This is a genomic window from Streptomyces yaizuensis (assembly GCF_034961445.1).
Lineage (GTDB): Bacteria > Actinomycetota > Actinomycetes > Streptomycetales > Streptomycetaceae > Streptomyces > Streptomyces yaizuensis.
This window is the reverse complement of the sequence record NZ_BSBI01000009.1, coordinates 230175-287845: the sequence shown is the minus strand read 5'-3', so window position 1 is coordinate 287845 and position 57671 is coordinate 230175. Positions and strand designations below refer to the sequence as shown.

Sequence of the window (57671 nt, the reverse complement as noted above, 5' to 3'; positions counted from 1 at the left end):
GGGTGGTGACCCGGGTCTGGCAGCTCGCCAAACTCTTCGGCGACGACCGGCGGCGGGTCCTCTCCGACGCGGGCATCGACCCGGCCACCCTCGACCTGCTCAGCGTGCTGCGCCGCAGCGGGCCCCCCTACACCCTCACCACCCGCGAGCTGGCCGTGCAGTCGCTGGTCACCGCGGGAGCCATCTCCCAGCGGCTGGCCCGTGCCGAGCGCGAAGGGCTCGTGGAACGGCGCGGCGCGGGCGGCCGCACCCGGGCGGTCCTGGTGGAACTGACACCCGCCGGGCACGACCTGGTGGAACGCACCGTCGACCGGGTGCTCTCCCGGGAGGCGAGCCTGCTCGCCGGGCTGGACCAGCGGCAGCTGGACGAACTGTCGGCGCTGCTCCGTCTCCTCCTGGACGACGTGCAGCAGCGGCTGGGCGATCACGGAGTCACCCACGTGGGGGCAACCTGACCCGGAGCGCCCAGCCGCCTGCGCCGGCCTTCAGTACCCGTAGGCGCTGGGCGCGTTCTGACCGCCGTCGACCGGGATGTTGGCGCCATTGACCGCACGGGCCCGGTCCGACACCAGGAACGCGATCACGGCGGCCACATCCTCCGGGGAGACCAGCTCGCCCCCGGGGAACTCACGCTCGAAGACGCGGTACCGCTCCGGGTGCTCCTTCCGCAGCCGATCCCACCCCTTGCCGGGAATCAGCATCGAACCCGGTGAGACCGCGTTCACCCGTACCCCGTCCGGCCCCAGCTCCCGGGCGAGTGTCGCCGCGAGGTGGATCTGGCCCGCCTTCGCCGCCGCGTACTGGGCGGGCGGCCCGGGTTTCCACCCCGAGATCGATGCCACCAGCACCACACGGCCACCGGAGCGCCGCAGATACGGCAGAGCCGTCCGCACCGCCCGCGCGGGATGCTCCACATTGATCCGGTAGGTGTCCGCCCAGTCCTCGGCGGACGCCTCGGCCAGCCCTCCGCCGAACGCCCCGCCCACACAGGTGACCAGGGCGTCCACTCCGCCCAGCCGGTCCGCCGCGCTGTCGATGAACCCGTCCAGCGCCGCGGTGTCCGTCACATCGGCACTCCGCGCGTACACCCTCCTTCCATACCGCTCCCGCAGCCCTTGCGCGGCCCTCTCCAGCTGTTCCCCACCCCGGGCACAGAGCGCGAGATCCCATCCCTCAAAGGCCAGTTGCCCGGCCGTCGCCAGCCCCAGCCCCCGGCTGGCGCCGGTGATCACCGCCGCCCGCCCCGGGATGCCGGGCCCCGTCCTGCCTGTCTCCACCCCTGTCGTCCTTCCTCGCCGCCTGGGTGAGCGTTGTCGTGCGCGGGCCGGGTCAGCCGGTCCGCGCCGGGTCGCGCTCCACATGAGGTGCGAGGACGGCATCGATCCGGGCGCGCACCTCCTCCTCCAGCACCACTCCGCTCGCCCGCACGTTCTCGGCCACCTGCTCGGGCCGGCTGGCCCCGATGACGGCGGCGGAGACCGAGGGGTTCTGGAGCACCCAGGCGATGGCCAGCTGGCTCAGCGTCAGGTCCAGCTCCCGGGCGATCGGACGCAGCGCCTGGACCGCCTCCAGTACCGCGTCGTCGCGCAGCCAGTGCCCCACCAGCGCGTCGACGAAGCCCCTGCCGGTCGCGTCCGCCGCCCGCGAACCGGCCGGCACACCGCCGCCCGGCCGGTACTTGCCGGTCAGGATCCCCTGGGCCAGCGGTGACCAGACGACCTGGCCGATGCCCTCCCGGTCGCACACCGGCTGCACCTGCTCCTCGATGACCCGCCACAGCATCGAGTACTGGGGCTGGCTGGCCACCAGCGGGACCCGCAGCTCCCGGGCGATCGCCGCGCCCCGGGTGATCTGCTCCGCCGTCCACTCGCTCACCCCGACGTAGAGGACCTTGCCCGAGCGGACGAGGTCCGCGAAGGCGAGCATGGTCTCCTCCAGCGGCACGGCCGCGTCGAAGCGGTGGGCGTAGTACACATCCACGTACTCCGTGCCGAGCCGGCGCAGTGACGCCTCGCAGCTCTCCCTGATGTGCTTGCGCGACAGGCCCCGGTCATTGGGTCCGTCCCCGACCGGGTGGTACACCTTCGTGCACAGCACCAGGGACTCCCTGCGCTCCGTCGCCAGAGCCCGGCCGAGGACGGACTCGGCCCGGGTCTCCGAGTAGACGTCCGCCGTGTCGAACGTGGTGATCCCCGCGTCGAGCGCGGCCCGCACACACGCCGCGGCGGTCGTCTCGTCCAGCTGGGCCCCGTGCGTGATCCAGTTCCCGAAGGCGATCTCGCTGATGACCAGGCCGCTGCGGCCGAGCCTGCGGAATTCCATGAAGGTGCTCCTGTCGTGCGCTGATGTCGTTCTGTCCGGCCGCCCTGACGGCCGGCGTGAGGCCCGCTGTCCGCGGGACCGTGTCACCGGTACGGCCCTCCACCCCTGGGAAGGAGGTACGGAGGGACCCGGCCGGGCCCGCGCGGGCGGGTGGACCGACGGCTCGCGTCCGGCGGGTGAGGCGCCGGGCGCTCACCGCAGCCCCGCCGCGTAGGCGATCACTTCACGGGCCTGGTCCGGGTCGAGCCGCGGGTCGCACACCGACTCGTACCGGGGCAGCGGCTCCGTGGCGGCGAGCTGTGCCCGTTCGGCGACGCACTCGGTCACCGGATGGTCCGACGCCTCCAGCATCAGCCCGCCCAGCGGCAGCCCCCGGGCGGCCAGGGCCCGATGGCACCCCGCGATCTCGGCGCGGATGTCCGACACCGCGCGGCTCTTCTGTCCCGCACCGTTCACCCGGGTATTGCCGTGCATGGGATCGCACACCCACACCACATGCCGGGCCCGGTCCCCCAGGGCGTCCAGGACCGGCCCCAGCCGCTCGCCCACCAGGGCGGAGCCCATCCGCACGATGAGGGAGAGTCTCCCGTCCTCGCCCCGGGGGTCCAGCGTCCGTACGAGATCGAGGACCTCGCCGGGGGCCGCGCCCGGACCGATCTTCACCCCCACCGGGTTCTCCACCCGGGCGGCCAGCCGGATGTGCTCGTGGTCCAGCTGCCGGGTGCGCTCACCGATCCACAGATAGTGCGCGGACGAGCCGTACACCCCGCCATCGGGCAGCGGGCGCACCAGCGCGTGCTCGAACTCCAGCAGCAGCGCCTCATGGGCCGCATAGGTCGGCAGGGGTCCCTCGTCCACGGGAGGCCGGGGGGCCGCCGCCGGGTCGGCGTGGGCACCGGTCAGGCCCAGGTCGCGCTCCCAGAGGATGCTCAGGGTGGTCCGGGCATGGCGGTAGGCGTGCAGTAACCGCAGGGCGTCGGGGCGCCGGGCCGCGGCGGTCGGCTCGGGCGAGTTGACCGCGTCACCCCGGTAGACGGGCAGCACCGTGCCGTCCGGGAGGGTCTCGGTCGGCTGGGACCGGGGCTTGGCGTACTGCCCGGCCATGCGTCCCATCCGGATGGTCGGCAGCCCGGTGGCGGCGGTCCAGGCGTCGGCGAGTTCGTGCAGATGGGCCGCGCGGTCGTGGATGCGGGCGGGGGTCGCGTCGGCGAACCGCTCCGCGCAGTCGCCCAGTTGCAGCAGCTTCGCCTCGCCGCGCGCCACGGCGGCCAGTTCGGTGCGCAGCCGCCGGCAGACGGCGGCGTCCACCAGCGCGGGGCTGCTCGCCAGCGTGCGAAGGGCCTTCTTGAGGTCGTCCATCGATGCCCACTCGGGCTGCTGTTGCGCTCGTGCCTCAAGAAGGAGTCGGGTCGGCGGCATGAGGTTCTCTCCAATGTGTCTCTCGGTGGTGCGGTGGGGGAGGGAGGGAAGAAGGGAGGGGACGGGGGCGTCGTCGGGGTGCGGGGGCCGGCTCTCAGGCCCCGGCACCGGCGGCGTCGTCCGCGGCGGCCCGGGTGCCGCCATCGCCGGTGTCACCGAGGAAATGCCGCCGGCCCAGGGCGGCGGCGGACACCACCTCGGCCGCCAGCGGCCGGTCCCGGTCCAGCGCGGGGAAGCGGTGTGCCAGCAGCCCCCACAGCCCGGGCCGCGGCTCCTGGCCCCCGGTGCCCGGGGCGAGGAGGTGCCCCGCCTGATTGAGGGCCACGAGCAGCGAACCGAGGATCCACCATGCCCGCGAGAGCATGTCGGAAACGGCGTTCGCGCCGTTCAGCGCCATGGGCACATGGTCCTGGTTGTGGAGGTTGGTGGGCAGCGCGGTGAGCGAGGCCGGATGGGCGAGCTGCCGGATGCGGGCCAGATGGGACGAGGCGGCGATCTGCACCCCCGCGAGCCCGCTCCCGGCCCCCGGCCGGGGTGCCAGCAGCGGCGGCAGACCCCCGTTCACCGCCGGGTCCACCACCAGCGCGAGCTGACGCTCCAGCAGGAACGCCAGCTGGTGCAGGGAGGAACCGTGGGAATCGCAGACCAGGGCCACGGGCGCGGCGTGGAAGTTGCCGCCGTGCAGCAGCCGCCCGTCCACGAACACCGGATTGTCCGAACAGCCCGCCGCCTCGTCCAGCAGCACGGCGCCCTGCGCCTCCAGTTGGTCCAGCACCGCGCCCACGATCTGCGGCGCGCAGCGCAGCGAGTACCGCTCCTGGAGCGGCCGGGCCGGGCCGCCGCCGGGGCCGTCCGGGAGCGGGCGGGCCGTGAGCCCGGCCCGGATCCAGCGTGCGGCGGTCCGCTGGCCCGGCTGGTTGCGCACCCGGGACAGCGCGTCGTCGTACGCCTCCGCCGAGGCGCCGAGCAGCGAGGCCAGCCGGGCCGTGGTCCCGGCGGCGGCCCGTGCCAGCGCGGTCAGTTCACGGTGGTTGTGCAGGGCGCTGGCGAGACAGGCGCTGCTGCCGTTGACGAAGGCGAGCGCGGACCGCGCCTCCCAGTGGACCGGGGCGAGCCCGTGCGCCGCCAGCGCCGCTCCCGCCGGCATCTGCTCCCACCCCTGTGCTCCCCGGCGCCAGGCCCGGGCCCCGGAGGCCCGGATGAACGGGGAGTCCCCCGGCACCGGGACATCGGCCCCGGCGCCCGGTTCCGTGCCCGGCGCGCCGGGGGGCCGCTCCGCCCGGTCCCCGGGGGGCGCGGCGGCGGCCAGAGCGGCGTGCGCGAGCGGCACCAGATCGCCGCTGGCGCTGAGACTGCCCTCCCGGGGCACCACCGGGGTGAATCCGGCGTTCCACTGCTGTGCCAACGCCGTCCAGATCTCGGGGGAGACGGCCGAGTGGCCCAGCAGCATGCCCCGCAGCCGGAGCCAGACCATGGTCCGGGTGACCTCGGGGGAGAGGGGTTCGCCCTGGCCGACCGCGAGATGGTGCACCAGCCCGATGCCCTGGGGTCCGGGGGCGGCGTCGGCGCGGTGGTCCACCAGCGGACCGAAACCGTGGGTCACCCCGTAGACGGACCGCTCCCGGGGCAGGTCCTCCAGCGCGGCGCGGCCCTCGGCGAGCGCCCGTGACTGGGCCGGGTCCGGCTCCAGCCGGGCGCCGAAGCCGCTCCGCTCCAGCAGGGCCCGGACCTGGTCGCCGGAGGGAGTGTCGGATACACGGGTCTCGGATACACGGGTCTCGGATACACGGGTCATGGACGGCTTCCTGAGTTCCCTTGACAACGGATGAACGGGTGGGTGAACGGGCCGGGGGGCCGCCTGGGGATGCGCGGGGTCAGGGGTGGCCCGGAGACGGAATCCGCAGGCCCAGGTCCCCCACCGCGTCGGAGAGTTCCACGGCCAGGCGGATCAGGGTCCGCTCCGCCCCGGCCCGCCCCACGATCTGCACCGCGAGCGGCGCTCCCCGCTCGTCCCGGGCGACCGGCAGGGTGATCGCCGGAAGCCCGGCGAAGCTGGCGATGGGGGTGTAGCCGATCCTCAGGTCGTACGCCTCGTCCCCCGGGGAGGGGATGGTCGAGGGCCGGGCGCGGGCCTGGACCACATCCGGTGGGGCCGCCGGGTCCAGCGGCAGCAGCCACACATCCGCACCGTCCCTGTCGAACACGGCGCCGACCCCCGCCCGGCAGGCGTCGAGGCGTTCGAGGATCCACCCGTAACGGTCGTCCCCGACACCGGCGCCCACCTCCAGGGAGGCCCGTGTCGTCGCGCTCAGTTCGGCGTCGACCCACTTCCGCCAGTGGGCGTGGCCGTCCCACGCCTGCCGCGCGCACAGTTCCCACGCGGGGCCGCGCATCCGCCACAGTTCGCCCAGCCGGGTCTCCGTCGCGCCGTGCCCGGCCGCGACCAGTGCGGTCATGGCCCGGTCGAGCGTGGCGCGCATCACCGGAGTGCAGCCGCTCGCCGGGTCCAGCACTTCGGCGACCAGCCCGATACGCAGCGGACCGGTGGCGGCCGGGGACTGCCGCCCCAGCCGGTCGAGCCCCAGCAGCGGCCAGAGCAGGGCCAGATCGGCGGCGGTACGGGCGACCCAGCCCAGGGCGTCCATCGGCGGACAGAGCGGGAAGACACCGGACAGCAGCTCCGTGTCGTGGGTCATCCGCAGGCCGACCGTGCCGCACTGGCCGGCGGGCCAGCGCACCGAGCCCAGCACATCGGTACCCAGACTGAGATCGACGATGCCGGCCGCCACCGCCACCGCCGCGCCGGTGCTCGAACCGGCCGGGTCGATGCTCGGGGCGTACGGATTGACACAGCCCGTGCCCACCCCGATGTTCAGTTCGGTGGTCACGGTCTTCGCGGTCACCTCGGCGAGCGCGGGCGGGAGCGGGGCCAGCGCGGACGCGGAGGTGCGCGGCAGGTGCCGGTGGTCCCGCAGCCCGAGCCGGGTGGAGAAGCCCGAGACGTCGATGGTGTCCTTGACCCCGATCCGGACGGGCGCGGCGCGCGGGCCCAGCGGCCGCCGCTCGACACAGGCACGGTGGCGTGCGTCCGAGGCATCGGACCAGGCCCGCTCCTGTGCTCTCCACTCCTTCGCCGGGAGCGCGCCCGACCGGCGGGCCGCCACCCGCTCGGCCAGGGGGAGCGCGAGAGCCGGACCGGGTGCGGGGTCCGGACCGTCCGCCGTCCAGCCCGCGTGCCGGGCGTAGTCGTCCACCTTCTCCGCCAGCGGGTACCCGGTAGGGCTGCCGTCCCCGGGCGGGTCGGCGGCCCTGGCCGGCCCGGTCGTGTGCGTGGCGGTGGTCCTGTCCCGGGGATCGGGCACGTTCTCCTCCTTCGTCCGGTGGTACGGGATCGGCCGGTGCGTGCTGTGCCGGGGGCCGCCCGTGAGGTCGGCGGTGCGGACCTTGCCGCTCGGTCCGCGGGGGACGACCGGGACCCGGTGGACGGCGCGGGGAGCCGGCAGCCCGTCCAGTACCCCGGACAGCACGGCCCGCACCTCGCCGGGGCTCGTCACCGCCGCCGCGTTCCCGGGGCGGTCGGCGGCCCCGGCGTAGTACAGGTCGTAGTGTTCGCCGCGCAGGGGATCGCCCACCGCCACACAGACCGGGTCGAGCGCCGGGGCCGCCGCGCGGACCCGGCGCTCGATCATGTCCAGGTCGCACCGGACACCGTCGACCTTGATCAGCCGGGAGCCGCGTCCCAGATGGTGGAAGGAGCGCTCGCCCGTCCAGCGCACCAGGTCCGGCATCTCCCACAGAACCGGGGCGGCGGCTTCGCCCCGGCGGCGGGCGAGCCGGGGACCGCCCACCCGCAGAGGTCCCTCCACCGCCTCGCTCCAGGGCGCCCGCCGCACATCGGGCAGCAGCAGATACGGCGGCCGGGCGTCGCCCCCGCCCCTGACCGCCCGGTGCCCGACCGCCCCGGTCTCCGTCGAACCGAGGATCTCCACCGCGCGCAGCCCGCTCGCCGTGTGCCGGGCCGCGACCCGGTGCGCGGCGGGTGTGGTGGGACCCGCGCTGTGCAGCGCGACGATCTCGCCGGCCCGGTCCAGCACGGCGGGCAGCCGCTCCAGAAGCTGCCAGGTGGACGGCAGACACACCAGCAGGGTCCGCCCGCCGCCCGGCAGATCGGGCGGTACCAGCGGATCGCGCCAGGCGTGCGTCACCGGGATGCCGCACAGGGCCGGCAGGACCTCCCCGTACAGCCGTCCGTACAGATGTGCCGGTGGAGCGAAGGTCACCACCCGGTCGACCGGGCCGATGACCGTCTCCCGCACCAGCCGTGCCTCGGCCGTCAGCTGGTCGTCGGTGCGCAGCCAGGTGACGGGTGCGCCGGTGGAGCCCGAGGTGGCGAAGGTGCGGATCACCGAGTCTCCAGGGCGGCGGCGTCCTCCAGCCGGTCGTGCGTGAAGGCGGTCATCCGCTCGACGGTGGAGAACCAGTGGCGGACATCGTCGGTGACGAAGTCCACCTCGATGCCGAAGCTCCCCTCGATGGCGGAGACGCACTCCATCGCGGTGAGGCTGTCGTAGCGGTCGCCCAGCGCGGTCTGGAGTTCGGCGTCGTCGGGGACGTCCTGGAAGGCGTCACCGAGGCGGGGAGCGAGCACGGCGCGGATCAGATCGCGGAGTTCGGCGCAGGTGGGGACGGTCGGGGCGGTCATGGGGATCCTCTCGGTGCGGCAAGCAGCGAAGTGCGTCAGGGGGAAGGGGGCGGGTGGTGGGAGCACGCCCGGGTACGAGGTGATGTGCCGGAGCCGGAGCCGGAGCCGGAGCCGGAGCCGGAGCCGGAGCCGGAGCCGGAGTGGCGGTGGCGGTGGCGGAGTGGCGGTGGCGGAGTGGCGGTGGCGGGTCAGACCGGCCGCGGGAGTTCCGCGCCGTCCGCCCGCCGCAGCCGGCCGCCCGCGCCGAGTACCACGTCGGTCCTCGGCGTCGGCCGGAACTCCAGATAGAAGAAGGACGTGTCGTCGTCCACCCCCAGGGCGTCCGCGACACAGTGCGCCAGTCCCGCCCGGAACCCCTCCTCCCGGTCGACTCCCACACAGCAGATCACCGAGGCGTGCCGCAGGCCCGTGCCCCGGTGCGGCAGCGCCTCCAGCGGCATTCCCCCGGAGAAGACGGTGTTCTCCGCCGTCTCCTCGAACCGGACCACGGCATGGGCGGTACGGACGCCGTGGTCGCCGAGCCAGCGGGTGATGCGCAGCGCCGCGGCCCTGCGGCGCGGCGCGGGCAGGGGCGGGCAGTTGATGGTGATCGTGGGCATGACGGCCTCTCGGGCGGGGGGTGGGGGAACGGCGGCCCGGCGCGGTCGCGGACGCGGAGCCCGGCGCGGGGCACCGCGGGTACGCCACCGATGGCCATCGGCGGGCGGCCACGGGGAGCGGGCGGCGGATCGCGGCGGGGGAAGGGGGCGGACCTGCGGTCGGCGGCGGTCAGGACAGGGCGAGCGCGGGCAGCCGGAAGTGGGGGTCGTGGACCCGGCGGTCGAGCAGTGTGCCGAGGCAGTCGGCGAGGGGACCGCCCTGTCCCGGCGGCGCGAGCGGCGTCCACGCGGTGTGCCCGCCGACCCGCACCCGTGCCAGGAACCGGCCCAGATGGTCCGTGTCGAGGGCCAGGCCCAGCCGGTCCGACGCCACCGCCGCCTCGTAGCCGGAGAGCAGATCCGGAATCCGCCGCCCCTCGTTGGCGTAGCCGCCACCGCCGACCCGGTGGGCCGCCAGCAGGGTGGCCGCCCCGGCCGCCGTCTCCCGGCCCAGCAGCCCGAGCCCGCGCAGCGCCTGAAGGCCCGCGCGCAGGGTCGGGGCGGCCCCGGGCACATTCGCGTACCCCGGCGACTCCGCCGACCGGCAGCTGTCGATGAAGGCGGCGGCGCGTTCCCCGTCCAGCACCTCGCGGGGGGAGCCTCCCAGCAGCGGTACGGTCTCCAGTGCCGCGGCGGTGGAGACCAGGTCGGAGCCGCGGCCCTCCCAGTAGCCGAATCCGCCGTCGGGGTTCTGGAGCAGGCCCAGCCAGCGGGCGATCCGCTCCCGGGCCGCCGGGTCCGAGGCGAACGCCCCGGCCGCCAGGGCCCACAGGGTGCACCGCACCTCGCTGCCCCGGCCCGGCATGTACATCACGCCACCCTCATTGGGCAGTTGGCAGCCCTCCAGCCAGCGCACCGCCGCGGACACGTCCCCGCTGGTGCTCCCGTCCACGGCCGGCGCCGTGCGGCTCCGGTCCGCCGCCGCCGACAGCACCGCCGAGGCCGTGGCCAGCGCGTCGGCCGCCGCCGCGGGCTCCCGGTAGGTGTAGCCGCCTCCGGGGCAGGCGAGTTCGTCCAGCCGGCGCGCCACGGCATCCGCGACCGGCGCCGGGATCGGCTCCCCGAGCGCCTGGAGCGAGCCGACGGCGCAGAACGAGGCCCATACGTCCTCGACGTCGTACCCCTCCCAGCGGACGAACGCACCGCCCGCGCCGCGCAGCCCCAGGATCCAGCGGACACAGCCCTGCGCGTCGCGTGGCCCTTCGCCGAGCGCGGCCAGCGTGGCGGTGGCCCGGTAGACCGCCCAGAGACAGGGAGTGTCGGCGTCCGCCGAGAAACGGAACCCGCCGCCCGGGTCCTGGCGGTCGCGCAGCCAGGAGACGAGCGCCGCCATGTCCCACGGCGCGCCGGCGTCGGCCCCGGCACGGACGGCGGCCTGCCACGCCATCACCCCGTAGAAACAGGCGCGGACATCGGGCTTCTGCTCCAGGGCGCCCCCGGGGGTCCAGGACAGCCCTCCGTCGGCGCACTGGAGCGACGACAGCCACGCCAGGAGCCGGTCCCGCGAGGGAACGTCCGTACCGCAGATGTCGACGGCGGTGCGCGCGGAGAAGTGGGTCGCCCACACGTCCGGCGTCTGCCCCGGCTGCATGCCGTACGCGTCGCCGGACCAGCAGTCGGCGAGCCAGCGGGCCGTCGTCCCCGGCTGGGGGACGGCGTGGCCGAGGTCGGCCAGGGCGCTGGTGCAGTAGAAGGTGGCCCAGGCGTCGGAGGCCATGCCCCGGCTCCAGGCGTAGCCGCCGTCCGCGTTCCGGCGCGCGGTGAGATAGCGCGCGGTGGCGTCGGCGCCGCCCGCCCCGGGAATCCGCTCCAGCCGGCGCAGGGTGCGCACGGCGGCGTAGGTGCACCAGAGATCGGGCTCGCCGGAGGCGACACCCGCGCCGTGCGGGGCGTGCGGGGTGGCAGGCGCGCCCGGTGTCCTCGGTGCGTCCGGGGCCACGGTTGCGTCGCGGGTGCCGGATGGCGTGCGGTCCGTCGGTACGGCGGTCATCAGACGGCCTCCAGCACACGGACGTTGGAGCGCTTCCAGCTCTTCTGCGAGGCGCCGCTCTTGGTGGTGGCGGGCAGGCTGTTGACGAACAGGACCTTGTCCCACTCCAGCCCCAGCCGCTCCCCGGAGGTCCGCTGCACCCGCTGCCGCACCTCGGGTTCGGCCGCACGGTCCCAGCCCACGCCGCGCTCCAGCACCAGCCGGGCGTAGTCGCCTGCTTCGTCCACCTCCATCAGATAGCCGGTCGCGTCGGTGACGCCGTAGACGACCTCCTCGACCGACCGCACCTGGAGCGGCACACCGCGCACGCTCAGCCCGTCCGACGCCCGCCCGTGGACCGTGACCACCGGAGTGCCCCGGCCGCAGGGGCAGTCCGCGTGCAACGAGACCTCGTCACCGGTGTCGAGCCGCAGCAGCGGCCGGGCATGGGCGTTGAGGGGGGTCACCACCAGACGGCCGCCTCCCGCCGTGTCCAGCGGCACCACGGTGTCGCCGGCGCACAGCTCGAACCGGGTGGCGGCCGGCAGCAGATGCTGACTGCCCCGGTCGCAGGTGGCGGCGAGGGTCCCCGTCTCCGTGCTGCCGTAGCTCGCGTCATACGCCACCGCCCCCCACCAGTGGCCCAGCCGGTCCCGGAACGGAGCGGTGTTCACCTCGCCCAGCAGCATCAGCCTGCGCACCGACGCGCTCAGCTCGGCGAGCCGCCCGCGCTGGGCGAGCAGCCGGGTGAACTGGAGCGCCACCCCGGGCGCCAGGAAGACCGACGTGGGCCTGAAGACCCGCCACATCGCCTCCAGTCGTTCCCAGTCGCTGATTCCGGATGCAAAGGGGTACGCCCTGATATGGGACAGGTCGAGGTACTCGCAGACTCCGCACACCAGATCGGCCACCGGGACGATGTCGGACGGCAGCAGGACGGCGACCCGCTCGGAGTCGTCGCCGGTCAGCAGCGGGCGCCAGGCCTCGGCGACCGAGACCGTGTTCCAGATCATGTCCTCCGCGAGCCGCGGCGTCGGCGTCGGCGTGCCCGTGGTCCCGGTGGTCTCGTAGTACTTGGCCGCACCTCCCGGCCGGACGGTCGCGTACCGCAGCGGATCCTGTTTCAGCGCGGCGCGCGGGGTGACCGGAAGTTCCCGGAACGCCGTGGGGGACCAGGGGCCGATATCGGCATAAGCGGTGCCCCGGCGTGCCCTGTTCCAGACGGCCTCGGTCTTGGAATCATAGAACGATTCCGTCGGAATTAATCCACTATTGGCGCGCACTTCGTTCAGTGCTTTGTGGAGGATGGCAATGCGATCTTCGCTGTGCAGGATCATATCGGTCCTCGCTCGTGCGTGAATTCATCAGAAAAGAGAAAACACCCATCATCCGAGCGTTCAACGAACGGCGCCCGGTAAATAGCCTGTTGGCAGGCTTGCGGGATGCGTGAAGCGCCCCGAACGAGTCGATACTATAGGCCTAAACGAACAGCGTGCAAGTGCCACACGCAAGTCTCTGAAGGTCTTGTCAGGGCCGGGATTTGCCCTATCGTCGAGCAGAGTGCCGCCCCGCCGCGCCTGCCCTGGCGACCCGGCCGGCGGCGTCTTCGCGACGTTGTTTAAATTCGAACAGGAGCGTCCCCATGTGTGGAATCTCAGGATGGTGCGACCTCGGACAGGACCTGACGGGCAGGGCCGGGGCCGTCGCCCCCATGGTGGCCGCCATGGCCTGCCGCGGCCCGGACGCGGAAGGGATCGTCGCGCGTCGCCACGCCGTCCTGGGGCACCGGCGGCTGTCCGTCATCGACCTGGAGGGCGGCCGGCAGCCCATGTCCGGCGACAGCCCCGGCGATGTGGTCATCACCTACAGCGGCGAGGTCTACAACTTCCGCGAACTGCGTGCCGAACTCACCGCGGCGGGTGCCGTCTTCCGGACCACCTCCGACACCGAGGTCGTGCTGCGGGCCTATCTGCACTGGGGGGAGCACTGCGTCGAACGATTCAACGGCATGTTCGCCTTCGCGATCTGGGACGAACGCTCCGGACAACTGCACCTCGTCCGTGACAGGCTCGGCGTCAAACCCCTGTACTTCGCCGCACTCGGCGACGGCATCCTCTTCGGCTCCGAACCCAAGGCGATACTGGCCCATCCCGGATTCACCCCCCGGCTGGACCCGCAGGGCCTCGTGGACCTGCTCGGCCTGATCAAATCCCCCGGTGTCACCCCCTTCCACGGCATCGAGGAGGTCCCGCCCGGCACCGTCGTCACCCACGGCACCCACGGACGCACCACCCGCCGCTACTGGAGCCTCGACCGGGTGCCCCACACCGACGACGCCGCCGACACCGTCCGTACCGTCCGCGACCTCCTCACCGACACCGTCGAACGCCAGCTCATCAGCGATGTGCCGCTGTGCACCCTGCTCTCCGGCGGACTCGATTCCAGCCTGCTGACCGCCCTGGCCGCCGCGGCCCGCTCACGGGAACCCGGCGCGGACCCCATACGCTCCTTCGCCGTCGACTTCCACGGCAGCCAGGACGACTTCCAGGGCAGCGAGTTCCGCCCCGAGCGGGACACCCCGTACGCCGCCGAAGCCGCCCGCCACATAGGCACCGATCACTCGGTGATCGAGCTGTCCTCCGACGAGCTGACCGCCGACGCCGCCCGCCTCGCCGTGCTGCGAGCCCACGATCTGCCGCTGAACTTCGGCGATGTCGACACCTCGCTCCACCTCCTCTTCCGCGCCGTCCGCCGGCACTCCACCGTCGCACTCTCCGGTGAATCCGCCGACGAGGTCTTCGGCGGCTACGTCTGGTTCCACGACCCCGAAGTTGTACGGGCCCCGATGTTCCCCTGGCTCAGCCGGATGGAACTGCTCACCCCCGACCTGCTCGCCCCCGACTTCCGCGCCGCCACCCGATTCGACGAATACCGCGCCGACACCTACCGCGACGCCGTCGCCGCCGTGGCCCACCTTCCCGGCGACAGCGCCCACGAACGCCGGATGCGGGAGATCTCCCACCTCCACCTCACCCGCTGGCTCCCGGTCCTCCTCGACCGCAAGGACCGGCTGAGCATGGCCGCCGGACTGGAAGTGCGGGTCCCGTTCTGCGACCACCGCCTCGTCGAGTACGTCCACAACACCCCCTGGCACCTCAAGTCCCCCGGCGGCGAGCCCAAGGGCCTGCTCAAACAAGCCGCCGGCGGGCTGCTCCCGGCCTCGGTGCTGCGCCGCCGCAAGAGCCCGTACCCGACCACGTCCAACAAGCTGTACGAGAAGGACCTGCGGACCCGGGTACGCCAACTGCTCGCCGACTCCTCGTCCCCCGCGCTGGACGTGGTCGACGGTCCCGGGCTCGCCCGGCTGCTCGAACAGCCGGACGGCTGGTTCGACACCCAGCTGCGCCGCAACAGCCTGGAGACGGCGCTCTCCCTCGACCTGTGGATGCGCGAGCACCACCTCACCGCCGGCTGACGGCCGCACGCGCTCCGCGTGCGGTGGTGCCCCGGCGGGATCCGGCTGCCCGCCGGGGGATGGCGCAGGTATTCGGTGGCGGGTCCTGGCCTTGCGCGTTCTGTCATGGACCTGCTCTTCTGGTGGGGAACGCGGTAACGGTCGGGATGCGACGTGACTCCTGGGGGAGGAGCGGGCCGCTCGGAGGTCCGGGCGACCGGCCTTTCGGCCCGGCGGCGACGAGTGCGCCCGCGCCGTTCCCGGGTTCGGCGGAGGCGGCGGCCCCGCCGGGCGACCGGCGGTTCACCCGTGGTCACCGCTGCGCTCCTCCACTCAGGGAAAGGGGCCGGTTGTGCCACACGTCGAATTCCACGTTCCCTTTGAAAAGCGCGACAATCCGGACCTCCCGGCGGTCCGGGCGCACAATCTCGCCTGGCTGGAGCACTTCGGCCTGGTGGTCGGCGAGCAGGCCCAACGGCAGTACCTCAAGGCAGGCGTCGCCGACTTCTGCTCGATGGCCCATCCCGGGGCCCGGGGCGAGGACCTGGACGCGGTCGTGGACGCCTGGTCGTGGACGGTGTTCCCCGACGACCTCTTCGACGGCCCCGCCGGCCGCGACCCCGGCACGGTCACCCGCGTGTGCCGGCGCTTCGCGGCGATCGTCGACGACTGGCCGCGCACCCGGCCCGACCCCGGCAACCCGATGGAGACCGCGCTGCACGACATGTGGGGCCGGCTCACGGCCGGCATGCCGGCCTCATGGGTACGCCATCGCGGCCGCCTGTGGACCGCCTTCATCATGTCCCAGGCCGACGAGGCCGGTAACCGGGACCGCGGCCACCCGCCCGCCCTCGACGACTACCTGCCGATGCGACGGGTGACGATCGCGGTCCGGCCGACCCTGCTCGTCGAACGCGTCGGTCGCTTCCAGGTGCCGGGCGCGATCACCACCCATCCGCTCTGGCGACGGCTCCACGACCGGTGGATCGATGTGGTCAGCCATGTCAACGACGTCTACTCCCTGGAGAAGGACGAGAGCTTCGGCGAGGTCAGCAATATCGTCCTCGTCCTGGAACACCACCAGCGCCTCACCCGCGACCGCGCGATCCGCACCGTCCAGGACCTCGTCCAGGCCAAGACCACCGAACTCCAGCGGCTCCAGGACACCCTCCGCGACCCCCGCGGCCACCCGGCCGGACTCACCCCCGCCGACCGGGACGGCATCGACCGCTACCTCACCGGTATCGGCGACTACACCGCCGCGAACTACCACTACTCCCGCCATGTGCCGCGCTACACGCCCCACGGCGGCACCACCTCCCAGCGACTGTCCTACGTCCAGCACCTGCGGGCCCATCTGTGACCCGTCGTCAGGGAGGTCTCCCGTGCCGCCCACCACGACCGGCCGCCCCGTGCCGGGAGCGCTGCCCCTGTTCGGACACGTCCTGCGGCTGGCCCGGAACCCCACGGCGTTCCTGGCCTCCCTGCCCGGCCACGGCGATCTGGCCGAGCTGCGGCTCGGGCCGGTCCGCGCCTACGTCGTGTGCGACCCCGGCCTCGCGCACCGTGCCCTGTTCGACGTCAGGACCTTCGACAAGGGCGGTCCGTTCTACGGCGCGGCCCGGCAGGAGGCCGGCAACGCCATCATCACCTGCCGGAACGCGGAGCACGCCGAACACCGGGAGCTGGTGTGGCCCGCCTTCCACCGGTCCCGGATGCCGGGCTACGCCACCGTCATGGCCCAGCACATCCGCACCGCCTGCGGCTCGTGGCACGACGGCCAGGTCATCGACCTGATCCCGCAGACCGGCGCGCTGGCCGCAGCCGTCACCGCCAAGGTCATGTTCGCCCACCGGAGCGACGACATGATCACCGAGGTCATCGGCTGCTTCGACACCCTGCTCAGCGGCCTCTTCCGCCGGATGACCCTGCCCGCCCCCCTCCTCCACCGGCTGCCCACCCCCGGCAACCGCCGCCACGAGCGCGCCCGGCACCGGCTCCACCGGATCATCGACGGCCTCGTCGACGCCCACCCCGGTACGGACCAGGGCGACCTGCTGTCCACCCTGCTCGACGCCCGTACCGGCCGCGGCCGTGCCCTCACGCCGGACCAGCTCCGCGACCAGGTCCTCAACGTCTTCATCGCCGGCACCGACACCACCGCCTCCACCCTGGCCTGGGCCCTCCACCTCGTCGCCGCACACCCCCACGTCCAGCAGCAGCTCCAGACCGAGGTCGACACCGTCCTGAGCGGCCGGCCGGCCGGGTACGACGACATCCCCCGGCTGCCCGTCACCGGCCGCATCCTGACCGAGACCCTCCGCCTCTACCCCTCGGCCTGGCTCCTCACCCGCACCGCCACCCGGGACACCGACCTCGCCGGACACCACCTCCCGGCCGGGTCCACCCTCATCCTGAGCCCCTACGTCATCCACCACCGCGCCGACCTCTATCCGGACCCCGAACGCTTCGACCCGGACCGATGGCTCACCCCGGCCCGGCAGCGCACGGCCCGGGGTGAATACATCCCCTTCGGCGTCGGCCCGCGCCAGTGCATCGGCAGACTCTTCGGCACCACCGCGGCCACCCTGGCGCTCGCCACCATCGCCGCACGCTGGCACCTGCGACCCGCCACCGCCACCCCGGTCCGGCCCCTTCCCCGAGCGACCATGAGCGCCCGGACCATGCCGGTCCGGCTCCAGCGGCGCACCGCACCCCACGACCCGTCCCGCCCGTCGTGACCCCCTTGCCCAGGCTCGACAAAAGGCAGCCATCATGTCCGATGCCCGGAAGTTCCGCCTGAAGCACACGTCCGCCCCGGCACCCGCCGACACCCTGCGACCACCCGCCCTGCCCGATCCCGACGGATGGTTCTGCCTGGCGTTCTCCCACGAACTCACACCCCGCCGCGTCCTGACCCGGCCCCTGCTCGGCGAGGAAGTCGTCCTCTACCGGACCGCCGGCGGCCGGCTCCGCGCCGTCCAGCCGCACTGCCCGCACCTGGGCGCCCACCTCGGCGCCGGCGGGAAGGTCTCCGGCGAGAACATCGTCTGCCCCTTCCACAGATTCGCCTTCGACCCGAGCGGCCGCTGCGTACGCACCGGATACGGCAGGAAACCCCCCAGAGCGGACCTGGTCCACCACCCCGTCACCGAGGCCAACGGCTCCGTGTACGTATGGCGGCACGCCCTGGGCGCGGACCCCGACTGGGAGGTGCCGAACCTGTACACCCCCCGCTCCGTCGCCCCGAGCCACCACACCTTCGAGGTGGCGGGCCATCCTCAGGATCTCGCGGAGAACGCCTTCGATTTCGGGCACCTGACCCAACTGCACGGGCTCATGGACTTCACGATCGAGGGCCGGCCCGTACCCGGGGAGAAGACCGCTGTCCTCAAGGGCAGCGCCCGCCGGCCCCTGCTCCTGGGGGCAGGAGTGCGGCTGAGCTTCAACCTCATGGTGATCGGGCTGGCCACCTTCATGATCGAGATGACGTTCCCCAAGGTGCGCACATCGATGCACCTCGTCGTGCACTTCACACCCGTCCGGCCCGGTCGCGCACACGTCCGGGTCGGAACGGCGGTGGACCTGGACGGCCTTCCGTTCCTCGGCGGCCCGGGCGTTCCCGTGGCCCGGCTGATGTCCCGGCTCCTGACCGGGGTGGCGCAGACATGGTCATGCCGCGATGTCTCCAAGGACTTCGCCATCTGGAACCACCAGCTGCACACCGAACACCCCCGACTCGCCCCCGGCGACGGCCCCATCGGCCTCTACCGCCGCTGGGCCCAGCAGTTCTACACGGAGCCCGCGGCCGCGGAAGCCCACGTCGAGCCGCCGGGTGACACGGCGACCGGCTCGGCCCGCTGACCGTGGTGTCCGCCGTGTCGACGGCCCGCAGGGTGCCGGTGGTGCAGGAGGCGACGTACGCATGCCGTCCGGCACCGCCGGTCCCCCTCCACCAGGGGCACGGCGCGTGGGGACGTCGCTCAGAGGTGCGGGGTGATGAGCTGAGCCACGTTGTTCTTGTTGGCGGGTCCGATATGGGTGGCGACGATCTTGCCGCCCTTGAAGACGTACAAGGTGGGGACGGCGGTGACCTTGTACTTGGGGGGCGTGTTGGGGCTGTTGTCGATGTCGAGGCGGGCGACGGTCAGGCGGTTGGCGTACTCCCTGGCGACGTCCACCAGGACCGGGTCCAGGGCCTTGCACGGGCCGCTCCACTCGGCCCGGAAGACCGCGAGGACCGGCCCGGTGGCCTTCACCACCTTCGCTTCGAAGTCCGCATCGGTGACATCGACGACTGTGCTGCCCATGGGACTCACTCCTTCACGAAGGGACGGGCCGCGGCACAAGCGCCGCGGCCCGGGAACTGACGGTCAGGGCGTGGCGAGGCCGAACCAGTACCCGAAGGTCACCAGCAGGCCGTTGAGGGTGTTGAGCGGGTCCAGGGTGCCGGTGTCGACGGTGAGTTCGCCGTCGGTCGCGAGCTGGTCGGGGGTGGTCTGTGCGATGGCGAGAGCGTTGAGGCCGGCGCGGGTGATCGTGTAGGTGGCGTCGGCCCGCGCCGGGACGACGGGGCCGGGGCTGTAGACGAGGACGCCGTTGCGGAGCCGGACCGTGCAGTGGGTGGGATCGTCGGCGAGACCGTCGGTGATCTTGAAACCGAGGGTGAGGGGGTGGCCGGCGGCGGCGGGGCCGTCGAGGCGGATGCCGAGGTAGTCGAAGAGCATCTCCAGCGGCATCGCCTCCAGCACGGGCTGGGTGATGATCTGCGGCGAGGGCGTGCCGGGCGGGAGGCCGTCGACGGGTCGGGTGCGCAGTTCATGGGCGGCGGCGAGGTAGAAGTTCCGCCAGGGCCCGCTCTCCGCCTGGTAGCCGAGCTGTTCGAGGACGTCGGCCTCCAGCGCGCGGGCCTCCTGGTGCGCCGGGTCGGCGAAGACGGCGTGGGAGAGGAGTTCGGCGGCCCACCGGTAGTCGTCCGCGCTCTTGGCGTTCTCGAACGACTGCCGGGCCAGCTCCACCACCTTGGCCACGCCGCCCAGCGCGTCGACGTAGCGGGGGCCGGACTCCTCGGGCGGCAGCGGGTGCAGATGGGCCGCGTTGCCGTCGTACCAGCCGAGATAGCGCTGGTAGACGGCCTTCAGGTCGTGGTTGACCGTGCCGTAGTAGCCGCGGTTGAACCACTGTCCCGCCAGGGATTCCGGAACACTGCCGTCGAGGTCCTCGGCGATCTCGGTCATGGTCCGGCCCTGGTTCGCCAGCCGGAGCGCCTGGTCGTGGAGGAAGCGGTAGAGGTCCGCCTGGCTGGTCAGGAAGGACACGATCGCGTCGGGCGACTCCTCGGTGTTCCACCGGGGCCAGAAGTGCGAGGCGAACAGGGTCTTCGACCGGTTTCCGTACCACTCCACCGACTGGTTCAGGTACTGCGACCACTCCTTCGCGTCCCGGACCTGGGCGCCGCGCAGGCTGTAGAGGTTGTGCAGGGTCGGTGTGGCGTTCTCCGCCATGCACAGCGCATCGACATCGGGCAGGTAGAAGTTCAGCTCCGCCGGGGCCTCCGTACCGGGGGTGAGCTGGAACTCCAGGTTCACCGGCCCGAAGGCGACGACATGACGGGGCCGCGCCACCTCGGGGGTCACGGTGTAGGTCGGCGGCAGCAGACCCGGGGACCCCGAGGACATGGTCTTGCCCAGACCGGCGTCCACCTGCCCCTTCTCGGACCGCTCCAGGAGCGAGCCGTACATGAACTGCGCCCGGCGGAGCATCGCGTTGCCCGCGTAGACGTTCTCGCTGACCGAGTGCTCCAGGAACCCCTCCGGGGCGATGATGTCCACCCCGTCGGGCAGTCGGCCGTCCCTGAACAGGCCCAGCACGCCGCCGTAGTGGTCGAGGTGGGAGTGGGTGAAGATCACCGCACGGATCGTGCGGCGCAGGCCCCGGTGCTCCCGGTAGAGCTTCCAGGCGGCGGCCGCGCACTCCTCGCTGATCAGCGGGTCGACCACCACGACCTCCTGGGACGCCCCGGTGGGGTCCTCCAGGAAGGAGATGTTCGACAGGTCCATCCCGCGCACCTGGTACACGGCGTCCGGGACGACCTCATAGAGGCCGGCGTTCATGTTCAGCAGGGCGTTGCGCCACAGACTCGGGTTGACGGTGTCCGGAGCCGGCCCGGTCAGGAAGGTGTACGGGGCCAGATCCCAGGCCGGCGCCTTGCCGCCCTCCCGGGGCACCGCGAAGTCCGCGGGCAGCGCCGCGATCAGTCCCCGGGTCGCGAGCCCCACCTCCGGATCCTGACCGTCCGGCGGCACGATCACCGCCGCGTTCAGATCCCTCGTCAACGGTGTCGCGGGCTGGGGCGCATCGGACGGCAGACCAGTCAACGGACTCTCCTTTTACAGGCGGGCACACCCGGAGCGAAAACCCGGCAAAAGCGATGAATGCCCGGGATCCTCCGGGAAGAATCGAACGAAATTACGGAATGTAGTCGCTCGGCCACGGAAGCATTCCATCCCTCGATCGCTCCGGAAAGGCACCGAACCAGCCATACCGGAGTGACGGGCCGGTTCGTGAAGGGCCGGTCGCCCCGCTTCGGCAACGGCGGCCGATCCACACCCTTCCTCACCTTTCCTCGCCGTTCGCTGGTGTGTCGGTTGATTTCGTTCCGTGCGCTGGAGGACCCTTCGTCAGGCAGCGTCGGCGGTGGAAGGTGGCCTCGGTGGACCGGAGCAGGTGCCGTCCCGGCCGTTCCCGCCGCGTACCGCTGACGGTGGCGCTGGTCGTGTGCGCCCTCCTGGGCCCGGCCTGCGCAGCCGCGCCCGATGCGGCGCCCGGACGAGGGGCGGCGGCCCGGTCCTCCCCCGCGGCCGTCCACGCGCAGGACCCGCGGCAGTGCCGTCGCACCCTGGTGGGGGTGGCGCACCCCGACGACGACCTGTTCTTCCTGAATCCGGAGATCAGACGGACCGTACGTGCCGGATGCGCCGTCGACACGGTGTATCTGACCGCGGGTGACGGCGGGAAGAAGGGCCGTGTCAGGGCGCTGGAGTACGTGGACCGCAGGGAGTACGGGGTACGCGCGGCCTACGCGGAGATGGCGGAGGCCGCCAACCGCTGGGAGCGGGCGGACGTCCAGGCGGACGGCGTCCGGGTCAAGTCCTACCGGCTCGCGGACCATGCCCGGGACACCGATGTGCGGCTGACCTTTCTGGACCTCCACGACGGGCTTCCGCACGGCGGGCAGCCGAACAGCCTGCTGAGGCTGTTCGACGGGAGCAGACAGAGCATCGAGCCGTTCGAGAGCACCGCCGGCTATACGGAGGACCGGCTGCTCGCGGTGGTGTCCGCGCTGGTCCGGCTGAGCGGGGCCGTACGCATCCTGACGATGGACCACGACAACGCGTCGTTCGCCTTCGGGCTCGGTGGCCGTGTCGACCACAGCGACCACGGGATCGGCGCCCGGTACTTCCGCAGGGTGGGCTACGCCCTCGGGATCCCCGTGTCGTCCTACCTCGGCTACACCATGACTCCGCTCCAGGCGAATCTCACCCCTGGCGAGTCGGCCGAGAAGGACGAGGTGGCCCGCTGGTACCTGGCCAACCGGAAGTGCCGGGCCACCGGGACATGTGCGAACGTCTCCCCTTACAAGGGCCCGCTCCAGAAGGACTGGAGCCTGTGGATCCACCGGCAGTACCAGCAGGTCCACCGGGCTCCGCGGGCAGGGGAGATCCTCGGGGACATCGGCCGGACCACGTTCTTCACCGGCAGGGACCCCGCGCAGTGCCTCCACGCCACCACCGGTCCCTCGCACACCGGTCCTTCACACACCGGCACGGCCTCCATCAGCGCCTGTGACGGATCCACCGGGCAGAAGTGGGACAGGGAACACGACGGCACGATCAGACCGCGGGCCGACCGCGGCTCCTGCCTGACCGCGCTCGCGGCGGCCGTCCGGCTGGAGCCGTGCGCGCACGGCAGCCCGGGGCAGCGGTGGACCGCTGAGCCATGGCGGAACTCCACCTGGAAGCGCACCGCCTGGCGGATCTCCGGGAGCGACGGCCGCTGCCTGTACCAGGACGACCGCCGGCTCCCCGCCCGCTGGAACGACCGTGACCGGCAGAGCCCCGTCCTGACGCTCGCCGACTGCGGTACGCGGCCCCTGCCCGAGGTCTACTGGCGCTGGGGCGGCTGACGGCCCGGACCCGCCCCGCGTACGGGGTGGTGCCCCGGCGGGCTCTGGCTGCCCGCCGGGGCCGGGACGGGCGGTCAGACGCAGGTGACCAGGACGATGGAGACCACGCTGCACGTGGCGGAGGCGCTGTCGTTGGCCGGATTCGGGTCGGCCGGCGAGGAGGCGGTCCGGGTGCCGGTGACCTTCACACCGCCCAGGGACAGCAGGTGCACGGGTACGCGGAACGTCTTGCTCGCACTGGCTCCGTTCGCGAGGGGGCCGTAGGAGCACGTGACGGTTCCGGGCGCGGTGGTGCATCCGGACGACAGGTTGGTGGCGGTGGTGCCGGGCGGCAGGGCGGCGGTGACGGTGGCCGTGGTGACCGCGCTCGGGCCCAGGTCACGGGCGGTCAGGGTGAAGGTGAGGTAGGGGACCAGGAGCCCCAGGTTCGGCCGGGCGGTGACATCGACGTCGATGTCCGCGGCGGGCCCGCCGGCCGGGGTGGCGAAGGCCACGGCGTACGGTCCGCTGCCGACGGGGACGGTGGCGGTCACGGCGCTGGTCGCCGTGTCGATCACCGACGCGGTGCCGCTGTTGCTGTTGGTGACGTAGACCTCGCCGCCGTCGGGGGTCACCGCGACGCCGATCGGGGTGGAGCCGACGCCGATGGTGGCGACGGTCGTGTTAGTGGCGGTGTCGATCACGGACGTGCTGTTGCCGCCGATGCTGGTCACGTAGACGCGGGAGCCGCCCGGGGAGGCCGCGGCGCCGAAGGGCGTGTTCCCGACGGGGACGGTCGCGGTGACGGTGTGGGTGGCCGTGTCGACCACGGTGGCCGCGTCCGCGTTCTGCGAGCTGATGTAGAGGCGGGCGCCGTCGGGGGTCACCGCGATGCCGTTGGGCCGGGAGACGGGGATCTCGGCGGTCACCGCGTTCGTGGCCGTGTCGATCACCGACACCGAGGCGTTGCCGCTGACGTAGACGCGGGCCCCGCCCGGGGCGGCCGTGGCGCTGTTCGGCTGCGCGCCGACGGGGACGGTCGCGGTGACGGTGTTCGTCGCGGTGTCGATCACCGACACCGAGTGGGACTGGTGGTTGGTGACGTAGACACGGTCCCCGCCGGGGGTCACCGCCACTCCGAATGGGCCGTTGCCGACGGGGACGGTCGCGGTGACCGCGTTCGTGGCGGTGTCGATCACCGACACCGAACCGGAGCCGCGGTTGGTGACGTAGGCCCTGGCGCCGTCGGGGGCCACCGCCACCCCGGACGGCCCGTCGCCGACGGGGACGGTCGCGGTCACCGTGTCGGTGGCCGTGTCCACGACCGACACGTTGTCCGACTCGCTGTTGGCGATGTACGCCACCGGGGCGGCCGCGCCTGCCGGGGCGGCGGTCGCGGCCGGGGCGGCCACCGCGGCGATCCCGGACCAGACCAGCGCGCCAGTGGCCAGTAACGCGGTCAACCGCCGACGCGGCCCGACCTGCGGCACGGGCGGGCGTATGGCGGAGAGTGAAGACATGATGGTGGTGTTCCCCTTCCCTGGTCCGCGCCGCGACGGCGGGGACCGGCCGGCCCCTCGGGAAACCGTGGCGGGGCGGCCACACGGTCACGGACCGGCCGGAAGCGGCGGATCACCAGCTCGGGCCGCACGGCCCCGGCCTGATCAGCGCCCCAGGACGGGTCCGCAACGGTCTGAACATGCCCAACAGCCCATGCGGCGCGAGGCCCCGCATCAGCGCGCTCAGCATGGCACCGGCACGCCGCGCGCCGGGTCGGAATCGTCAACATCACCACCCACACGCGGGGCGCCCCGTATGATCCCCCGCCGCCTCGCCGCGATGTTCGCGGCGTCCGTCCGGACGCGCCCCTTCCGCACGGGGGAGGGAGCGCGGTGGCACGCATGGCCCGCCGCCGGGGCGCCGCTCAGCCCAGGCCGGGAATCGTGGAGACGACCAGGTCGATCAGTTTGATACCGACGAACGGCAGGACGAGACCGCCGAGTCCGTAGATGGTCAGATTCCGCAGCAGCAGGTCATGGGCCGACGCGGGGGTGTAGCGCACGCCGCGCAGGGCGAGCGGGATCAGCGCGACGATGATCAGGGCGTTGAAGATGATCGCCGAGGTGATGGCGGACGTCGGGCTGTGCAACCCCATGATGTTGAGCGCTTCCAGGCCCGGGTGGACGCCGGTGAACATGGCGGGGATGATCGCGAAGTACTTGGCGACATCGTTCGTGATCGAGAAGGTCGTCAGGGCGCCCCGGGTGATGAGGAGTTGTTTGCCGATCTCCACGATCTCGATGAGCTTGGTGGGGTCGGAGTCGAGGTCGACCATGTTCCCGGCCTCCTTGGCGGCCGAGGTGCCGGTGTTCATGGCCACGCCGACATCGGCCTGGGCCAGCGCGGGCGCGTCGTTGGTCCCGTCGCCGGTCATCGCCACGAGCCTGCCGCCCTCCTGCTCCCTGTGGATGAGGGCGAGCTTGTCCTCGGGGGTGGCCTCGGCGAGGAAGTCGTCCACGCCCGCCTCCTCGGCGATGGCACGGGCGGTCAGCGGATTGTCGCCCGTGATCATGACGGTGCGGATGCCCATGCGGCGCAGTTCCGCGAACCGTTCCCGGATGCCGTCCTTCACCACGTCCTTCAGATGGACGGCCCCCAGGACGCGCGGCCCGTCCCGGTCGTCCACGGCGACCAGCAGGGGCGTGCCGCCGGACGCGGCGATCGAGTCCGCGAACCACCGCGCCTCGGCGGGGACGGCACCGCCCCGCATCCGCACCCAGTCGCTCACCTCCGCCGCCGCGCCCTTGCGGATGTGGTGGGTGACATGGCCACCGCGCCACAGATCCACTCCGCTCATCCTGGTCTGCGCGCTGAACCGCACGAACCGGACCTCGTTCAGCTCCCCCTCGACGGGCTCCCGCAGCCCGTGCCGGTGCCGCGCGAGGGCGAGCACCGACCGGCCCTCGGGGGTCTCGTCGGCCAGCGACGCGAGCTGGGCGGCCCTGGCCAGGGCCCGCTCGTCCACACCCGGCAGCGCGACAAAGCCGGTTGCCTCCCGGTTGCCGAGGGTGATGGTGCCGGTCTTGTCCAGCAGCAGCGTGTTGATGTCACCGGCCGCCTCCACGGCCCGGCCCGACATGGCGAGGACATGGCGCTGCACGAGCCGGTCCATGCCCGCGATGCCGATCGCCGAGAGCAGCGCCCCGATGGTCGTCGGGATCAGCGTGACCAGCAGGGCGACGAGGACCGTCATGGACTGGTCGGCACCCGCGTAGGCGGCCATCGGATAAAGGGTGACGACCACGAGGACGAAGACCCACGTCAGGGCGGCGAGCAGGATGTTGAGCGCCAGCTCGTTCGGGGTCTTCCGCCGGGACGCGCCCTCGACCAAGGCGATCATCCGGTCCATGAAGGAGTGCCCGGGGCGCGAGGTGACGCGCACGACGATGCGGTCGGAGAGCACGGTGGTGCCGCCGGTGACGCCGGACCGGTCGCCGCCCGACTCCCGGATGACGGGCGCGGATTCCCCCGTGACGGCCGACTCGTCGACCGCCGCGATGCCGTCCACGACCTCGCCGTCCGCCGGGATCAGCCCACCGGCCTCCACGACGACGAAGTCGAAGGGCTGGAGGTCGGTGGCGGCCACGGTCTCCTTCGCCGCCGTGGGCAGATGGGTGCCGATCCGCCAGTTGTCGCGCAGCCGCACGGCGACCGTGTCCGTCCGCGCCCGGCGCAGGGACTTCGCCTGGGCCTTCCCCCGGCCTTCCGCCACGGCCTCCGCGAGATTGGCGAAGATCACCGTCAGCCAGAGCCAGACACTGATCACCCAGGCGAAGACGGAGGGGTGGACCAGCGCGGACAGGGTGGTGAGCACCGACCCGGCGGCGACGACGAACAGCACCGGATTCCGCGCCAGGACCCGCGGATGCAGCTTGTGCAGGGCGTCGGGGAACGACGTCAGCAGCTGTACGGGGTCGAAGAGCCCGCTCGCCCCTCTGCGCCGGCCGTGCCGCCGGCCGCCACCTCCACCGCCACCTCCGCCCCCGGGCGCAGGGACCCAGGAACCCCGGGAAGCCGTCGGAGCCTGCTGGCGAGTGGCTGGAGACATGGCGAAGACCTTCTGATGGAAGACCGGCCCGCCCGTGGCCGGCGGACCGGGACGGAGGGCGTGAGGGAGGAGGTGACGGAGGGCGTGAGGGAGGGCGTGAGGAAGCCGTTCCGGCCGTACCGGCCCGCAGCGGCGGTTGCCGGCCCGGACCCACGCGGAACGCGACGGCCAGGAGCCGCCCCCTGCCCGACCGGACGGGAGCGCGGGCCGCCGTCATGCCACGGATGTGCGCGCCCCGGAGCGGCCGAAGGGGAATCTAGGCCCGGTGGTGCGGCCGGACCGGACACCGGCCCCGGAATTGACGGCCCCCTGACAGCGGGCGGGACCGAGGCGTCAAACACCTGTCAAGACGGGGGTGGTGTGCGTCAGGGAGCCGTCAAACCCGTCATGCCCGTCATGCCCGGCGCATCGCGGCACCGGCGCCGGGGAGTGCCTTCGACCGAGCGCATTCGACCGAGCGCCTTCGACGGAGCGTCGTCCGCCCGGAACCGCCGCGTACGGGAGCCGTCAAGGACCCGCCGACCTGCGTATGGGGAACGTCAAGGACGCGCGGGCGCACAGGGGCAGGAGATTTCCTCAAGGGGCCTCCCCTCCCCGTCCGCGGCGGCCCGCGCCGGGCCCACAGCACCAGCCGCTCCACCGCGGGGACGCGGACCACAGGGACGCTCGACCACAGGGATCGGAACATGAAACGCGGCAGGCTTCGGATCTACCTCGGTGCGGCCCCCGGCGTCGGAAAGACGTACGCGATGCTCGCCGAGGCACACCGGCGCGTCGAACGCGGCACCGACTGCGCGGTCGCCTTCGTGGAACACCACGAACGCCCCCGCACCCAAGTGATGCTGCACGGCCTGGAGCAGATCCCGCGCCGCGCGATCGAGTACCGGGGCACGACGTTCACCGAGATGGACGTGGACGCCGTGCTGCTGCGCAGGCCCGCCGTGGCCCTCGTCGACGAACTCGCCCACACCAACATCCCGGGCTGCCGGAACGCCAAACGCTGGCAGGACATCGAGGAACTCCTCGACGCCGGCATCGACGTCGTCTCCAACGTGAACATCCAGCACCTGGAGTCCCTCGGCGATGTCGTCGCCACCATCACCGGCGTCCGCCAGCGGGAGACCGTCCCCGACGAGGTGGTCCGCCGGGCCGACCAGATCGAACTGGTCGACATGGCCCCGCAGGCGCTGCGCCGCCGCATGGCCCACGGCAACATCTACCGGCCCGACAAGGTCGACGCCGCCCTGTCCCACTACTTCCGTCCCGGCAATCTGACCGCACTGCGCGAACTGGCGCTGCTCTGGGTGGCGGACCACGTGGATGAGCATCTGCGGGAGTACCGGGCCGAACACGACATCCGCACCACCTGGCAGGCCCGCGAACGCATCGTCGTCGGCCTCACCGGCGGCCCCGAGGGCCGCGCGCTCATCCGGCGCGCCACCCGGCTGGCCGAGAAGGGCGCCGGCGGCGAGGTACTCGCCGTCTGCATCACCCGCAGCGACGGCCTCACCTCCGCCTCGCCCCAGGAACTGGCCGTCCAGCGGGCCCTCGTCGAGGATCTGGGCGGCACGTTCCACCATGTCGTCGGGGACGACATCCCCTCCGCCCTGCTCGACTTCGCCCGCGGGGTGAACGCCACCCAGATAGTGCTGGGGGTCAGCCGCCGAAGAACCTGGCAGTACGTCTTCGGCCCCGGGGTCAGCGCCACCGTCGCCCGCGAGTCGGGACCCGACCTCGACGTCCACATCGTCACCCACGACGAAGTCGCCAAGGGCCGCGGCCTGCCCGTGGCCCGCGGCGCCCGCCTCGGCCGGTCCCGGATCGCGGGGGGCTGGCTCGTCGGTGTCGTGGGCCCCGCGCTCCTCACCGTCCTGCTCGACACCGTGCTCCCGGACCTCGGGCTCGCCAACGATGTACTGCTGTTCCTGGCCCTGACGGTGGCCGCCGCGCTGATCGGCGGGCTCACCCCGGCCCTCGCGTCGGCCGCCTTCGGATCGCTGCTGCTCAACTACTACTTCACCCCGCCCCTGCACCGGCTGAGCATCGCCGACCCCGACAACATCGTCGCCCTCGTCATCTTCGTCACCGTGGCGGTCTCCGTGGCGTCCGTGGTCGATCTCGCCGCCCGCCGCACCCACCAGGCGGCGAGGCTGCGCGCCGAGTCCGAGACCCTCTCCTTCCTCGCCGGCGGCGTCCTGCGCGGGGAGACGAGCCTCGACGCCCTGCTGGAACGGGTCAGAGAGACCTTCGGCATGGAATCCGTGGCCCTGCTGGAACGCGCGGGCGATGTCGGCCCCTGGACCTGCGTCAGCAGCGCCGGAGAGCCCCGCCCGCCCGGCAGTCCGCCGCTCCGGCCCGAGGACGCGGATGTGGACATGCCCATCAGCGACCATCTGGCGCTCGCCCTCTCGGGCCGGGTCCTGCCCGCCGAGGACCGCCGGGTCCTCTCCGCCTTCGCCACCCAGGCCGCCGGTGTGCTCGACCGCCGACGCCTGATCGGCGAGGCCGAACACGCCCGCGAACTCGGCGAGAGCAACCGCACCCGGACCGCCCTGCTCGCCGCCGTCAGCCACGAACTGCGCACACCGCTGGCGGGCATCAAGGCGTCGGTGACCTCCCTGCGCTCCGACGACGTCGCATGGTCCGCCGAGGACCGGACCGAACTCCTGGCCGGCATCGAGGCCGGAGCCGACCGCCTCGACGGCCTGGTGGGCAATCTCCTGGACATGTCCCGGCTCCAGACCGGCGCGGTCGCCCCGCTCATCCGCGAGATCGACCTGGACGAAGTCGTCCCGATGGCGCTCGGCGGCGTACCGGAGGGCAGCGTGGCCCTCGACATCCCCGAGGACCTGCCCATGGTCCGCGTCGATCCGGGCCTGCTGGAGCGCGCCGTCGCCAACATCGTGGAGAACGCCGTCACCCACAACCCCGGCCACGAGCCCGTCCTCGTGTCGGCCAGTGCGCTCGCCGACCGCGTCGAAGTACGCGTCGTGGACCGGGGCCCCGGGCTCCCCGACGAGGCGAAGGAACGCATCTTCGCGCCCTCCCGGCGCCACGGGGACGGCCCGAGCGGCGCCGGGGCCGGCCTCGGCCTCGCCGTGGCCCGGGGACTGACCGAGGCGATGGGAGCGACCCTGAACGCCGAGGACACCCCCGGCGGAGGCCTCACCCTGGTGCTCTCCCTCCTGCCGGCCACGGCCGGCCCCACCGCCACCCCCGACCTGCCCACCACGACGACGACCTGATCCGACCGGACCACCGTACGGTCAGGACCGGCCCCGGCCGCGTCCGGTCTCCACTGTCCTCGCGCCCGGACAGCGCGAAGCCCCGGCCCGCCCCCGCGTGCGGTGCGGGGACGGGCCGGGGCGGTCCGGATGGGACGGTCCGGGTGGGCGGTCCGTCAGACGCGGTCGGCCGCGATCAGGAGGTACTGGAAGGAGCCGTCCTTGTACGAGTTGATGAACGCGTCCTCGATCCCCGTGACCAGTGAGGACGTGGCCCGCAGCTCCCAGTACGGCAGGGTCGCCGCCGTCAGGTCGACCACGGTCTGGGGCACGAGACGGTTGTCGGCCAGGGCGCGCATGTACTCGCGGCGGGAGTGGATGTTGCACTCGAAGTGCGCGTTGATCTGCGAGACCCACTTCGACGGCTGCCCGTAGACCGGGTTCCAGCAGCCGGTGATGGTGACGTACCGGCCGCCGGCCGCGAGGACGCGGGCGTGTTCGGCGAAGAGGTCGTGCAGGTCGACGTACATGCTCGACTCGTTGTTCCAGGAGGCCGCGGCCCGCCCGGACGCGAAGGGCATGGCGAGCATGTTGCAGACCTGGGCCCGGACCGACTTCTCGATGCCGAGTTCGAGAGCACGGTGGTTGGCGAAGTCGGCCTGCTTGGCCGACAGGGTCACCCCCTCGACGTCGCAGCCGAAGCGCTGGTGGGCCATGACCATGGAGCCGCCGCGGCCGCAGCCGGCGTCGACCAGCAGGTCGGTTGGCTGGACGGGGCCGAGATGGTCCAGGAGCACCCCGGTCTGCGCCGACTCCAGCCGGTGCAATTCGGCGATCAGCCGCTGGTCGTAACCGGAGTCGGCCGGGTCGCCCAGGGCGGCGTGGTCGACGTCGCCGATGCCGTAGTGGTGGTGGTAGAGGCCGTCGACATCGCCGAGGCGCAGGTTGACCGGCCTGGCCTCGCCGTCCCAGTAGCGGGCGATGTCACCCTGGTAGGGCGTCGCCGAAGAGGGGACGGTGATGGTGTCGCGAACGGTGGAGACGTCGTGCACAGACACGTACGGATTCCTTCCAATTACCAGAAGTCGGGCAGGCTGTAGCGGTAGGTGTTGTTCTGGTGCCAGTGGTGGTTGCCGTCGACCCAGGCGGCGACGCCCCGCAGGAAGCGCGCCACGATGGGCAGGGGACAGGCGACGGCCAGGGCGGCGGCTTCGGCCTCGTAGGTGTGCATGAGGTCGTTGTGGATCTCGACCGCCTTCAGATACGCCTCGCGCTCGGTGCGGCCCTCACGCTCGGCGATGACCACCGGCAGGTTGAGATGCTTGCCGGGGCTGTCCAACTCCTTCGTGTACGAGTAGAGGTCGTTGACGATGGTGGTGGCGTTCGACGCGAGGGCGATGACCCGCTGCATGGCCGGCTGGGAGTGCAGGTCCGCGGGGAGTTCGTAGCCGCCGACGGTGTCGGTGATGGTGGGACAGGGGCGGAAGTTGTTGAACTGCCGCATCGCCAGGTACTCCCACACCTCGGGCACGTGGTCCGTCTGGTCCCAGGCGGCCTCGGCGAGGTACCCCAGGTGCAGCCGGGCCATGTCGTGCCGGAACCGGTCCGCCTGGGAGGCGCTGGCCACGTCGGTGAAGTGGTCCATGGCGGAGCGGTACGCCCGCCGGGGGGCGTCGTCGTGGAGCGAGCCGGCCCACTGCGGCTCGTACTCCGGCGTCGTGTGCAGGGGGTCGAGGGAGGTGTGCGCCATCAGCAGCCGGCCCCCGAGGCCGATGGGCGAGCCGCCGTGGTCCTCGCAGTAGCAGTCGTCGACCGCGTTCTCGGCCACCATCAGCCGGGCCGCGACCATCAGATGGTCGACGGTGGGGGCGTCGGGGTGGCAGACGGTCATGTAGCGCCCGATGCCGAACCCGTCGAACTGCTCCTCCCACTCGGGGGGATACAGCCCGATCTCGTCGATCGCCCACTCCTTGGACCTGCGGTCGACCTCCTCCGTCCGCACGGGGTCGGGCTCCGCCACCGGGTGGTGGTACAGGCCCGGGACCGGGCTGCCGGCCGTCGGTGGCTCCTCCCGCGGGGCCGGGTACAGGCTCGACGTCCCCAGGCCGGTCGGGCCGCCCAGGATCCGTCGCAGGGATTCGGTGCTCATGACCGCACCACTACTCCTTGGGTGAGGTGGTCTGTTCCGGGCGCACCGGGCCCGCCCGGCGAGGGCCCGGCCATGGGTTCCGCCGGGCGTTCTGGCGGGCACGGGCTCCCGCCGGGCACGGGGCGGGCGGCGGTGCGCCGGTGGGCAGCGGGGCCGGTCAGCCGCTGGTACGGGCGATCTGCACGTTCTCCAGCACCCCGAGCGCGTCGGGGACCAGGACGGCGGCGGAGTAGTACGTGGTGACCAGGTAGGAGATGATCGCCGTCTCGTCGATGCCCATGAAGCGCACCGACACACCCGGCTCGTACTCGTCCGGAAGGCCGGTCTGGTTCAGACCGATGACGCCCTGGTTGTCCTCACCCGTGCGCATCACCAGGATCGAGCTGGTGTTCTCCTTGCTGATCGGGATCTTGTTGCACGGCAGAATCGGTACGCCACGCCAGGCCGGCACCTGCTGGCCGCCGACGTCGACATGGTCCGGGTAGAGTCCGCGGGCGTTGAACTCGCGGCCGATCGCGGCGATCGTCCTGGGGTGGGCGAAGAAGAACTTGGAGCCGCGGCGGCGGCAGAGCAGCTCGTCGAGGTCGTCCGGGGTCGGCGCGCCGGAGTGGGGCTGGATGCGCTGGTTGAAGGCGACGTTGTGCAGCAGACCGAACTCGCGGTTGTTGACCAGCTCGTACTCCTGCCGCTCGCGCAGTGCCTCGATGGTGAGCCTGAGCTGCTGCTCGGTCTGGTTCATGGGCTTGTTGTAGAGGTCCGCGACGCGGGTGTGGACCCGCAGCACGGTCTGCGCGAGGGAGAGTTCGTACTCGCGGGGGTTCAGCTCGTAGTCGACGAAGGCACCGGGCAGCTCGGCCTCGCCCTCGTGTCCGGCGGACATGGCGATCTCGGCCTCACCCAGCCGGTTCTGCCGCTTCTCCGGCAGCGCGCCGAACTCCTGGATGTGCGTCCGCAGGTCGGCCGAGGAGGCCACCACGGCCTCGAAGTCGGCCCGCGACAGGGTCAGCAGGGTGCCGGAGGTCCGCGCGACGGCGGTGTAGTCCCAAGTCGCGTGGGAGTCCAGCAGCGCGCTCTGGCCGAAGCGGTCGCCGTCGGCGAGTACGGCGGTCACGGTCTCGTCGCCGTACTGGCCCTCGGAGATCCGGTCGATCCGGCCGTGGGCGATGAGATGGATCTGCTCGGCGGGGGTGCCGCGTTCCACCAGCGTCTCACCGGCGCGGAAGTCGCGCTGGACGCAGCGGTCGGCGAGAGCGGTCAGCACGGCCACATCGTCGAAGCCGCGCAGCAGCGACAGTTCACCCAGCTCGCGGGGGATCACCCGGACCTGGGAGCCGTCCTGGACGAACTCGATGCGACCGTCGCCGACGGTGTACGTCAGACGGCGGTTCACCCGGTAGGCGCCGCCGGCGACCTCCACCCAGGGCAGCGACTTGAGCAGCCAGCGGGAGGTGATCTCCTGCATCTGCGGTGCGGATTTGGTCGTGGTGGCGAGATTGCGGGCGGCCGCGGTACTGAGGCTGGTCTGCGGACGCGGTTGCTCCTGCGGCTGCGGGTTGGTGTCCACGGTCATCGCGCTGAACTCTCCTTGATGAGGGCGAGGTGCCGCATACGCGCACGTCAGCCAGGTGTACGAGGAAAGGGGGAGGGGATCTGGGGGAAATGGGTCCCCGATCCGCGAGAACCGTAGGCGCTGCCAACCGCGTTGAGCCATTGGAAGGGGTCCGGGGTCCCTCGATACGGTGAATCTTGGTGGTGGCAGGTTTGCGGCGCGCTCCGGCGATCATTTGGTGCGTACGGACGCGTGCGTCGCCCGTACGCCCTGCGAGGGCGGCGGTCCACCACCGGCCGGCGCGTGCGTCGGATGCCGGCGGCCCGCCCGGGAGCCGCCGTTCCGGTCGGCCGGAAGCCGCCGTGCGCCGGTGGGCGGGAGGGGCTCCGGAGATGCGGTACGGGGTGACACGGCGGCCGGCGGAGCGGTCTCGCTGCTCCGCCGGCCGGGTGGACGGGTTCCGCCGCGCGGCCCGGGGTTCGGGCGCGGGGCCGCCGGTGGCTACCAGTAGTGGCGCCGGCCGGCCACCGCGCGGCCGGCGGCTCCGAGGAGCCAGAGGACCAGTCCGATCGCCACGAGGGCGACTCCGACGGTCCACAGCAGGCTCAGCTGGGTGACCGCGCCCACGACCAGCATGACGACACCAAGGACGATCATGTGTTCCTCCAGGCGCTGAGTGACGGATTCTCCTCTTCCGGCGGCTGCCCCCCGCTGTTCGACGGAAACGGGTCGACGGAAACGGGTCGACGGAAACGGGTCGACGGAAACGGGTTGGCGGAAACGGGTCGACCGAAGCGGGCGGCTTCTCGGCGGCGGGCCCGGTGTCGCGGCCCGCCGGTCCGCGGCACCGCCCGCCGCCTGTACCGCGTCAGCTACGGGTCGGGGTCCGGCGGGCGCGGGTGCTCCTGCGGGCCTTCGCGGGGGCCGGCGGGGCGCCCACGTACTCCGCGAGATGTTCGCCGGTGAGGGTGGAACGGGCGGCGACCAGCTCGGCGGGCGGGCCCTCGAAGACGATCCGGCCGCCGTCGTGACCCGCGCCGGGGCCGAGATCGACGATCCAGTCCGCGTGCGCCATGACCGCCGGATGGTGCTCGACGACGATGACCGACTTGCCGGAGTCCACGAGCCGGTCGAGCAGCCCGAGCAGATTCTCCACATCGGCGAGATGCAGCCCGGTGGTTGGCTCGTCCAGGATGTAGACCCCGCCCTTCTCGGCCATGTGCGTGGCCAGTTTGAGCCGCTGCCGCTCGCCCCCGGAGAGCGTGGTGAGGGGCTGCCCGAGGGTGAGGTAGCCGAGCCCGACATCGGCGAGCCGGTCGAGGATCCGGTGCGCGGCCGGTGTGCGGGCCTCGCCCTCGCCGAAGAACTCCCGGGCCTCGGCCACCGGCATCGCGAGCACCTCGCTGATGTCCCGGCCGCCGAGGCGGTACTCCAGCACCGACGCCTGGAACCGCTTCCCGTCGCACTCCTCGCAGGTGGTGGCGACACCGGCCATCATCGCCAGGTCGGTGTAGATGACACCGGCGCCGTTGCAGGTGGGGCAGGCGCCCTCGGAGTTGGCGCTGAACAGCGCCGGCTTGACCCCGTTGGCCTTCGCGAACGCCTTGCGGATCGGGTCCAGCAGACCGGTGTACGTCGCCGGGTTGCTCCGCCGCGAGCCACGGATCGTGCCCTGGTCGACCGAGACGACGTCCGCCGCCCCCACCTGCCGGGGCATCGACCCGTGCACGAGCGAGCTCTTGCCGGAGCCCGCGACTCCGGTGACGACGACCAGCACCCCGAGGGGGATGTCCACGTCGACGTCGCGCAGATTGTGCTCGGTCGCGCCGCGGATCGGCAGCGTGCCGGTGGGCGTGCGCACCGTCTCCTTGAGGGTGGCCCGGTCGTCCAGGTGCCGGCCGGTGAGGGTGCCGCCCGCCCGCAGGCCCTCGACGGTGCCCTCGAAGCAGATGGTGCCGCCCTCCGTACCGGCTCCGGGGCCCAGGTCCACGACATGGTCGGCGATCGCGATCGTCTGCGGCTTGTGCTCCACGACGAGCACCGTGTTGCCCTTGTCCCGAAGGCGCAGCAGCAGCTCGTTCATCCGCTGGATGTCATGGGGGTGCAGGCCCGTGGTGGGCTCGTCGAAGACGTACGTGGTGTCGGTGAGCGAGGAGCCGAGGTGGCGGATCATCTTGGTGCGCTGCGCCTCGCCGCCCGACAGCGTCCCGGACGGCCGGTCGAGCGAGAGATAGCCGAGGCCGATCTCCACGAACGAGTCCAGCGTCTGCCCCAGCGCGGCGAGCAGCGGCGCCACCGACGGCTCGGCCAGGCCGCGCACCCAGTCGGCCAGATCGCTGATCTGCATCGCGCAGGCGTCCGCGATGCCGATCCCCTCGATCTTCGAGGACCTGGCGGCCTCGCTGAGCCGGGTGCCGTCGCACTCCGGGCAGGTGGTGAAGGTGACCGCCCGCTCCACGAACGCCCGGATGTGCGGCTGCATCGCCTCCTTGTCCTTGGCCAGGAACGACTTCCGGATCTTGGGGATCAGCCCCTCGTAGGTGAGGTTCACACCCTCGACCTTCACCTTGGTCGGCTCCCGGTGGAGGAAGTCCTGCATCTCCTTCTTGGTGAACCTGCGGATCGGCTTGTCCGGGTCGAGGAAGCCCGACTCGGCGTACAGCCGCACCGTCCACCAGCTGTCCGACTTCCAGCCGGGGATGGTGAACGCGCCCTCGGAGATCGACTTGGAGTCGTCGTAGAGCTGGGTGAGGTCGATGTCGGAGACCGTGCCCCGGCCCTCGCAGCGGGGACACATGCCGCCGGTGCGCGTGAAGGTCTGCTTCACGGCCTTACGGTTGTCCCCGCGCTCGACGGTGATCGCGCCGCTCGCCCGGACCGAGGGGACGTTGAAGGCGTACGCGCCGGGCGGGCCGATGTGGGGGAGCCCGAGCCGGCTGAAGAGGATGCGCAGCATCGCGTTGGCGTCGGTGACGGTGCCGACGGTGGAACGGGGGTCGGCCCCCAGCCGCTGCTGGTCGACGATGATCGCGGTCGTCAGCCCGTCGAGCACGTCGACCTCGGGCCGTGCCAGGGTCGGCATGAAGCCCTGGACGAAGGCGCTGTACGTCTCGTTGATCAGCCGCTGGGACTCCGCCGCGATCGTGTCGAACACCAGCGAGCTCTTGCCGGAGCCGGAGACGCCGGTGAACACCGTCAGCCGGCGCTTGGGCAGGTCGACGCTCACGTTCCTGAGGTTGTTCCCGTGCGCACCCCGCACACGGATCAGATCGTGGCTGTCGGCCGCGTGCGGCGCGGGCGGCTGCGTGCTCTTCTTCCGGGCGGTGGTCATCGTGTCTCCATCTGTTGCGCGGGGCCGCCCACGCGGTCTCCGTCGGCGTCGCCCGGTTCCGATCTAACCAGCCATGGCCGAAAACGCTCGATTTCTCCTGGTCGGCGAGGTCGGCGAGGTCGGCAGGTCGGGGCCGCCGGCGCCTGCGGTGCGGTCCCGGCGGGCGCGTCCTCTGATCGCCGTACGGGAGGGAGCGCGCGTACGGGGGTGCTCATGGCGGCCAGGCTAGGCGCTGCCGCCGCACCGGCGCTTCTCGAATCCTGACCGATCCGGCCGCCTCCGAAAGATCGTCGCCCCAGCACCGGGCCCGGGGCCGGGGAGCCCTTGACCGGCGGTTCCCGGGGCCGGGAGCGCGGCCAAGCGGACCGCCGCACGGGCCGGTGTCCGCCATCGAAGGATGCTTTCATTGGGGTTTGTCATCCTTTGCACCGTGGTATGGGTGAGCGCGCTGGGGCACGACTCCCGTGGAGGGCGCGGATATGGGCGGGGACGGCCGTACGGCGGCGACAGGGACCATCACCACGAAGGTGCCCGCCCGGCTCGACCGGCTGCCCTGGTCGCGATGGCACTGGATGATCGTCGTCGGTCTGGGCACGGTCTGGATCCTGGATGGCCTGGAAGTGACGGTCGTGGGCTCCGTCGCCAGCCGGTTGTCCGAGGACGACAGCGGGCTGGCGATCACCGACGCGCAGGTCACCGGGGTGGCGGCGGCCCTGTATGTGGCGGGCGCCTGTACCGGGGCGCTCTTCTTCGGCCGGCTCACCGACCGCTATGGCCGTAAACGGCTCTTCCTCGTCACCCTCTCCGTCTACCTCGCCGCCACCGCGCTGACCGCGCTGTCCTTCTCCGCCTGGTGGTTCTTCCTCTTCCGGTTCCTCACCGGCTTCGGCATCGGCGGCGAGTACGCGGCCATCAACTCCGCCATCGACGAGTTGATCCCCAGCCGCTACCGGGGCCGGGTCGACCTCGTCATCAACGGCAGCTACTGGCTCGGCGCCATGGGCGGCGCCCTGCTGTCCGTGGTCGCCCTCGACACCGATCTCTTCCCACCGGACATCGGCTGGCGGCTCGCCTTCGGACTCGGTGTCGTCCTCGGCCTGGTGGTCCTGCTCGTCCGCCGGCATGTCCCCGAGAGCCCCCGGTGGATGCTCATCCACGGCCGGGCGCCCGGTGCCGAACGGCTCGTGGACGAAGTCGAGCGCGGGATCGTCCGGGCGAGGGGGCGCCCGCTGCCCGAGGTCACCGAGGTGATGACGATCCATCAGCGCGGTGTCGTCGGCTTCGGGGAGATCGCCCGTACGGTCTTTGGGGGTTATCCGCGACGTGCCACGCTCGGACTGGCGCTCTTCGTGGGGCAGGCGTTCCTCTACAACGCCATCACCTTCGGCTTCGGCTCCATCCTGGTGCGGTTCTTCGACATCCCGAGCGGAACAACCGGTTATTACTTCGCCGTCATCGCCCTCGGCAACTTCCTCGGGCCGCTGCTGCTCGGCCGGTTCTTCGACACCTGGGGACGGCGGCCGATGATCGCCGGTACGTACATCCTCTCCGGGCTGCTGCTCTTCGGGACCGCCGCCCTCTTCGGCGCCGGGGCTCTCGACGCCACCACGATGACCCTGTGCTGGTGCGTGGTGCTCTTCTTCGCGTCCGCCGGGGCCAGCTCCGCGTACCTCACCGTCAGCGAGATCTTCCCGATGGAGACCCGGGCGATGTCGATCGCCTTCTTCTACGCGGTCGGGACGGCGGCGGGCGGCATCTCCGGGCCGCTGGTCTTCGCCGGGCTCACCGGGAGCGGTGTCGTCTCCGAAGCGGTCCTGGCTTTTTGTATCGGCGCCGGTCTGATGGTGGCGGCGGGGCTGGTCGCGGTCTTCTTCGCCGTCGCCGCCGAGGGCCGCTCCCTGGAGTCCATCGCCACCCCCCTCTCCCTGACGGAGCAGCCACCGCCGAAAATCGGATGACCGGCCTCCGGGTGGCTGTGTAGGGTCACCCGCCGTGGAACCGCTCACCGAGACACAGATACGCAAGTCCCTGGTCAACTGCTCCAAGGGCGAGGCGAACAGGCTCCGGCTGCCGACCGGGTTCCCCGGGCTCGACTGGGACGACCTGGACTTCCTGGGCTGGATCGACCCCGGCGCCCCGCTGCGGGCGGCCCTGGTCGCGCCGGGGGAGGACGGTCCCGTGGGTGTCGTGCTCCGGGTCCCCGCCGTCTCCAGCACCAGCGCCGTCCGGTCGAGCCTGTGCTCGATCTGTTTCACCGGACACGCGGCGTCGGGCGTCAATCTGTTCGTGGCCCCCCTCGCGGGCGCGCGCGGCCGGGAGGGCGACTCCGCCGGCATCTACATCTGCGCCGACCTGGCCTGCTCGCTCTATCTGCGGGGCAAGCGGCAGCCCGCGCTGCGGACCCGCCGGCAGGAGGAGTCGCTGACGACCGAGGAGCGGAGCGCCCGCGCACTCGGCAACCTCGCCGGTTTCCTGGCGAAGGTCAGGAGCACCGCCTGACCTTCGCCACCCCCGCCCGGCCCCCGCACGGCCCGGGACCGGGCCGGCGTTCAGACCCGCGTTCAGACCGGTGAGATGTGGAAGACGCCGCACTGCGCGGACGGGGAGAGCGAGATCGACCCGGCGTTGCAGCCCGCCACGACATCGGGGCTGGCCTCGCTGCTGACGATGATGTCGCCGAACTCGATGGCGGACGCGGTGGGGGCACCGCCGAGAAGCCCCGCGGTGGCCAGGGCGAGGGCGGCCAGAGCCGTACGGATGCGCATGAGTCGTTCCTTTGCACGAGAAGGGGAAGGGCGACGCGCTACCGGGCGGTGGGCGGCGTTCTCGCGGTACGAGGGCACGCCGGAGCCGCGCGGGAAAGAAGGGGAAGAAAGGGGGAAGAAAGGGGGGAAGGAGGAGCGAAACGCGTCGAGCGGACCGTACCCGCGCCCACCGCCCCGTACGCGGCCGCCCCCGCGCCCGCACCCGATCGGAGCAGCAGGGCCGCGACCGGGCCGCGGGCCGCCGGACGCGGCTGCCGCGCCGGGGGAAAAACGGGAGGACACAGCCCCCGCCCCGGGCCCACCATGCACGGATGACCACATGCGACGCCGTGCCTTCCGCCGCACCTTTCACCGCGCCCTCCGCTGCCGACTTCCGTACCAAGCCGACCCTCGTGGGCGAACGGGTGGTGCTGCGGCCGGTGACCGCCGACGACGCCCCCGCCCTGCTGCCGATGCTCCGCGACCCGGAGACCTCCCGGCTGACCGGCAGCCATGACGACACCGAACCGGACCCGGAGCGGATCCGGGCCTGGTACGGGAGCCGGGGCGAGCAGAGCGACCGGCTCGACCTCGCCGTCGTGGAGCGCGCCACGGGCCGTGTCGTCGGCGAGGCGGTGCTCAACCTCTGGGACGAGCCCAACGAGAGCTGCAACTTCCGTATCTGCTTCGGCCCCGGCACCTTCGGGCGCGGCCTCGGCACCGAGGCCACCCGGCTGATCGTCGGCCATGCCTTCGAAGGGCTCGGACTGCACCGGATCTCCCTGGAGGTGTACGCCTTCAACCCGCGCGCCCGCCGTGTCTACGAGAAGGTGGGCTTCGTCGCCGAGGGGGTCCTGCGGGACGCGCTGCTGTGGGAGGGCGAACGGGTGGACGCGGTGACGATGTCGCTGCTGGCGCCCGACTGGTTCCGGCACCGGGGCCACCCGGAGGGGGACGGCACGGCGTGACATGACGTCCGGAGGGCGCCGGCCGCTGCCGTGGAGGCCCCCGGCCGCGGCTACACGGCCCGGTCCCCCCACCCGCCCGCCGGCCCGGTTCACCCGTGCGGATCAGCCGTCCTGGCCGGGCACCGGACCGTTCGCACCCGGTGACCGGGCCGGTCGGCCCGGCGGCGGGGGACCGGTGGCCCCCGCCCCGGGGCCCGTGGGCCCCGCGCACCCGGCCGGGACCGGGCCCATGCTGGTTCCGGGGCCGCCCCGGCCCCGCCCGGCTCCAGGAGGTCGCACCATGTCCCGCACCATCACCGTCGGTCTCGACGGCTCCCCGGAGAGCCTGGCCGCCGCCGCGTGGGCGGCGGGGGAGGCCGGGCGGAGAGGGCTGCCGCTGCGGCTGATCAGTGTCTGGGAGTCGGTGCCCCTGTTCCAGGCCCCGTTCATGGGCGCCGAGACCCGGTCGCGCGAGCCCGAGCGGCTCCCCCGGGACACCGCCGACGAACTGCGCGCCCGCCACCCCGGCCTGGAGGTGATCTGGGAACAGGTCACCGGACGGCCGGGTGAACTGCTGCCCGACGCGGCCGAGGAGGCCGAGCTGCTGGTCCTCGGCTCCCGGGGGCTGAGCGGCATCGGCGGCTTCCTCCTGGGCTCGGTGGGCCAGCAGGTGGTCGCCCGTACCGAGCGGCCCGTGGTCCTGGTACGGGCCCCGGAGCCGCCCGCCGGGCCGGGGGCGGACGCGGACCCGGACGGCCCGGTCGTCCTCGGACTCGACGCCAACGCCCCCGACGACGCGCTGCTCGCGTTCGCCTTCGACGCCGCCGTCCGCCGCCGCGCCCCGCTGCGGGTGGTGCACGCCTGGAGCCTGCCGCCGTACTTCGCCTACGGGCTGCCGCCGGACCCCGAACTGGACCGGCAGCTGGGGGAGACCGAGGCGGGGGTCCTGCGGCAGGTGCTGGACCCCTGGCGGGAGCGGCACCCCGGCGTCGACGTCATGGCCGAGGCCACCCCGGGGAAGGCGGCCGAACTGCTGGTGGCGGCATCCGAGGGCGCGGCGCTCCTGGTCGTCGGCCGCAGGATCCGGCGGGCCACCCCGTTCGGTGGCAGGATCGGCTCGGTCGCGCACGCGGTCCTGCACCACGCCACCGCGCCGGTGGCGGTCGTCCCGCACCCCTGAGCCGGCAACAGCCCCCGACAGGATGCTGATGGCCCCGTCTCCACACCGGAGACGGGGCCATCAGCATCCGGTCGGTACGCCTCGCCTTCGGCTGCCCCGTCGGCTGACGCCCCGTCGGACACCGGCTCCTGCCGATGCGCTGGAGCCGCGCTGGCCGGATTGAACCGCACACGGAATTCTCCCGTTCACGTCACTGAACTGGGCCGTATCGGTGGCGAGTTGAGCATTCCATCGAAGGTGATTCAGTTTAAGTCAAAGTGGACTCAAGATGAACCTTTGGTGAAGAACTTCCCGTACTACTAGACACAGAGTGAGGCGACACCGGCCTCAGCCCTCCTCAGCATCGGGAGGTCGGCATATGTCCGACAGCAACAACGGAGTCTTCGTATCGCGGGAGGCAATCCGGGACGCGGTCCCGAACCATGCGTTCACATACAGGAAGCCCCTGGTGGCCCGCTGGGAGCAGGTGCCGGTCCCGGGCGGCAAGCCCCGGCTGGTGGCGCGCTGGGAAACTGCTGGAGCGCGCCGGTCGCTGGGCAGCGCGGCCGTGCTCCCGCATCAGCGGACCGCGGCCTCCGGCGAGGACCGGGTCAGAGCACGGGGGCTGGTGCGGCTGCCGGGCCCGCCGGCGGGCGGCGCGGCGATGGCGCTCCCGGGGCCCCGGGAGGCGGCGGACCAGGACGGGGCCGCCCCGGCGCCGTCGGAGACCTCCACCCAGGCGTACGCGGAGATCCTCCAGGAGGTGCGGGTCGCCCAGACCGCCCTCCAGTTCCTGCTGGGCTTTCTCATGGCGGTCTCGGTGACCCCCCGCTTCGCGGACTTCGGCACCACCGACCGGGCCGTCTACGTCGCCTCGCTGGTGCTGGCGCTCGCCTCCTTCGGCCTGCTGACCGCGCCCGCGCCCTTCCACCGGCTGGTCTCCGACCCCCGGCGCAAGCACCGGCTGGTCGAGGTCTCGGGCCGACTGGCCCTGTGGGGGCTGGTCCTGCTGATGCTCGCGCTCACCTGCGCGGTCCTGCTGGTGCTCAGCGTGGTCCTGCATATGGCGCTCGCGGCCGTGCTCTCCGCCTGCATCCTCTGCTGGCTCTTCGGCTTCTGGTTCTGCATGCCGCTGCGGGCCAGACTGCGCGACCGGCGCCACCCGTGACCGGCCCGGGAACGGGCCCCGGCGGTACGGGCGACGGGCCTCGGGCGGTGGGCCGCACCGGATGACCGTGGCGGATCGCGCCGCCGGAGCGGGGCGATCGGACCCCGCGGAGGGTGAGGGTGGTTGCGGGGATCCGCCGTCCGCCTCCCGCCCGGGACGGCGGTGCGGAGGTGGGCCGGGGGTCCGCCGGTATGCCCGGCAGGCGGACGCACGCGCCCGACGGCCGGCGCCCGAGGTGCGGAGGGGCCGGAGCGCGCGGGGGTGCCCCGGGCCGCCGCGACCGTGCGCCGGAGCCCTGCGCCGCAGGCGACCGCCGCGCGCGGCCGTTCCCGTACCCGCGCACCACGGTCGTCCCCGTACCCGCGCACCACGGCCGTCCCCGCGCACCACGGCCGGGACCGGCGCCGCAGGCTCTCGCCGCGCCCCCGACTCCCCCCGGCTCCGGTGCCCAGGGGGCCGGAAGTCCCCGGGAACACCCCGCCGTCGGGGCCGTCCGGGCCGACCCGGAGGGCCGATGGTCCCGGGTGCCCCCCATCACGCGGAATAATTGGAATCTCAGATTCGTATTCCGTTACGGTGACGTCGTGCGACTGACCAAAGGCACCGACCTGGCCCTGCGGATCGCCATGCGACTCGCGGTGCACGACGACCGGCCCGCCCCCACCACCCGGGAGGTGGCCGACGCCGTCGGCGTCCCCTACAGCCACGCGGCGAAGGTCGTCACCCGGCTCCAGCACCTCGGCGTCGTCGAGGCCCGGCGCGGCCGGGGCGGCGGACTGGCCCTCACCGGCGCGGGCCGCACCGGCTCCCTGGGCCGGATCGTGCGCGAACTGGAGGGGACCGGCGACGTCGTCGGCTGCGAGGACGACCCGCCCTGCCCCCTGCGCTCCGCCTGCCGGCTCCGCTCCGTGCTGCGCACCGCCCAGGAGGCGTTCTACGCGGTGCTCGACCCGTACAGCATCGACGAGCTGGTGGCGTCGCCCACCGGCCCGCTCCTGCTCGGTCTGCCCCTGGGGCCGCCGGGACCCCGCTCCTGACGCCCCGCGGGACCCCCGCGCCCCTCCCGGAGCGCGGACGTCCACGGTCGCACCCCACCCCCGTACCCGACGCTGGGAGTCCGACGATGCTGTCCGAGAAGTCCGCCGCCACGATCCGCGCCACGCTGCCCGCCGTGGGCGCCGCGATCGGCGAGATCACCACGACGTTCTACGACAGGCTCTTCACCGCCCACCCCGCCCTGCTGCGGGACCTGTTCAACCGGGGCAACCAGGCCGCCGGGGAACAGCAGCAGGCCCTCGCCGCCTCCATCGCCGCCTTCGCCGGCGCGCTCCTCGACCACCCCCACACCCGCCCGGACGCCCTGCTGAGCCGGATAGCGCACAAACACGCCTCCCTCGGCGTCACCCGCGAGCAGTACGCCGTGGTGCACACCCACCTCTTCGCGGCGATCGCCGAGATCCTCGGCGACGCGGTCACCGACGAGGTCGCCGCCGCCTGGGACGAGGTGTACTGGCTGATGGCCAACGCCCTCGTCGCCATCGAGGCCCGGCTCTACGCCGAAGCCGGCACCGAACCCGGCGCCACCCTCCGCGACCACGTCGTCGTGGCCCGCCGCGCCGAGACCGCCGACGTCACCACCTTCGTCGTACGGCCCGCCGACGGCACGCCACCGGCGCCGTTCCGCCCCGGCCAGTACGTCTCCGTCCAGGTCGAACTCCCCGACGGGGCGCGCCAGATACGCCAGTACTCCCTCTCCGGCGCCCCCGGCGACGCCCCCGGCACCTCCGCCGAGGGGATCCGCTTCACCGTGAAGCGGGTCACCGGTACGCCGGGCGCCACCCCGGACGGGGAGGTCTCCCACCATCTGCACGAGCGGGTCGCCGAGGGCGATGTGCTGAGCGTCGGCGCCCCCTTCGGGGACGTCGCCCTCGACGACGGCGACGGACCGTTGCTCCTGGCGTCCGCCGGGATCGGCTGCACCCCCATGATCGCCATGCTGGACCATCTCGCCGCCGCGGGCTCCCCGCGCCCGGTCACCGTCGTCCACGCCGACCGCACCCCCGCCGCCCACGCCTTCCGGGCCGACCTCGGGCGGCTGGTCGCCGCGCTCCCCGCCGCCACCGCCCATGTCTGGTACGAGACCCCCGAGGGCGACTGGCCCGCCGACCGCACCGGCCGTGCCGACCTGACCGGGATCCCGCTGGAGCCGGGCACCACCGCGTACCTCTGCGGCCCGCTCCCGTTCCTCCGCCACGCCCGCACCCAGCTGCTGGAGCGCGGGGTGCCCGCCGCCGACATCCACTACGAGGTCTTCGGGCCCGACCTCTGGCTCGGTCAGGACTAGGCCGTCTCTTACGGATCAGGCTGGGGCTCGCGTGCCCCGGCGCCGCGCGGGGAGCCGGCCCCCGGGACCACCACCGCCCCCCACGGCCGGCGGTGTCCCGGTGACCGGCCCCCACGCCCCCGCCCGGCGGCCGGGCGGGGCTCCCGATGGCCTCTGAAGCGTCCTCTCAGCCCGGCAGCCGGAACTGCGTGGCGAGCACCGCCGCCTGGATCCGGCGCTCCACCCCCAGCTTCGCCAGCAGCCGCGAGATGTGGTTCTTCACCGTCTTCTCCGCCAGATACAGCCGTGCCCCGATCTGCCGGTTCGTCAGCCCCTCGCCGATCAGCTCCAGGATCTGCCGCTCCCGCTCCGTCAGCCCGCTCAGCCGGTCCGCCTCCGGGTCGGGCTCCTGCGGCGCCCGCAGACTGTTCATCAGCCGGGCGGTGGTGGCCGGATCCAGCATCGACTGGCCGGATGCCACCGTACGGACCGCTGCCACCAGGTCGGAGCCCTTGATCTGTTTCAGGACATAGCCCGAAGCGCCCGCCATGATGGCGTCCAGGAGCGCGTCGTCGTCATCGAACGACGTCAGCATCAGACAGGCCAGACCGGGCATCCGCGACCGCAGTTCGCGGCAGACCGTGATGCCGTCGCCGTCGGGCAGCCTGATGTCGAGCACCGCCACATCGGGGCGCAGCGCCGGCCCCCGGACCAGGGCCTGTTCGCCGGAGCCCGCCTCCCCGGCCACCTCGATGTCCGGCTCGGCGTCGAGCAGGTCGCGCACCCCCCGCCGGACGACCTCGTGGTCGTCGAGGAGGAAGACCCTGATCGGGCGCTGCTGGCTGAAGTCGGGGTTCTCGGGGGTCGAGGTCACGTCGGTGGCTCCCTGTTCTCGGTTGTTCCCTTCGAGGGTGCCGCCGCCACGGCCCCGGCGACAGGGGCCGAACGTCCCCTGACGTCCGGTATCGGCCGGAGACTACCCGGGTGCGCCGGCGCGGCGCGGGGACGCGTACAGGTCCAGCAGCCGGTTCCTGGACGACTGGAGACGGTGCGCCAGGACACCGCCCACCCATAGCGCCACCTCCTGGCCGAACCAGGGGTCCGCCGCGCAGAGCCGGCGCGTTTCGGCCGCGTCGAACTCCAGCGCCCGTACCGGGGTCATCGCCTCCGCGCCCATCCGCCACGGCGACGGCGGGAACAGCCAAGACCAGCCGACCAGTTCGCCGTGGGAGAGGGAGTCGACGACCCGGCGGCGCCGCCCGGGCACCCGGATGTCGAGGGTCACCAGGCCGGTGCGGACGATCCAGAACGCGTCCGGCCCGCCCCCTTCCTCGAAGATCCTGGCGCCCTGGTCGAAGGAGACCTCCCGCGCGATGTGCAGCAGCCGGCCCCGGTGCTCCCTGGACAGAGCGTGCAGTGTCGGCCTCGTCCCCGTGCTCATACGACCCACCGTTCCCCTTCGCGATCGTCGGGTTCCACAGGAGCAGGATCCACCGGCCCGGCCGGTCCGCGCGGGGGCCGGGCGGGTGCGGACCGGGGGCCGAACGGCCCTGCCCGGTGTCTCCGTTCCGGCGGGCGATACGGTGAAACCCGCCCCGGTCCGCCGGGGCGGGCCAACGAGCGCGGAGGGCTGATGGGTCGGGACGACAGGGGCACGGGCCCCGTGGGCGAGGGCTCCGGGGACACGGACCCCAGGGATCCCGGGGCCCCCGGGACCCCCGGTGAGGCCTGCCCCGGGGGCGCGCACCCCGGCGACACGGACCACCGGGCCACCGGGACCCATCACTCCAGGGACGCCGGTCCCCGTGACTCCCGCGACTCCCAGGACCCCCGTTACTCCCGTGACCCCCACGATGTCCGTGACTCACCGGACATCGGTCCCGCCGGCGACGGGCCGCGGAGCGCCGGCAGGATCCCCCGGCTGCGTCTGGACGAGCTGATCGACGAACTCCAGTCCCGGATCGACGAGGTACGCGGCAGCAGGGACCGGCTCAACGGACTGCTGGAGGCGGTGCTCTCCGTCGGCCGCGAACTGGACCTCCCACAGGTGCTCCGGGGCATCGTGGAGGCCGCCGTCGCCCTCGTGGACGCCGAGTACGGCGCACTCGGCGTCATCGGCGACGAGCAGCGGCTCGACCAGTTCCTCCCCGTGGGCGTGGACGACGCCACCCGGCGGCGGATCGGCCCGCCGCCGTCCGGCCACGGACTGCTCGGGGAGCTGATCCGCCACCCCCAGGCGCTGCGGCTCGCCGACCTCTCCGGACACCCCTCGTCCTCCGGCTTCCCCACCGGCCATCCGCCGATGCGCTCCTTCCTCGGAGTGCCGGTCCGGGTGCGCGACGCGGTTTTCGGCAATCTCTATCTGACCGAGAAGCGCGGCGGCGGCGAGTTCGACGCCGAGGACGAGGCGGTCCTCGCGACGCTCGCCGTGGCGGCCGGGATCGCCATCGAGAACGCCCGGCTCTTCGAGACCGTGCGCCAGCGGGAGCGCTGGCTGACGGCGAGCGCGGACTTCACCAGCGCGCTGCTCTCCGGGGCGTCCGAGATCCAGGTGCTGGAGACGATGACCGACCGGGCCCGGCGGATCACCTCCTCCGAACGGGGCGTGGTCTACCGGGTGGAGCGCGGCGGCGTGCTCCGCGAGGCCCTGGCACTGAGCGGCGAGGACGACGAGAACGGCGTCGAGGACGGGACCGAGGATGGCCGGGAGACGGAGGACGGCACCGACGGGGCGGCGGACGGGGGGTCGGCGCCGTCCGTGAGCGGCCTCGCGGCCCGGGCGCTGGAGCGCGGCGCCCCCGTCGTCGTCGCCGATCTGGCGGCGGAGGATCCCTCCGGCGGTGGGACGGCGTTCGGCCCCGCCGTCGCCGTCCCCGTGGGGCAGCGGGGCAAGGAACGCGGGGTGCTGGTGCTCGCCCGCCGCGCCGGCCGCCCGCCGTTCACCGACGCCGAGACCGCGCCGCTCTCCGGCTTCGCCGGACAGGCCGCCCTCGCCCTGGAACTGGAGGACCGCCGGCGCGACGCCGAGCAGATGACCCTGCTGGCCGACCGTGACCGGATCGCCCGCGATCTGCACGACCTCGCGATCCAGCGGCTGTTCGCCACCGGGATGACGCTCCAGAGCGCCCGGCGCTTCGTGGACCACCCGGAGGCGACCGAGCGGCTGGTGCGGGCGATCGACGACCTCGACGACACCATCAAGATCATCCGATCGACCATTTTCGGCCTGCGGGAACGGGAGACGCCCACATCGGCGCCCGGACTGCGGGTACGGACCGTACGCGCCCTGGAGGACGCCGCGCGCACCCTCGGCTTCGCCCCCGGGCTGCGGATGGAGGGGCTGATCGACACCGATGTGCCGGGCGCGGTCGCCGACGAGGTGGTCGCCGTCCTCGGCGAGGCCCTGACCAACGTGGCCCGGCACGCCGCCGCGTCCCGGGCGGAGGTCGCCCTCGTGGTGCGCTCCGGCACACTGACGGCGGAGGTCACCGACGACGGCACCGGCATCGGCCCCGGGACGGACACCCGCCGCAGCGGGTTGCGGAATCTGGCCGAACGCGCCGAGCGGCTGGGCGGCACGCTCACCACGGCACCGGGCCCCTCCGGCGGCACCCGGCTGATCTGGCACGTACCCCTCACTCCACCGGACTGACGCGCTCCACCGGGCGGGTACGGGGGTGGACCGGCCCGGGACGCGCACTGGACCGGTGACGGGCGCACGGGCACGGTCATCCCCATGACGCAACCGACCACGCCGACCACGCCGACCGCCTTCGGCACCTCCCGCCCCGTCTGGCGGGCCCCCGCCGCCCGCCGTGACCGGAGCTTTCCGCCCGCGCCCGCCGCCGCCGTCCGGGCCTTCCACATCGCCCTGCCCGGCTACGCCCCGACCCCGCTCACCGAACTCCCCTCCGTGGCCGCCGGACTCGGGGTCGCACGGGTCTTCGTCAAGGACGAGTCCGACCGGTTCGGGCTGCCCGCCTTCAAGATCCTGGGCGCCTCCTGGGCAGTCCACCGGCTCCTGGAGCGCCGTCGGGAGCGCGGCGACAGCGGACCTCTCCGCCTGGTCACCGCCACCGACGGCAACCACGGCCGGGCCGTCGCCCGGACGGCCCGGTGGTACGGCGCGAGCGCCCACGTCCTCGTCACGGCGGAGGTGCACCCGGACGCCGTGGCCGCCATCGCGGCCGAGGGCGCCGAGGTCACCACCGTCCCGGGCGACTACGACACGGCGGTCCGCCAGGCGGCCCGGGAGGCCGCGCGGTCCGGCGCCTACCTGCTCCAGGACACCGCGCTGCCCGGCCAGGACGGCCAAGCGGCCGAGATCCCCCGCTGGATCGCCGAGGGCTACTCCACGCTCTTCGCGGAGATCGACGTCCAACTCGCCGCCGCCGGGGCCGTCCCGGCCGGCGCGGGACCCGGCCTGCTCGCCGTCCCGGTCGGCGTCGGCTCCCTCGCCCAGGCCGCCGTCACCCACCACCGGGGCCGCCGCACCACCGGCCCGCGCACCGGCCCGCGTACCGCCCTGCTCGCTGTCGAACCGCTCTCCGCCGCCTGCCTCCTGGCCGCCCTGCGGGCCGGGCATCCGCTCACCGTCGCCACCGGCCCCACAGCCATGGCGGGCCTGAACTGCGGTACGGTCTCGGCGCTCGCCTGGCCGCTGCTGAGCGCCGGACTCGACGCGGCCGTCGCCGTCACGGAGGCCCGGTGCGCCGCCGCGCTCCGGGAACTGACCGCGCTCGGTGTCACGGCGGGCCCCTGCGGCGCGGCGGCACTCGCGGGGGTCCGCACACTGACGGCGGAGAGCAGGGCGGAGAGCACGGCGGAAAACGCGGCGGACGGCGGGGGTGCCGTGCCGCTGCTCGGCCCCGACACCACCGTGGTGCTCCTGAGCACCGAGGGCGCGGATGCCAACCCGCACCTTTCCGGCACCCCGTGACCGGAATCAGCCGGTGACGATGCCCGGGTCGCTCACCCCCGGCGTGCCGTTCTCCACATGCCCGGCGAAGCGCCGCAGGAAGCCGCTGTCGCCGGATACGCGCCGCCCGCCCCCGTACGCGTCGGTGAGGGTCAGCCGGCAGGTGGTGCCGGAGGCGTTGGTCATGGTCAGCTCCACCCCGGTGGCGGCGGTGTGCCGGGCCGTCACCTCGGGCCCTGGCGCGGTGTTCCGCCCCCGGAAGGTCCGCAGGAAGCCGTTGGGCCCGTGGACCGTGAGGTCGTACAGGCCCCCGGAGTGGACGGAGTTCCAGGAGTCCGTGATCCGGCCACCGGCCGCCGTGGTGTAGGTCCAGGGGCCGTCGCCCCGGTTCGCGGCGGTGACCAGGAACCACGCCCCGGCCCGGGGGCCGCTGCCGAAGGTCAGCGCGAAGTGCCCGGTCCCCGGCGTCGAGACCCCGTCGACCAGCGGTTCGTACGGCAGCGGACGGGTGGGCCGGGAGCCCCTCTCCTGCACCGGCAGCGCGGGGTCGGCGGGCGGCACCGGCACCCAGTCCGGGTGCGGCTCGATGTCTGTACGGGTTCCAGGGTCCGTGAGTCCCCCCCCACAACCCTCCAACCTGTGCGGACGCCGCGTCCGGCGCCCACCCGAACGGGTTTTCACCCACCTTGGAACAGCACCGCAAGTGCCCTGGCTCCCTCCGCGAGAGGGCACCGGGGCCCTTCGGCGTTCACCGCCAGGCGGACAGTCACCCGTACGGGCGACTCGGCCCCGGTTCCGCCGTGTACCGCCCCGCCGGGGCGTAGGACGTGGTGCCATGTCACTCGGAGACCGGCACCAGAAGAAGGACATCGAGGCGGCGCTGAGGCGCGCTGAGGCGGCGGGCTTCAAGGTGCTGCACGACAAGAAGAAACACACGTGGGGCTACGTGATCTGCTGTCCTTGCAGTGGGCGGCACACGGTGAGCTGCACGCCCAAAAGCTCCAGCGGAGAGGCTAGGCGCATTGACATCTTCGTCAGGAACCACCGTGGCTGTGCGTGAGTGGTGCTTCACCCTGCACCTCCAGCAGCCTCTGACACCAGAGCAGTCAGACACCTTGGATGGGCTCGACCGCTTCCACGACGGGCAGATCGGATTGGTAGAGAGCCCTGACCGTGCGGAGTTCAGTTGCCTCATTGAGGCCGAAAGTCTCACGGACGCCATCGCGGACGCGCTGAGCCGATTCGAGGACTTCCCCGGTGTCCTGATCCGCAGCGTGGAACTGAACTGGATCGCTCTGGACGAGAACGGCATGTCGACCCCGGCCGTCGTCCCCGCGCCGCCCCCACTGGAGGCCGACCCGGCGGCGTGATGACAGCGAACAGCCCCACTCCTCCGGTTCGAGGAGTGGGGCTGTTGTGCGCTCTGTCGGGTTAGAGAGCGGTGCCCCAGTCCGGACTGTCCTGACCGTGACCCTCCGTAACAGGTGGGTCCCGGGCCCGACCGGTCCCAGCCGTCTCCCCTGTGTCCCCATAGGGGGGCGGCCGGGGCCTTTGCCATGGTCGCCCCACCGCTCATGGCATTCCGGCCCTGGCCGACGGGCGCTGGGAGCGGGCCTGGTGGATTGGTGGGACAGGCCGCTTCCCAACGGCGTTTCAGCAGGTCGGCCTATAGTTACAGGAAGCTTCAACCGTCTAAGGAACGATTCTCCTGCGTCAGGACGACGATGTGCTCCACGTCCTCGATCGTGCCGTGGCGGCGCTTCGCGGGCAGCGCCGCGGCGCGTTCGACGCTGTCGGAGAGCGCCGCGAACCCTGCGGTCGCGCCGGCGATCCGAAGGAACCTGCGGCGGTCGACGTCATTCACGAGTCGGTCCTCTGCGGATGGGGGAGGGCGGAGGGGGCGACCGGGCCGTGACGCGGAGCCGTGCGCGCGGCGAACGGCGGCCCCGGGTCGGCGGCCGCCAGGTCGTGTCGCGGTGCGCGGGTGCGCGGGGGTACGAGTGTGGGGGCGGCCGGCGGTCAGGGGAAGTACTGGCGTGGCGTCAGACCCACGATCCGATGAAAGGCGGCCACGAAGGAACTGGCCGATCCGTACCCCACCCGGCGGGCCACCGCCTCGATCGGGAGGTCGCTCGCGAGCAGGGGCATCGCTGCCTGCATCCGCAGCCTTTCCCGCCACTGGCCGAATGTGAGCCCCGTTTCGGCGGTGAACAGCCGGGCGAGGGTCCGCGCGCTCGCGCCCACCTCCCGGCCCCACGCGGCGAGCCCCCGGCTGTCGCGGGGGTCGAGCGCCAGCGCCCGTGCCACGGCCCGCGCCCGGGGGTCGCGCGGCTCGCCCGCCGAGATGGCGATGACCGGCAGTGGGTCCAGGACGTCGAGGACGACGGACTCGGCCCGGCGGCGCGCGTCGGGCGGCAGCCCGGCCCGCCCCAGATGGTCGATCAGCGCACTCAGCAGCGGGTCGACACGGACCGCCGTGGGCTCCCTGCCCGGGCCCCGGCCGACCGCCGGGTCGATCGCGGGCAGCCGCACCGGGGGCGCGGGGTCCGTCAGTACGGCGGTCGCGTGCGGCACCCCGGCCGGTATCCACAGCGCCGTCGACGGGGGCAGCAGCCAGGCGCCCGCCGCGGTGCGGACCGCGAGCAGCCCGCCGGGCACCCGGGCGAGCCGGTGGTGCGGATGGCGGTGGGTGGGCTGCCAGACGTCAGGAGGCAGCGTGAACGCGCCGACGACGATAGCGGCCCCCGGACCGCCCTCGCGCGGGAACGGACGGCCGTTCTGCGACATGAGTCGGCAGCGTAGCCCCAGAAGCGCCCCAAGGGAGCCGACTTGCCCATGGCTCATGCCAGAGGCAGGGGCACCGGCACGGTGGCAGCGCGGCGCCCGCTCATGAAGTGGCCGGTTCCGGCACCTGCCCGCCGGGGGACGCCGTGCAAGCAGGGGCAAGCAGGTGCACGCAGGGGATCCGGGAAATCGCGGTGATACGGGAAGGCCGGCGGTACGGGGAAGCCGGGGCGCGGGTCGGGTCGGCGGGCCGGTCGCACCGGGGGACGCGGTTTCAGGTCGGGGCCGGTCGCGCCCGGCCGCGTGGTCCGGGTGAGCGGGCCGGTCGTGCCGGGCGGCATGCGCTGATCGGCGGGACGGTCGTGCCCGGCGGCGAGGTCCCGGTCAGCGGGCCGATCGCGCCGGGGAGACCGCGAAGGAGAAGGAGTGGCCCGCCGGGTCGGCGTAGAGGCGGACCTCGCCCGGTCCGCCCCGGTCGCCGGTCTCCACCGGAACCGCGCCGAGGCCGACGGCCTCCCGCTCCGCCTCGTCCAGGTCCTCCCGGTCCACCAGCACGCGCAGATGGGCCTGGAGGGAGTTCTCGGGCCGGGGCCAGCTGGGCGGCGCGTGTCCCGGATCCCGGTGGATGGCCAGCAGGATCCCGCTGCCGCCCACCACCTCCACGAAGTCGGGGTCGTCCGCCTGGCGGGCCCGGGCGCCGAGCAGGGCGGCGTAGAACTCCGCCAGCTCCCGGGGCTCCGCGCAGTCCAGTACGAGTACAGGTGTCTTGGCGACCGTCATGCCGTCCGTCTACCCCCGGGGCCCCGGCCCATTCCCACTGGTGTGACACACCGTCAAACAGGGTACAAGGGCGTCCGCTTCCGGGGCGAGGGCACTCAATCACCCGCCGGAGCGGTCCGCGTGACGGTCCACGCGGTCAGCTCGTCCGCGCTCCACGTGCTGACCACCCGCTCCGGCGGCACCCCCGCGCGCTCCGCCCGCTCGCAGCCGAGGATCTGCCAGTCGAGCTGCCCCGGCGCGTGCGCGTCCGTGTCGACGGCGAAGAACACCCCCGCCGCGACGGCCGCCGACAGCAGCCGCATCGGCGGATCGAGCCGCTCGGGCCTGCTGTTGATCTCCACCGCCGTGCCCCGGGCCGCGCACTCCGCGAACACCCGCTCCGCGTCGAACCGCGACTCCGGCCGGGGACCGCTGGAACCGGACCGGCCCCGGCCGGACGTCCGCCGCCCGACGAGCAGCCGTCCGGTGCAGTGCCCCAGGATGTCCACCAGCGGGTTCGCCACCGCCGCCAGCAGCCGCCGGGTCATCCGCTCCGGCTCCATCCGCAGGTCGGAGTGGACGGACGCGACCACGACGTCGAGCCGGTCCAGCAACTCCGGCTCCTGGTCGAGCGAGCCGTCCGCCAGGATGTCGCACTCGATCCCCGTCAGCAGCCGGAACGGAGCCCACCGCCCGTTCAGCTCCGCCACCACGTCCAGCTGCTCCCGCAGCCGCCCGGCGTCCAGCCCCCGGGCGACCGTCAGCCGGGGCGAGTGGTCGGTGAGCACCGCCCACTCATGGCCCAGCGCGATCGCCGTCCGGCCCATCTCCTCGATCGGGCTGCCGCCGTCGGACCAGTCCGAATGCAGATGGCAGTCACCGCGCAGCAGCGCCCGCAGGGCCTCGCCGCCGACCGTTTCCGGCCAGGTCGCGGCCTCCTCCTCCAGCCGCCGCAGATACTCCGGCACCCCGCCCGCCAGCGCCTCGCGCACCACCGTCGCCGTCTTCGGCCCCACACCCTTGATCCGCTCCAGGGCGCCGGTGGCCGCCCGGTCGGCGATCTCCTCGGCGGTGAGCCCCGCGAGGGCGGCCGACGCGGTGCGGAACGCCCGTACGCGATAGGGCTCCGCGAGGGAGCGCTCCAGCAGGAACGCGATCCGGTCCAGGGCCGCCACCGGTTTCGTGCCCGGTTCCCTGCCCGGTGCCGTACTCGGTGCCATGTCCTCCTCCTCCCGTCGGTCCCGGGCCCGCGGCCCCTCCTGGTACCCGCCGTCCGCTGTGCCCACTGTCGCCCGCACGGTGCCGGGCGGCACGCCGGGGCCGCCCTCGCCCCCGCGTCACCCCGTAATCGCCGTCGCGTACGGGGGAGCAACGCGCGGGATCCGGGCTTAGGCTGAGTCCGGATCCCGAGGGCCGGGCGGCGGGCGGCCCCGGACCCGGCCCGGCTCCGCGCGGCCATTTCCGGCCGTCGTGGCCCGTATCCGAGGACGGGGGTGCCCGTGCCCGACAAGCGACGGCTGCTCACGGTCTCCCCGGCCGGACTCGTCCAGCGGTACCGCAGGGAACCCGCCGTCGTGCAGACGCTCCGCGCCACCGCCGCCGCGACCCTCGCCTACGTCGCCGCCCTCTGGCTGAGCAGCGAACCCGCCCCCCTCACCGCACCGCTGACGGCCCTCCTCGTGGTCCAGGTGACGCTCTACTCCACCCTCACCACCAGCGTCCGGCGGGTGAACTCGGTGGTCGCGGGCGTCCTCGTCGCCAGCGCGTTCAGCCTGCTCGTCGGCCTCTCCTGGTGGAGCCTCGGGCTGATCGTCCTCGCCTCGCTGGCCATCGGATACGTGGTCCGGGTGGGCGAGTTCGTGCCCGAGGTCGCCATCAGCGCCATGCTCGTCCTCGGTGTCACCCGGGTGGCGGACACCGCCTGGGACCGGGTCCTCGAAACCCTGATCGGCGCGACGGTGGGCCTGCTCTTCAACGTGCTGCTGCCGCCGGTGTGGGTGGACAGCGCGGAGGAGTCCATCGTCGGGCTGTCCCGGCGGATGCGCCGGCTCCTCCTGGACATGGGGGAGGAGCTGGAGCGGGACACCCCGGCCTCCGTGCCGTCCGCCGCCGCCCGGCTGTACGAGGCCCGCCGGCTGGACAACGACATCGCCGAGGTGGACGCCTCCCTGCGGCAGGCGGAGGACAGCCTGCGGTTCAACCCGCGCGTACGCGAGGGGCTGCTCAACCGGGTGGTGCTGCGGACCGGCCTGGACACCCTGGAGATCTGCGCCGTGGTGCTGCGCGTCCTGGCCCGTACCCTCACCGACCTCGCCCGGGAGCGCGCCGGTGCCCGGCTCTTCCCCGAGGAGGCGTCCCGGGCGATCGAGGAGCTGTTCGCCCGGACGGGGGACGCGCTGGTGAGCTTCGCCGCCCTCGTGACCAGCCCGGTGAGCGAACGGGCGCAGGAGGCCGAAGGACGGCTCGCCGACGGTCTCGCGGGGGCCGCCACCGCCCGCGAACGGGTCGCCGGGCTGCTGCTGGACGGCGTACGCGGCGATCCGCGCCACTGGCAGCTGGCGGGAGCCCTACTGGCCGAGGCCGACCGGATCCTCGCCGAACTGGACCCGGAGCACCGCAGCCGGCGACTCCTGGAGGAACTGGACCGCAGCGCGCGGGAGCAGCGGGAGAAGCACCCGAGGCTGGCGGCGGCGGGGCAGTGGCTGCGCGGCGGGTGGCGCGACAGCGACCGTGACCGCGACCGCGACCGGCGCGGGGGACGGCGCGGGGGCGGGGACCGGGACGGAGGACGGCGCGGGCGGCCTCCCGGTGACCCGGCCGGGCGCCCCTGACCGTACGCCCGGCGACCGGCGTGCCCGGTGACCCGTACCCCCGGCGGCGGGTGTGCCCGGCGCCCCGAATGCCCGGCGCCCCGTACGGCCGGTGGCCGTGCGTCGTCCCCCGACCGCGCACCCCGCGACCCGTATGCCCGGCGTCCGTGCGGAGCGGTACCGGGCGTCGGCGTGGCCCGTCGGCGGAGTCCGTCGCGCCCTGGCACCCTCGGTGGACGGGACCCGTACCGGGCCCGGCGGAGCGGGGCGGGGGAGAGGGGCGGAGCGGATGGGCGCGGGGCTGCGGCGGCAGGACCAGACACGGCGGCTGGCCCTGTCCGGCATCGAAGGCACGGTGGCCCGCTCCCGGGACTTCACCGCGCGGGCCCTCGCCGACTGGGGCTGGGCGGCGGCCGGCCCGGAGCGGACCGGCGACGCCCTGCTGCTCGTCTCCGAACTCGTCACCAATGCCTGCCTGCACGCCGGCGGCCCCACCGAGCTGGTGCTGCGCTACACCCCGGAGCTGCTGCGGATCGAGGTCGCCGACGGCAGCCCCCGTCCGCCCGCGCCCCGCCCCCGCGCGATCGCGCTGCCCGGCGGCCACGGCCTGGTCGTCCTGGAGCGGCTGGCGCTGCGCTGGGGCTCGGAGCCCCGGGACGGCGGCGGCAAGGCGGTCTGGGCGGAGTTGACCCCTCCGGATGCCCCGCGCGTCCGGTGAACCGTTTCCGCGCGCGGCCGTGGCTCCCCGGACGGCGATCGCTCACCAGGTGGCGACCGCTTACCAGGTGGCGATCGACTCCGCCGCCACGGAGACCGCGCCCACCACCGCCCCGTACCCGGGGATCGTCAGCAGCGGCCAGGGCACCGGCCGGGGCACGAGCACCCGCCAGTGGAAGGCGTAGTCGCGGTACTCGGGCATGCCCTCCGTGCCCGGCAGCACCATGAAACGCGGCTGTACGGTGCAGAACAGCCACCAGTCCAGAACCAGCAGGTCGACGACGGTGAGCACCAGGAAGCCGGTGGCGCCGAT

44 protein-coding genes and 2 pseudogenes (2 of these 46 cut by a window edge) are annotated in these 57671 nt (G+C 73.2%); 19 read left to right on the top strand and 27 right to left on the bottom strand.

Annotated features, from left to right (window positions below):
• Positions 1–455: the 3' portion of a MarR family winged helix-turn-helix transcriptional regulator gene (locus SYYSPA8_RS22350; protein WP_323449038.1), read on the top strand. 172 nt of this gene lie to the left of the window's left edge; 455 of the gene's 627 nt are visible here — the last part of the coding sequence; its start codon lies off the left edge, out of view; the stop codon is at positions 453–455.
• A 30-nt stretch (positions 456–485) separates the two neighbouring features.
• Here SYYSPA8_RS22350 and SYYSPA8_RS22345 read toward each other — a convergent pair whose 3' ends face one another.
• The 9 genes from SYYSPA8_RS22345 to SYYSPA8_RS22305 form a co-directional block, all read right to left on the bottom strand.
• Complete coding sequence (locus tag SYYSPA8_RS22345) at positions 486–1277, bottom strand: SDR family NAD(P)-dependent oxidoreductase (protein ID WP_323449037.1); 792 nt, start codon at positions 1275–1277, stop codon at positions 486–488.
• Between the two features lie 52 nt (positions 1278–1329).
• On the bottom strand, positions 1330–2322 hold the full coding sequence (locus SYYSPA8_RS22340; protein WP_323449036.1) for an aldo/keto reductase family protein: 993 nt from the start codon (positions 2320–2322) through the stop codon (positions 1330–1332).
• Positions 2323–2514: 192 nt separating this feature from the next.
• Complete coding sequence (locus tag SYYSPA8_RS22335; RefSeq protein ID WP_323449035.1) at positions 2515–3741, bottom strand: 3-deoxy-7-phosphoheptulonate synthase; 1227 nt, start codon at positions 3739–3741, stop codon at positions 2515–2517.
• A 94-nt stretch (positions 3742–3835) separates the two neighbouring features.
• Positions 3836–5536, bottom strand: coding sequence for an aromatic amino acid ammonia-lyase (locus SYYSPA8_RS22330; protein ID WP_323449034.1), 1701 nt, complete (start codon positions 5534–5536; stop codon positions 3836–3838).
• Between the two features lie 79 nt (positions 5537–5615).
• Positions 5616–8147, bottom strand: a complete 2532-nt coding sequence (locus SYYSPA8_RS22325; RefSeq protein WP_323449033.1) for an amidase family protein — start codon at positions 8145–8147, stop codon at positions 5616–5618.
• The gene (locus tag SYYSPA8_RS22320; protein ID WP_323449032.1) at positions 8144–8443 is read right to left on the bottom strand and encodes an acyl carrier protein; all 300 of its coding nucleotides are present in this window, start codon (positions 8441–8443) and stop codon (positions 8144–8146) included. Before SYYSPA8_RS22320 ends, SYYSPA8_RS22325 begins: the two co-directional genes overlap by 4 nt.
• Positions 8444–8631: 188 nt before the next feature.
• Positions 8632–9042: a hypothetical protein gene (locus SYYSPA8_RS22315; protein ID WP_323449031.1), complete on the bottom strand. Its 411-nt coding sequence runs from the start codon at positions 9040–9042 to the stop codon at positions 8632–8634.
• Between the two features lie 169 nt (positions 9043–9211).
• A complete protein-coding gene (locus SYYSPA8_RS22310) occupies positions 9212–11071 on the bottom strand; it encodes a prenyltransferase/squalene oxidase repeat-containing protein (RefSeq protein WP_323449030.1) in 1860 nt (619 codons plus the stop codon).
• The gene (locus SYYSPA8_RS22305; RefSeq protein ID WP_323449029.1) at positions 11071–12387 is read right to left on the bottom strand and encodes a phenylacetate--CoA ligase family protein; all 1317 of its coding nucleotides are present in this window, start codon (positions 12385–12387) and stop codon (positions 11071–11073) included. The genes SYYSPA8_RS22310 and SYYSPA8_RS22305 overlap by 1 nt, the downstream gene beginning before the upstream one ends.
• 305 nt (positions 12388–12692) lie before the next feature.
• Here SYYSPA8_RS22305 and asnB point away from each other — a divergent pair, with 305 nt between their 5' ends.
• The 4 genes from asnB (at position 12693) to SYYSPA8_RS22285 (ending at position 18368) form a co-directional block, all read left to right on the top strand.
• Positions 12693–14525 carry an asparagine synthase (glutamine-hydrolyzing) gene (gene asnB, locus SYYSPA8_RS22300; RefSeq protein WP_323449028.1) on the top strand — a complete coding sequence of 611 codons (1833 nt, stop codon included), beginning with the start codon at positions 12693–12695 and terminating at the stop codon, positions 14523–14525.
• A gap of 331 nt (positions 14526–14856) precedes the next feature.
• Complete coding sequence (locus SYYSPA8_RS22295) at positions 14857–15867, top strand: terpene synthase family protein (RefSeq protein ID WP_323449027.1); 1011 nt, start codon at positions 14857–14859, stop codon at positions 15865–15867.
• Positions 15868–15889: 22 nt separating this feature from the next.
• Positions 15890–17245, top strand: coding sequence for a cytochrome P450 (locus tag SYYSPA8_RS22290; RefSeq protein ID WP_323449026.1), 1356 nt, complete (start codon positions 15890–15892; stop codon positions 17243–17245).
• Between the two features lie 34 nt (positions 17246–17279).
• Positions 17280–18368, top strand: coding sequence for a Rieske 2Fe-2S domain-containing protein (locus SYYSPA8_RS22285; RefSeq protein ID WP_323449025.1), 1089 nt, complete (start codon positions 17280–17282; stop codon positions 18366–18368).
• A 119-nt stretch (positions 18369–18487) separates the two neighbouring features.
• Here the strand turns inward: SYYSPA8_RS22285 and SYYSPA8_RS22280 are convergent, their stop codons facing one another.
• Positions 18488–18814 (bottom strand): thioredoxin family protein, encoded by a 327-nt coding sequence (locus SYYSPA8_RS22280; RefSeq protein WP_323449024.1) that lies wholly within the window; start codon positions 18812–18814, stop codon positions 18488–18490.
• Between the two features lie 63 nt (positions 18815–18877).
• On the bottom strand, positions 18878–20881 hold the full coding sequence (locus SYYSPA8_RS22275) for an alkyl/aryl-sulfatase (RefSeq protein ID WP_323449023.1): 2004 nt from the start codon (positions 20879–20881) through the stop codon (positions 18878–18880).
• A 335-nt stretch (positions 20882–21216) separates the two neighbouring features.
• Between SYYSPA8_RS22275 and SYYSPA8_RS22270 the strand changes: the two genes are divergently transcribed.
• Entirely contained in the window at positions 21217–22689 is a 1473-nt protein-coding gene (locus SYYSPA8_RS22270; RefSeq protein WP_323449022.1) for a ricin-type beta-trefoil lectin domain protein, read from the top strand.
• A 74-nt stretch (positions 22690–22763) separates the two neighbouring features.
• Here SYYSPA8_RS22270 and SYYSPA8_RS22265 read toward each other — a convergent pair whose 3' ends face one another.
• Positions 22764–24131: a beta-propeller fold lactonase family protein gene (locus SYYSPA8_RS22265; RefSeq protein WP_323449021.1), complete on the bottom strand. Its 1368-nt coding sequence runs from the start codon at positions 24129–24131 to the stop codon at positions 22764–22766.
• Between the two features lie 461 nt (positions 24132–24592).
• Complete coding sequence (gene kdpB / locus SYYSPA8_RS22260; RefSeq protein ID WP_323449020.1) at positions 24593–26776, bottom strand: potassium-transporting ATPase subunit KdpB; 2184 nt, start codon at positions 26774–26776, stop codon at positions 24593–24595.
• A gap of 686 nt (positions 26777–27462) precedes the next feature.
• Between kdpB and SYYSPA8_RS22255 the strand changes: the two genes are divergently transcribed.
• A complete protein-coding gene (locus SYYSPA8_RS22255) occupies positions 27463–30021 on the top strand; it encodes a DUF4118 domain-containing protein (RefSeq protein WP_323449019.1) in 2559 nt (852 codons plus the stop codon).
• A 155-nt stretch (positions 30022–30176) separates the two neighbouring features.
• On the opposite strand, the gene SYYSPA8_RS22250 is transcribed toward SYYSPA8_RS22255, so the two are convergent.
• From SYYSPA8_RS22250 to SYYSPA8_RS22230, 5 genes and pseudogenes are all read right to left on the bottom strand, one after another.
• Positions 30177–31058: a geranyl diphosphate 2-C-methyltransferase gene (locus SYYSPA8_RS22250; protein WP_323449018.1), complete on the bottom strand. Its 882-nt coding sequence runs from the start codon at positions 31056–31058 to the stop codon at positions 30177–30179.
• Between the two features lie 17 nt (positions 31059–31075).
• On the bottom strand, positions 31076–32251 hold the full coding sequence (locus tag SYYSPA8_RS22245) for a family 2 encapsulin nanocompartment cargo protein terpene cyclase (protein WP_407706055.1): 1176 nt from the start codon (positions 32249–32251) through the stop codon (positions 31076–31078).
• A gap of 55 nt (positions 32252–32306) precedes the next feature.
• Entirely contained in the window at positions 32307–33719 is a 1413-nt protein-coding gene (locus SYYSPA8_RS22240; protein ID WP_323449017.1) for a family 2B encapsulin nanocompartment shell protein, read from the bottom strand.
• A gap of 480 nt (positions 33720–34199) precedes the next feature.
• Positions 34200–34355: a hypothetical protein gene (locus SYYSPA8_RS22235; RefSeq protein ID WP_323449016.1), complete on the bottom strand. Its 156-nt coding sequence runs from the start codon at positions 34353–34355 to the stop codon at positions 34200–34202.
• 274 nt (positions 34356–34629) lie between these two features.
• Positions 34630–37029 (bottom strand): annotated as a pseudogene (locus SYYSPA8_RS22230) (ATP-binding cassette domain-containing protein); the annotation flags it as partial.
• A 479-nt stretch (positions 37030–37508) separates the two neighbouring features.
• On the opposite strand from SYYSPA8_RS22230, the gene SYYSPA8_RS22225 reads away from it, so the two are divergent.
• Together SYYSPA8_RS22225 and SYYSPA8_RS22220 are read left to right on the top strand one after the other, a co-directional pair.
• Complete coding sequence (locus SYYSPA8_RS22225; protein ID WP_323449015.1) at positions 37509–38987, top strand: MFS transporter; 1479 nt, start codon at positions 37509–37511, stop codon at positions 38985–38987.
• 34 nt (positions 38988–39021) lie between these two features.
• Complete coding sequence (locus SYYSPA8_RS22220) at positions 39022–39528, top strand: FBP domain-containing protein (RefSeq protein ID WP_323449014.1); 507 nt, start codon at positions 39022–39024, stop codon at positions 39526–39528.
• A 62-nt stretch (positions 39529–39590) separates the two neighbouring features.
• On the opposite strand, the gene SYYSPA8_RS22215 is transcribed toward SYYSPA8_RS22220, so the two are convergent.
• The gene (locus tag SYYSPA8_RS22215) at positions 39591–39794 is read right to left on the bottom strand and encodes a hypothetical protein (protein ID WP_323449013.1); all 204 of its coding nucleotides are present in this window, start codon (positions 39792–39794) and stop codon (positions 39591–39593) included.
• A gap of 311 nt (positions 39795–40105) precedes the next feature.
• Here SYYSPA8_RS22215 and SYYSPA8_RS22210 point away from each other — a divergent pair, with 311 nt between their 5' ends.
• From SYYSPA8_RS22210 to SYYSPA8_RS22190, 5 genes are all read left to right on the top strand, one after another.
• Complete coding sequence (locus SYYSPA8_RS22210) at positions 40106–40741, top strand: GNAT family N-acetyltransferase (protein ID WP_323449012.1); 636 nt, start codon at positions 40106–40108, stop codon at positions 40739–40741.
• 280 nt (positions 40742–41021) lie between these two features.
• On the top strand, positions 41022–41900 hold the full coding sequence (locus SYYSPA8_RS22205; RefSeq protein ID WP_323449011.1) for a universal stress protein: 879 nt from the start codon (positions 41022–41024) through the stop codon (positions 41898–41900).
• A 448-nt stretch (positions 41901–42348) separates the two neighbouring features.
• Entirely contained in the window at positions 42349–43047 is a 699-nt protein-coding gene (locus SYYSPA8_RS22200; protein WP_323449010.1) for a DUF6328 family protein, read from the top strand.
• 584 nt (positions 43048–43631) lie between these two features.
• On the top strand, positions 43632–44084 hold the full coding sequence (locus tag SYYSPA8_RS22195; protein WP_323449009.1) for an RrF2 family transcriptional regulator: 453 nt from the start codon (positions 43632–43634) through the stop codon (positions 44082–44084).
• An 86-nt stretch (positions 44085–44170) separates the two neighbouring features.
• Positions 44171–45391, top strand: a complete 1221-nt coding sequence (locus SYYSPA8_RS22190) for a globin domain-containing protein (protein WP_323449008.1) — start codon at positions 44171–44173, stop codon at positions 45389–45391.
• Positions 45392–45557: 166 nt separating this feature from the next.
• On the opposite strand, the gene SYYSPA8_RS22185 is transcribed toward SYYSPA8_RS22190, so the two are convergent.
• Together SYYSPA8_RS22185 and SYYSPA8_RS22180 are read right to left on the bottom strand one after the other, a co-directional pair.
• Positions 45558–46244 carry a response regulator transcription factor gene (locus SYYSPA8_RS22185; RefSeq protein WP_323449007.1) on the bottom strand — a complete coding sequence of 229 codons (687 nt, stop codon included), beginning with the start codon at positions 46242–46244 and terminating at the stop codon, positions 45558–45560.
• Between the two features lie 102 nt (positions 46245–46346).
• The gene (locus SYYSPA8_RS22180; RefSeq protein WP_323449006.1) at positions 46347–46811 is read right to left on the bottom strand and encodes a Crp/Fnr family transcriptional regulator; all 465 of its coding nucleotides are present in this window, start codon (positions 46809–46811) and stop codon (positions 46347–46349) included.
• A 432-nt stretch (positions 46812–47243) separates the two neighbouring features.
• Here SYYSPA8_RS22180 and SYYSPA8_RS22175 point away from each other — a divergent pair, with 432 nt between their 5' ends.
• Positions 47244–49022: a sensor histidine kinase gene (locus SYYSPA8_RS22175; protein WP_407706059.1), complete on the top strand. Its 1779-nt coding sequence runs from the start codon at positions 47244–47246 to the stop codon at positions 49020–49022.
• A gap of 84 nt (positions 49023–49106) precedes the next feature.
• Positions 49107–50309: a pyridoxal-phosphate dependent enzyme gene (locus tag SYYSPA8_RS22170; RefSeq protein ID WP_323449004.1), complete on the top strand. Its 1203-nt coding sequence runs from the start codon at positions 49107–49109 to the stop codon at positions 50307–50309.
• Positions 50310–50315: 6 nt separating this feature from the next.
• On the opposite strand, the pseudogene SYYSPA8_RS22165 reads toward SYYSPA8_RS22170, so the two are convergent.
• Positions 50316–50900: pseudogene (locus SYYSPA8_RS22165) on the bottom strand (phospholipase domain-containing protein); the annotation flags it as partial.
• Between the two features lie 440 nt (positions 50901–51340).
• Here SYYSPA8_RS22165 and SYYSPA8_RS22160 point away from each other — a divergent pair.
• Complete coding sequence (locus SYYSPA8_RS22160; RefSeq protein WP_323449121.1) at positions 51341–51658, top strand: hypothetical protein; 318 nt, start codon at positions 51341–51343, stop codon at positions 51656–51658.
• 314 nt (positions 51659–51972) lie between these two features.
• Here SYYSPA8_RS22160 and SYYSPA8_RS22155 read toward each other — a convergent pair whose 3' ends face one another.
• The 4 genes from SYYSPA8_RS22155 to SYYSPA8_RS22140 all read right to left on the bottom strand — a co-directional run bounded on the left by SYYSPA8_RS22155 (position 51973) and on the right by SYYSPA8_RS22140 (position 55051).
• The gene (locus tag SYYSPA8_RS22155) at positions 51973–52152 is read right to left on the bottom strand and encodes a hypothetical protein (protein WP_323449127.1); all 180 of its coding nucleotides are present in this window, start codon (positions 52150–52152) and stop codon (positions 51973–51975) included.
• Positions 52153–52307: 155 nt separating this feature from the next.
• Positions 52308–53075, bottom strand: a complete 768-nt coding sequence (locus tag SYYSPA8_RS22150; RefSeq protein WP_323449003.1) for a helix-turn-helix transcriptional regulator — start codon at positions 53073–53075, stop codon at positions 52308–52310.
• 381 nt (positions 53076–53456) lie between these two features.
• Positions 53457–53852: a VOC family protein gene (locus SYYSPA8_RS22145; RefSeq protein ID WP_323449002.1), complete on the bottom strand. Its 396-nt coding sequence runs from the start codon at positions 53850–53852 to the stop codon at positions 53457–53459.
• A gap of 95 nt (positions 53853–53947) precedes the next feature.
• Positions 53948–55051 carry a PHP domain-containing protein gene (locus SYYSPA8_RS22140; RefSeq protein WP_323449001.1) on the bottom strand — a complete coding sequence of 368 codons (1104 nt, stop codon included), beginning with the start codon at positions 55049–55051 and terminating at the stop codon, positions 53948–53950.
• Positions 55052–55330: 279 nt separating this feature from the next.
• Between SYYSPA8_RS22140 and SYYSPA8_RS22135 the strand changes: the two genes are divergently transcribed.
• Positions 55331–56662 (top strand): FUSC family protein, encoded by a 1332-nt coding sequence (locus tag SYYSPA8_RS22135; RefSeq protein ID WP_323449000.1) that lies wholly within the window; start codon positions 55331–55333, stop codon positions 56660–56662.
• 268 nt (positions 56663–56930) lie between these two features.
• Positions 56931–57359, top strand: a complete 429-nt coding sequence (locus tag SYYSPA8_RS22130; RefSeq protein ID WP_407706058.1) for an ATP-binding protein — start codon at positions 56931–56933, stop codon at positions 57357–57359.
• Between the two features lie 60 nt (positions 57360–57419).
• Here SYYSPA8_RS22130 and SYYSPA8_RS22125 read toward each other — a convergent pair whose 3' ends face one another.
• Positions 57420–57671 carry the end of a hypothetical protein gene (locus tag SYYSPA8_RS22125; RefSeq protein WP_323448998.1) on the bottom strand. It continues 291 nt past the right edge of the window, so 252 of the gene's 543 nt are visible here — the last part of the coding sequence; the start codon falls outside the window, past its right edge — the gene reads right to left on this strand; the stop codon is at positions 57420–57422.

Bases quoted from the DNA above. Each gene is read 5' to 3' on its own strand.
- SYYSPA8_RS22340 (WP_323449036.1), bottom strand. From the start codon at position 2,322: ATGGAATTCCGCAGGCTCGGCCGCAGCGGCCTGGTCATCAGCGAGATC.
- SYYSPA8_RS22335 (WP_323449035.1), bottom strand. From the start codon at position 3,741: ATGCCGCCGACCCGACTCCTTCTTGAGGCACGAGCGCAACAGCAGCCC.
- SYYSPA8_RS22330 (WP_323449034.1), bottom strand. From the start codon at position 5,536: ATGACCCGTGTATCCGAGACCCGTGTATCCGAGACCCGTGTATCCGAC.
- SYYSPA8_RS22320 (WP_323449032.1), bottom strand. From the start codon at position 8,443: ATGACCGCCCCGACCGTCCCCACCTGCGCCGAACTCCGCGATCTGATC.
- SYYSPA8_RS22315 (WP_323449031.1), bottom strand. From the start codon at position 9,042: ATGCCCACGATCACCATCAACTGCCCGCCCCTGCCCGCGCCGCGCCGC.
- SYYSPA8_RS22310 (WP_323449030.1), bottom strand. From the start codon at position 11,071: ATGACCGCCGTACCGACGGACCGCACGCCATCCGGCACCCGCGACGCA.
- SYYSPA8_RS22305 (WP_323449029.1), bottom strand. From the start codon at position 12,387: ATGATCCTGCACAGCGAAGATCGCATTGCCATCCTCCACAAAGCACTG.
- asnB (WP_323449028.1), top strand. From the start codon at position 12,693: ATGTGTGGAATCTCAGGATGGTGCGACCTCGGACAGGACCTGACGGGC.
- SYYSPA8_RS22285 (WP_323449025.1), top strand. From the start codon at position 17,280: ATGTCCGATGCCCGGAAGTTCCGCCTGAAGCACACGTCCGCCCCGGCA.
- SYYSPA8_RS22280 (WP_323449024.1), bottom strand. From the start codon at position 18,814: ATGGGCAGCACAGTCGTCGATGTCACCGATGCGGACTTCGAAGCGAAG.
- kdpB (WP_323449020.1), bottom strand. From the start codon at position 26,776: ATGTCTCCAGCCACTCGCCAGCAGGCTCCGACGGCTTCCCGGGGTTCC.
- SYYSPA8_RS22255 (WP_323449019.1), top strand. From the start codon at position 27,463: ATGAAACGCGGCAGGCTTCGGATCTACCTCGGTGCGGCCCCCGGCGTC.
- SYYSPA8_RS22240 (WP_323449017.1), bottom strand. From the start codon at position 33,719: ATGACCGTGGACACCAACCCGCAGCCGCAGGAGCAACCGCGTCCGCAG.
- SYYSPA8_RS22235 (WP_323449016.1), bottom strand. From the start codon at position 34,355: ATGATCGTCCTTGGTGTCGTCATGCTGGTCGTGGGCGCGGTCACCCAG.
- SYYSPA8_RS22225 (WP_323449015.1), top strand. From the start codon at position 37,509: ATGGGCGGGGACGGCCGTACGGCGGCGACAGGGACCATCACCACGAAG.
- SYYSPA8_RS22215 (WP_323449013.1), bottom strand. From the start codon at position 39,794: ATGCGCATCCGTACGGCTCTGGCCGCCCTCGCCCTGGCCACCGCGGGG.
- SYYSPA8_RS22210 (WP_323449012.1), top strand. From the start codon at position 40,106: ATGACCACATGCGACGCCGTGCCTTCCGCCGCACCTTTCACCGCGCCC.
- SYYSPA8_RS22205 (WP_323449011.1), top strand. From the start codon at position 41,022: ATGTCCCGCACCATCACCGTCGGTCTCGACGGCTCCCCGGAGAGCCTG.
- SYYSPA8_RS22190 (WP_323449008.1), top strand. From the start codon at position 44,171: ATGCTGTCCGAGAAGTCCGCCGCCACGATCCGCGCCACGCTGCCCGCC.
- SYYSPA8_RS22180 (WP_323449006.1), bottom strand. From the start codon at position 46,811: ATGAGCACGGGGACGAGGCCGACACTGCACGCTCTGTCCAGGGAGCAC.
- SYYSPA8_RS22170 (WP_323449004.1), top strand. From the start codon at position 49,107: ATGACGCAACCGACCACGCCGACCACGCCGACCGCCTTCGGCACCTCC.
- SYYSPA8_RS22150 (WP_323449003.1), bottom strand. From the start codon at position 53,075: ATGTCGCAGAACGGCCGTCCGTTCCCGCGCGAGGGCGGTCCGGGGGCC.
- SYYSPA8_RS22145 (WP_323449002.1), bottom strand. From the start codon at position 53,852: ATGACGGTCGCCAAGACACCTGTACTCGTACTGGACTGCGCGGAGCCC.
- SYYSPA8_RS22140 (WP_323449001.1), bottom strand. From the start codon at position 55,051: ATGGCACCGAGTACGGCACCGGGCAGGGAACCGGGCACGAAACCGGTG.
- SYYSPA8_RS22130 (WP_407706058.1), top strand. From the start codon at position 56,931: ATGGGCGCGGGGCTGCGGCGGCAGGACCAGACACGGCGGCTGGCCCTG.